Annotated in this window: 42 protein-coding genes and 2 pseudogenes (1 of these 44 running past the window's edge); 19 read left to right on the forward strand and 25 right to left on the reverse strand. The window is 72.7% G+C overall.

The features are described 5' to 3' along the window. Nucleotides 1-341 carry the beginning of an ATP-grasp domain-containing protein gene (locus ACGF3I_RS21605; RefSeq protein WP_393134373.1) on the reverse strand. Its footprint begins 949 nt before the window's first position, so only the first 341 of its 1290 coding nucleotides appear in the window; it begins with the start codon at nt 339-341; its stop codon lies off the left edge, out of view. Nucleotides 342-489: 148 nt separating this feature from the next. Between ACGF3I_RS21605 and ACGF3I_RS21610 the strand changes: the two genes are divergently transcribed. From ACGF3I_RS21610 to ACGF3I_RS21630, 5 genes are all read left to right on the forward strand, one after another. Continuing rightward, nucleotides 490-1734 carry an MFS transporter gene (locus ACGF3I_RS21610; protein ID WP_393134375.1) on the forward strand — a complete coding sequence of 415 codons (1245 nt, stop codon included), beginning with the start codon at nt 490-492 and terminating at the stop codon, nt 1732-1734. Between the two features lie 5 nt (nt 1735-1739). Beyond that, nucleotides 1740-2735, forward strand: coding sequence for a thiamine pyrophosphate-dependent dehydrogenase E1 component subunit alpha (locus ACGF3I_RS21615; protein ID WP_393134377.1), 996 nt, complete (start codon nt 1740-1742; stop codon nt 2733-2735). Beyond that, nucleotides 2732-3781, forward strand: a complete 1050-nt coding sequence (locus ACGF3I_RS21620) for an alpha-ketoacid dehydrogenase subunit beta (protein WP_393134379.1) — start codon at nt 2732-2734, stop codon at nt 3779-3781. The genes ACGF3I_RS21615 and ACGF3I_RS21620 overlap by 4 nt, the downstream gene beginning before the upstream one ends. Before the next feature lie 2 nt (nt 3782-3783). After that, the gene (locus ACGF3I_RS21625) at nt 3784-4551 is read left to right on the forward strand and encodes an SDR family NAD(P)-dependent oxidoreductase (RefSeq protein WP_393134380.1); all 768 of its coding nucleotides are present in this window, start codon (nt 3784-3786) and stop codon (nt 4549-4551) included. Nucleotides 4552-5158: 607 nt separating this feature from the next. Continuing rightward, entirely contained in the window at nt 5159-6190 is a 1032-nt protein-coding gene (locus ACGF3I_RS21630; RefSeq protein WP_393134382.1) for a LacI family DNA-binding transcriptional regulator, read from the forward strand. 101 nt (nt 6191-6291) lie between these two features. On the opposite strand, the gene ACGF3I_RS21635 is transcribed toward ACGF3I_RS21630, so the two are convergent. Next, nucleotides 6292-6810, reverse strand: a complete 519-nt coding sequence (locus ACGF3I_RS21635) for an NUDIX hydrolase (RefSeq protein ID WP_393134384.1) — start codon at nt 6808-6810, stop codon at nt 6292-6294. A gap of 287 nt (nt 6811-7097) precedes the next feature. Between ACGF3I_RS21635 and ACGF3I_RS21640 the strand changes: the two genes are divergently transcribed. Next, nucleotides 7098-7496, forward strand: coding sequence for a hypothetical protein (locus ACGF3I_RS21640; RefSeq protein ID WP_393134386.1), 399 nt, complete (start codon nt 7098-7100; stop codon nt 7494-7496). Between the two features lie 428 nt (nt 7497-7924). After that, on the forward strand, nt 7925-8530 hold the full coding sequence (locus ACGF3I_RS21645; RefSeq protein WP_393134388.1) for a hypothetical protein: 606 nt from the start codon (nt 7925-7927) through the stop codon (nt 8528-8530). On the opposite strand, the gene ACGF3I_RS21650 is transcribed toward ACGF3I_RS21645, so the two are convergent. After that, nucleotides 8520-9686: an MFS transporter gene (locus ACGF3I_RS21650; protein WP_393134390.1), complete on the reverse strand. Its 1167-nt coding sequence runs from the start codon at nt 9684-9686 to the stop codon at nt 8520-8522. The genes ACGF3I_RS21645 and ACGF3I_RS21650 overlap by 11 nt on opposite strands. 61 nt (nt 9687-9747) lie before the next feature. Between ACGF3I_RS21650 and ACGF3I_RS21655 the strand changes: the two genes are divergently transcribed. Beyond that, nucleotides 9748-10761, forward strand: coding sequence for an ArsR/SmtB family transcription factor (locus ACGF3I_RS21655; RefSeq protein ID WP_393134392.1), 1014 nt, complete (start codon nt 9748-9750; stop codon nt 10759-10761). Between the two features lie 61 nt (nt 10762-10822). Here the strand turns inward: ACGF3I_RS21655 and ACGF3I_RS21660 are convergent, their stop codons facing one another. Then, nucleotides 10823-11926 (reverse strand): FAD-dependent oxidoreductase, encoded by a 1104-nt coding sequence (locus tag ACGF3I_RS21660; protein ID WP_393134465.1) that lies wholly within the window; start codon nt 11924-11926, stop codon nt 10823-10825. 131 nt (nt 11927-12057) lie between these two features. Here ACGF3I_RS21660 and ACGF3I_RS21665 point away from each other — a divergent pair, with 131 nt between their 5' ends. After that, nucleotides 12058-12738, forward strand: a complete 681-nt coding sequence (locus ACGF3I_RS21665) for a TetR/AcrR family transcriptional regulator (protein WP_393134394.1) — start codon at nt 12058-12060, stop codon at nt 12736-12738. Nucleotides 12739-12898: 160 nt separating this feature from the next. On the opposite strand, the gene ACGF3I_RS21670 is transcribed toward ACGF3I_RS21665, so the two are convergent. Further along, entirely contained in the window at nt 12899-13171 is a 273-nt protein-coding gene (locus ACGF3I_RS21670) for an agmatine deiminase family protein (protein ID WP_393134396.1), read from the reverse strand. Beyond that, on the reverse strand, nt 13168-13836 hold the full coding sequence (locus ACGF3I_RS21675) for a VC0807 family protein (protein ID WP_393134398.1): 669 nt from the start codon (nt 13834-13836) through the stop codon (nt 13168-13170). The genes ACGF3I_RS21670 and ACGF3I_RS21675 overlap by 4 nt, the downstream gene beginning before the upstream one ends. A 126-nt stretch (nt 13837-13962) precedes the next feature. Here ACGF3I_RS21675 and ACGF3I_RS21680 point away from each other — a divergent pair, with 126 nt between their 5' ends. After that, entirely contained in the window at nt 13963-14619 is a 657-nt protein-coding gene (locus tag ACGF3I_RS21680) for a TetR/AcrR family transcriptional regulator (RefSeq protein ID WP_393134400.1), read from the forward strand. A 54-nt stretch (nt 14620-14673) separates the two neighbouring features. On the opposite strand, the gene ACGF3I_RS21685 is transcribed toward ACGF3I_RS21680, so the two are convergent. The 10 genes from ACGF3I_RS21685 to ACGF3I_RS21730 all read right to left on the reverse strand — a co-directional run bounded on the left by ACGF3I_RS21685 (nt 14674) and on the right by ACGF3I_RS21730 (nt 29148). Next, entirely contained in the window at nt 14674-15342 is a 669-nt protein-coding gene (locus ACGF3I_RS21685; RefSeq protein WP_393134402.1) for a DUF4097 family beta strand repeat-containing protein, read from the reverse strand. A 312-nt stretch (nt 15343-15654) separates the two neighbouring features. Further along, entirely contained in the window at nt 15655-16092 is a 438-nt protein-coding gene (locus tag ACGF3I_RS21690) for an ATP-binding protein (RefSeq protein WP_393134404.1), read from the reverse strand. A 93-nt stretch (nt 16093-16185) separates the two neighbouring features. Further along, nucleotides 16186-18375 (reverse strand): TOMM precursor leader peptide-binding protein, encoded by a 2190-nt coding sequence (locus ACGF3I_RS21695; RefSeq protein ID WP_393134406.1) that lies wholly within the window; start codon nt 18373-18375, stop codon nt 16186-16188. Then, complete coding sequence (locus ACGF3I_RS21700) at nt 18365-19951, reverse strand: hypothetical protein (RefSeq protein WP_393134408.1); 1587 nt, start codon at nt 19949-19951, stop codon at nt 18365-18367. The genes ACGF3I_RS21695 and ACGF3I_RS21700 overlap by 11 nt, the downstream gene beginning before the upstream one ends. Before the next feature lie 160 nt (nt 19952-20111). Beyond that, nucleotides 20112-21539: a hypothetical protein gene (locus tag ACGF3I_RS21705; protein WP_393134410.1), complete on the reverse strand. Its 1428-nt coding sequence runs from the start codon at nt 21537-21539 to the stop codon at nt 20112-20114. Continuing rightward, nucleotides 21539-22816 (reverse strand): thiopeptide maturation pyridine synthase, encoded by a 1278-nt coding sequence (locus ACGF3I_RS21710; protein ID WP_393134412.1) that lies wholly within the window; start codon nt 22814-22816, stop codon nt 21539-21541. Before ACGF3I_RS21710 ends, ACGF3I_RS21705 begins: the two co-directional genes overlap by 1 nt. Then, nucleotides 22813-23769: a lantibiotic dehydratase C-terminal domain-containing protein gene (locus ACGF3I_RS21715; protein ID WP_393134414.1), complete on the reverse strand. Its 957-nt coding sequence runs from the start codon at nt 23767-23769 to the stop codon at nt 22813-22815. The genes ACGF3I_RS21710 and ACGF3I_RS21715 overlap by 4 nt, the downstream gene beginning before the upstream one ends. Beyond that, nucleotides 23763-26651 carry a lantibiotic dehydratase gene (locus ACGF3I_RS21720; protein ID WP_393134416.1) on the reverse strand — a complete coding sequence of 963 codons (2889 nt, stop codon included), beginning with the start codon at nt 26649-26651 and terminating at the stop codon, nt 23763-23765. The genes ACGF3I_RS21715 and ACGF3I_RS21720 overlap by 7 nt, the downstream gene beginning before the upstream one ends. 65 nt (nt 26652-26716) lie before the next feature. Further along, entirely contained in the window at nt 26717-28132 is a 1416-nt protein-coding gene (locus ACGF3I_RS21725; protein ID WP_393134418.1) for a hypothetical protein, read from the reverse strand. Beyond that, nucleotides 28129-29148, reverse strand: a complete 1020-nt coding sequence (locus ACGF3I_RS21730; protein WP_393134420.1) for a hypothetical protein — start codon at nt 29146-29148, stop codon at nt 28129-28131. The genes ACGF3I_RS21725 and ACGF3I_RS21730 overlap by 4 nt, the downstream gene beginning before the upstream one ends. A 213-nt stretch (nt 29149-29361) precedes the next feature. Here ACGF3I_RS21730 and ACGF3I_RS21735 point away from each other — a divergent pair, with 213 nt between their 5' ends. Then, nucleotides 29362-29553, forward strand: coding sequence for a thiomuracin/GE37468 family thiazolyl RiPP peptide (locus ACGF3I_RS21735; protein ID WP_393134422.1), 192 nt, complete (start codon nt 29362-29364; stop codon nt 29551-29553). 105 nt (nt 29554-29658) lie between these two features. Here ACGF3I_RS21735 and ACGF3I_RS21740 read toward each other — a convergent pair whose 3' ends face one another. Further along, nucleotides 29659-31275, reverse strand: coding sequence for a M48 family metalloprotease (locus ACGF3I_RS21740; protein ID WP_393134424.1), 1617 nt, complete (start codon nt 31273-31275; stop codon nt 29659-29661). A gap of 377 nt (nt 31276-31652) precedes the next feature. On the opposite strand from ACGF3I_RS21740, the gene ACGF3I_RS21745 reads away from it, so the two are divergent. The 4 genes from ACGF3I_RS21745 to ACGF3I_RS21760 all read left to right on the forward strand — a co-directional run bounded on the left by ACGF3I_RS21745 (nt 31653) and on the right by ACGF3I_RS21760 (nt 36114). Next, entirely contained in the window at nt 31653-32318 is a 666-nt protein-coding gene (locus tag ACGF3I_RS21745; RefSeq protein WP_393134426.1) for a hypothetical protein, read from the forward strand. A gap of 391 nt (nt 32319-32709) precedes the next feature. Continuing rightward, on the forward strand, nt 32710-33807 hold the full coding sequence (locus ACGF3I_RS21750) for an NlpC/P60 family protein (protein WP_393134428.1): 1098 nt from the start codon (nt 32710-32712) through the stop codon (nt 33805-33807). A 5-nt stretch (nt 33808-33812) separates the two neighbouring features. After that, on the forward strand, nt 33813-34733 hold the full coding sequence (locus tag ACGF3I_RS21755) for a hypothetical protein (RefSeq protein ID WP_393134430.1): 921 nt from the start codon (nt 33813-33815) through the stop codon (nt 34731-34733). Between the two features lie 139 nt (nt 34734-34872). Next, the gene (locus ACGF3I_RS21760) at nt 34873-36114 is read left to right on the forward strand and encodes a glycosyltransferase (protein WP_393134467.1); all 1242 of its coding nucleotides are present in this window, start codon (nt 34873-34875) and stop codon (nt 36112-36114) included. On the opposite strand, the pseudogene ACGF3I_RS21765 reads toward ACGF3I_RS21760, so the two are convergent. The 3 genes and pseudogenes from ACGF3I_RS21765 to ACGF3I_RS21775 form a co-directional block, all read right to left on the reverse strand. After that, nucleotides 36111-36242 (reverse strand): annotated as a pseudogene (locus ACGF3I_RS21765) (transcriptional regulator); the annotation flags it as partial. The gene ACGF3I_RS21760 and the pseudogene ACGF3I_RS21765 overlap by 4 nt on opposite strands. A gap of 77 nt (nt 36243-36319) precedes the next feature. Further along, a complete protein-coding gene (locus ACGF3I_RS21770; RefSeq protein WP_393134432.1) occupies nt 36320-38791 on the reverse strand; it encodes an MFS transporter in 2472 nt (823 codons plus the stop codon). 10 nt (nt 38792-38801) lie between these two features. Then, on the reverse strand, nt 38802-38969 hold the full coding sequence (locus ACGF3I_RS21775) for a hypothetical protein (protein WP_393134434.1): 168 nt from the start codon (nt 38967-38969) through the stop codon (nt 38802-38804). A 234-nt stretch (nt 38970-39203) separates the two neighbouring features. On the opposite strand from ACGF3I_RS21775, the gene ACGF3I_RS21780 reads away from it, so the two are divergent. Then, nucleotides 39204-39917, forward strand: a complete 714-nt coding sequence (locus ACGF3I_RS21780; RefSeq protein WP_393134436.1) for a family 16 glycosylhydrolase — start codon at nt 39204-39206, stop codon at nt 39915-39917. Here the strand turns inward: ACGF3I_RS21780 and ACGF3I_RS21785 are convergent. Then, on the reverse strand, nt 39908-40180 hold the full coding sequence (locus ACGF3I_RS21785) for a hypothetical protein (protein WP_393134438.1): 273 nt from the start codon (nt 40178-40180) through the stop codon (nt 39908-39910). The genes ACGF3I_RS21780 and ACGF3I_RS21785 overlap by 10 nt on opposite strands. A gap of 189 nt (nt 40181-40369) precedes the next feature. On the opposite strand from ACGF3I_RS21785, the gene ACGF3I_RS21790 reads away from it, so the two are divergent. Then, complete coding sequence (locus ACGF3I_RS21790) at nt 40370-41260, forward strand: SDR family oxidoreductase (RefSeq protein ID WP_393134440.1); 891 nt, start codon at nt 40370-40372, stop codon at nt 41258-41260. 92 nt (nt 41261-41352) lie between these two features. Here ACGF3I_RS21790 and ACGF3I_RS21795 read toward each other — a convergent pair whose 3' ends face one another. Continuing rightward, on the reverse strand, nt 41353-43404 hold the full coding sequence (locus tag ACGF3I_RS21795; protein ID WP_393134442.1) for a hypothetical protein: 2052 nt from the start codon (nt 43402-43404) through the stop codon (nt 41353-41355). Nucleotides 43405-43450: 46 nt separating this feature from the next. Next, on the reverse strand, nt 43451-44134 hold the full coding sequence (locus ACGF3I_RS21800) for a DUF6629 family protein (RefSeq protein WP_393134444.1): 684 nt from the start codon (nt 44132-44134) through the stop codon (nt 43451-43453). 263 nt (nt 44135-44397) lie between these two features. On the opposite strand from ACGF3I_RS21800, the gene ACGF3I_RS21805 reads away from it, so the two are divergent. Beyond that, complete coding sequence (locus tag ACGF3I_RS21805) at nt 44398-44922, forward strand: hypothetical protein (RefSeq protein ID WP_393134446.1); 525 nt, start codon at nt 44398-44400, stop codon at nt 44920-44922. Between the two features lie 224 nt (nt 44923-45146). After that, nucleotides 45147-46385, forward strand: a complete 1239-nt coding sequence (locus ACGF3I_RS21810; RefSeq protein ID WP_393134448.1) for an aromatic acid exporter family protein — start codon at nt 45147-45149, stop codon at nt 46383-46385. Nucleotides 46386-46450: 65 nt separating this feature from the next. Here ACGF3I_RS21810 and ACGF3I_RS21815 read toward each other — a convergent pair whose 3' ends face one another. Together ACGF3I_RS21815 and ACGF3I_RS21820 are read right to left on the reverse strand one after the other, a co-directional pair. Beyond that, nucleotides 46451-47290 carry an NAD(P)H-binding protein gene (locus ACGF3I_RS21815; protein WP_393134450.1) on the reverse strand — a complete coding sequence of 280 codons (840 nt, stop codon included), beginning with the start codon at nt 47288-47290 and terminating at the stop codon, nt 46451-46453. A 9-nt stretch (nt 47291-47299) separates the two neighbouring features. Beyond that, nucleotides 47300-47416: pseudogene (locus tag ACGF3I_RS21820) on the reverse strand (transposase); the annotation flags it as partial.

Consider the following 47416-nt stretch of genomic DNA (forward strand, 5'->3'; position numbering starts at 1 on the left):
CGCCGTGCCGGGCTCAGGGCCGTTCCGTTGCTGGGAATCGCGAGATCGCGCGCGAGTTCCTCGCTGAGCGCATCGGCCAGTTCCACTCCCAGCTCTCCCCCGGCGATGACGGCGACCGGGTCGAACTCCCGCACCTGCCGCGCCGTGGCGGTGACATCGCCGTGGTGCACGAAATCGGCGGCATAAGGGTGCGGATCCGGCTTGCCCGCGTAGAGCGCGGGAATGTCGGGCGTGCTCTGCACCCTGATCGGTATGCATCCGGCGGCGGCGAATCCAGCGGCGAGTCTCTGCGAAAGGGAATAGGTGTCGACCAGGACGACATGGCGATCTGTCACGTTCATCGGAGCCCTTCGAGACGGAAAAACAGGCGCTTTCGACAGAACACGTCCTGTCGCGCGCCCTCATTCCAATCGATACGCCTTCGACTGTCAACCAGCCTTCCGAGCAAGGGGATTGACATCACGTCAGGTTTAACACCGAGGATTACCGATGCCTAGTACTCGCCTGAGCCGTGTGTTTACCGCGGGCCGGATCAGTGGATTACCCAGAAGTTTCTGGGTCGTTTTCGCGGGACAGCTCATCAATCGTGTCGGCAGTATGGCCGTGCCGTTTCTGGTGCTCTTCCTGCGCGACCAGGGAATGACCGCGCAGCAGTCGGGCGCGGTGCTCGGCGCCGTCGGCGTGGGCGGCCTCGTCTCTCAGCCGCTGGGCGGTCTGCTCACCGACCGCTGGGGTCCGCGCCGCGCGCTGGTGACCGGGCTGTGCTCGGGGTCCGTGATGATCGCCCTGCTCGGCCTCGTCCGCGGGCTCCCGCTGATCCTGTGCGCCGCGTGCCTGCTCGGCGTCGTGGCCGACGTGTACCGGCCGGCGGCGGCAGCGGTGGTCTCCGCCGTCGTACCGGCCAAGGACCGTCCGCGTGCCTTCAGCCTCGTCTACTGGGCGGTCAACCTCGGTGTGGCGCTGGGCGGTCTGGTGTCCGGGATCCTCGCCGGGCACGGCTACTGGACCCTGTTCATCGCGCAGGCCGTCACCATGGCCGCGTTCGCCGCGGTGGCCGCCTCCCTGCTCCCGCGGGACCGGCCCCCGGCCGGTGCGGTCCGCCCCGGGGCACCGCGCGGCAGCAGCGGCGTCCTGCGGGACCGGCTGCTGCTCGCGCTGACCGGGCTCAACCTCCTCAACGGGCTGGTGTCGGCCCAGATCACCGTCGGCCTTCCCCTCGCCATCAGCGACGACGGCCTCGGCACGTCGCTGTACGGCGCGGTGTTCCTGGCCAGCGGCGTCCTCATCGGCCTGACCCAGCCGCCGCTCTCCGCACGCCTGGAGCGCTATGACCGCGTCCTGGTCCTGAGCGTCTCCTGGCTCGTGTTCGCCCTGGGGATCGCCGCGACCGGGCTGGCCGACACCGCGCCGGTCTACCTCGCCACCGTGTGCGTGTGGACCGCGGGCGAGATCGGCGCGGCGAGCTTCGTCGGCTCCCTCGTCGCCGACCTCGCCCCGCCCCATGCCCAGGGCCGCTACCAGGCCACCTTCGGCTGGTCCTACGGCGCGGCGCAGTTCGTCGGCCCGCCCCTCGGTGCCTGGCTGTACGCCACGGCCGGGCCGAACGCGCTGTGGGTGTCGTGCGCCGCCCTCGGGGTGGCCGGCCTGGCCGGCGGGCTCGCTCTGATCCGTCCCGTACGTCACCGGCTCACCCCGCTTCCCTCCTCCCCCGTCGTCCTGCAGAAGGCTCTGTGAACCTGATGAACACGATGACCGCGACCCCCCGGCCCACCGCGACGGTCGGACTCCTCGAACTGTTCCGCCGCATGAAGCTCGCCCGGCGCCTGGACGAGAGGCTGCCCGAGCTGGTGGACGAAGGCCTCATCAAGGGCCCCATGCACCTCGGCATCGGCCAGGAGGCCACCGGGATCGGCGCCACCGCCGCGCTCGGGCCCGGCGATCTGGTGACGGCCACCCACCGTCCGCACTCCCTGTACGTGGGACGCGGGCTGCCGCTCGGGCCCACGCTCGCCGAGATGATGGGCCGGGCCACCGGACAGTGCGGTGGCCGCGGCGGCCACATGCTGGTGGCCGACCGCGAGCACGGCATGCTCGGCCCGTCCGGCATCGTGGGACACTCCCTGCTGCTCGCGGTGGGCCACGGCATCGCCCAACAGCACGCCGGGGAGCGCCGGGTGACCCTGTGCGTCACCGGCGACGGCTCGGTCAACTCGGGTGCCTTCAACGAGGCCATGAACATGATCGCCCTGTGGCAGCTGCCCGTGGTCGTCCTCGTCGAGAACAACGGCTACGGCCTGAGCGTCCGGCTCGACCGCCATGTCCGCGAGACCGAGCTGTACCGCCGCGGCGCCGCGTACGGGGTTCCCGCGAGCCGGGTGGACGGCGGGGACTGCGAGGCGGTGCGCGACCGCGTCGCCGAGGCGATCGCCCGGGCGCGGGACGGCGGGGGGCCGACGCTGGTCGAGGCGGTGACGTTCAGGGACTGCGCCTTCTCCGGCTCCGATCGCGGCGGCTACCGGTCCGCCGCGGAATGGGAGGGGCAGGTGGATCCGCTGGACCGCGCGGCCGAAAGCCTGCTCGGGGACGGAACGCCGCGGGAGGTGCTCTCCGACATCGCCGAGTCGGTCGAAACGGAACTCGCCGAAGCCATCGCGTTCGCCGCGGCCAGCCCCTGGCCCGAGACCTCGGGGCTGTTCGCGTTCGCCGCCAAGTGGGACGGCCGGGAGGCGTCATGAGCTACGTGAACGCCACGAACGACACGGACCCCATCGCGACGAGGAACGACCCGGCCCGCACGAACCACATGACCCACATGACCTACAGCGAGGCCCTCAACTCCGCTTTGCGCGCGGAAATGCGCCGCGACGAGCGCATCGTGCTGCTCGGCGAGGACATAGGGGTCTACGGCGGTGTCTTCTCCGTCACGCGCGGACTGCTGGAGGAATTCGGGCCCCACCGGGTGCGGGACACCCCCATCTCCGAGAACGGGATCGTCGGCGCCGCCGTCGGCATGGCCATGAGCGGGCTGCGCCCGGTCGTCGAGATCATGTACACGGACTTCATGACCCTGGCCCTCGACAGCATCGCCAATGGAGCGGCGGCCTTCCCCTTCGCGTACGGGGACCAGGTACGGATGCCCGTCCTCATCCGGACCCAGGGCGGCGCCGGCATCAGCGCCGGACCGCAGCACTCCAAGTCCCTGGAGGCCTGGACCGCGCATCTGCCCGGTATCCACACCGTGCTCCCGAGCAACGCGGCGGATGCCAAAGGGCTGTTGACCGCCGCGGTGCGCGCGGACGACCCCGTCGTGATGGTCGAGCACAAGCTCCTCTACTCGACCGGCTGCGCGGTCCCCGCGGGCGAGCACGTCGTGCCGCTCGGCACGGCCGCAGTGGTGCGCCCCGGCAGGGACGTCACGGTCCTGGCGCTGTCGCGGATGGTCGGGGAGGCGCTGAGCGCCGCCGACCAGCTGGCGGAGCAGGGCATCGACGTGGAGGTCGTCGACATCAGGTCGCTGCGCCCGCTCGACGTCGCCACCCTGACCCGGTCCGCGCGCAAGACCGGCCGCGTGGTGGTGGCCACCGACTCCTGGGTCCGCTACGGCCCGTCCGCGGAAGTCGCCGCCGCGGTGACCGAGGCCGCGTTCGCCGAGCTGCGTGCCCCGGTGGTGCGCCTGGGTTCCCTCGGCGTGCCCTACCCGAGCAGCCCCCGCCTGGAGTCCGCGGTGCTGCTCGATTCCGCCGCCGTCGTGCGGTCCGTCGAAACCCTCGTCAAGGAGTAGCCGTGTCACAACTGTCGTTCGAGGACCGGGTCGTACTGATCACCGGTGGCGGCACCGGCATCGGCCGCGAGGTCGCCCTCGCCTTCGCCCGGCGCGGGGCGCGGGTGGTCGTGAGCGGGCGCCGGGACGCGGAGCTCAAGGAGACGGTCGGCCTCATCGCGCAGGAGGGCGGTCTCGCGGACGCCTGCGTCTGCGACGTGACCGACGAGGAGCAGGTGGCGGCCCTGCTCGACACGGTGGTGAGCCGGTACGGCCGGCTGGACGCCGCGTGCAACAACGCGGGGGTGCCCGGATCCGGGCGCAAGCTCCATGAGTTCACCGTGGAGGACTGGCGCCGCATCGTGGACACGAATCTGCAGGGCGTGTGGTTGTCGATGCGCCACGAGATCCCGGCCATGATCGAGCGTGGCGGCGGCGCCGTCGTCAACGTCTCCTCCATCGCCGGCCTGGTGGGCTACCTGGACGCGGCTCCCTACACCGCCGCCAAGCACGGCGTCGTGGGGCTGACCAAGAATGCCGCGATCGACTACGGGCATGCGGGCGTGCGGGTCAACGCGGTGTGCCCCGGCCCGGTCCTGACACCGATGCTGGAGCAGGCGCGGGCGGACCGGGGCCCTTCGGCCGACGCGTTCTACCTGCGCAACATCCCCCTCGGCCGGCTCTGCCGCCCCGAGGAGGTCGCCGCGGCGGTGCTGTGGCTGGCCTCGGACGACGCCTCGTACATCACGGGTCAGGCGCTGGCCGTGGACGGAGGCTGGACCGCCCAGTAGCCGCCGGAGTCCTCCGCTCACCCACCGATCCCCTCGCGCCGGCCGATGCCTCCGGCCGAGGGGATACGTCCCTCAACGCCCTTACGCAGGGCGGCAGTTGCTCCATACGCCACCAAACCCTGACACGGCCGGACACACCTGCCGGACTCCCGTCGCCCTCCGCCCGGCCCCGCCCGTGCCGCGGGGAGCCCGCCGGCCGGCCCCGACCCACCGGACGCGAAGCACCCCCTCCCCCGCACCTCCCTGGGCCCACCGCTCGGACGCCGCCCGGGCCGCGGAGAATTCCGGCGAAGCTCCCTCGCACGCAACGCCGGAAATTATCCGGAGTACCTCCTTCACCGTGGCGTACACCAATCCGATCGGCAAAGAATTGGTCAACCAATTCCATTGACCGGCACACACCTGCGAAAGATGCAGATGATCTTGTAGGCAGCAATGGCGCGGGGCGCCGCAGCCCTCAAGCGGCTCTCGCCCAACGGGAATCCCGGATATCATTACCCCCACAATCAGGTGTACAGAGATCCGCCAAAACGCCCAAAAGGTGCAAATGGCTTCCAGAATCTTTCCCTCCGTTAATTTCACATAGTGACGTCATGGATGTACGCGAATGAGAGAACGAGAAGTTCCTCGCCCCATCACCGCCGCCGATGTGGCACGAGTGGCGCAGGTTTCGCAGTCGACGGTTTCGCTCGTCCTGAACGGCAAATGGCGAGGCCGGATCCGCGAGGCCACCGCGCGGCGCGTGATGGCCGCATCGAGCAATCTCGGCTATCAGATCAACCAGGCCGCCCGCAGCCTTCGCCTGGGAGGCAGCGGAACCGTATTGCTGGTCGTGCCGACCCTGGAGAACGCCGTCTTCTCGACGGTCCACGCCGGCGCCGCGCGGGCCGGCGCCCTGCACGGCCTCGGCGTGGTGGTCTTCCCCCTCGGCGCTGAGGACGGCTGCGGCCCGTTCCCCGTACCCAAGCAGTCCATTGACGGGGTCATCGCCTGCTCGATGCCGGCGGAAGCGGTGGCGGACCTGTCGACGGGCCTTCCGCTGGTCGTCCTGGACGACAATCCGTACGCGGGCGCACCGACCGTCAGCATGGACATCGGCGACGGCATGGCGAACGTCCTGGCCCACCTGACCTCCCTGGGCCACCGGCACATCGCGCACGTCCGCGCGGACCGCCCCACCTGGACCTTCACCCACCGCGCCGAGGTCCTGAACAGGTGTCTCCTCAGCCACCCCGGGGTGACCAAGGACGACGTCCCCTGCTCCCTCAACGCACGGCACGTCAGGGACCGGGCCATCCACGCCCTTTCCGGCCCCTCCCGGCCCACCGCCGTGATCTGCGACGACGACAACCTCGCGACCGGCGTGTACTACGCGGCCCATGAACTCGGCCTCACCGTGGGCGAGGACCTCTCCGTGGTCGGCTTCAACGACCTTCCCATCTCCACCCTCCTGAGCCCCACCCTGACCACGGTGCGGCTGCCACTGACCGAGATGGGCTTCCAGGGCATACAGCTGTTCATGGAGGTGTGCGCCGGCAGGACCGTCAAGCCCCTGGTGCTGCCCACGGAACTCGCCGTCCGCGAGTCGACCGCTCCCCCGCCGTCCGCGGAGCGCCGACCGCCTGACGCGGCCCGCTAGGCGACGGAAGCGGCCGGCTCATCACGGCGTCCCGCGTCGGGGATCGCGCGGCGGGCACGGCCGGCCCCGTGGGGACGAGTCCTCCACGTGGTATGTCGCTCTCACCGGCCGTGCAGTGCCTGCGCGATCAGGTCGTGAACCAGCTGTTCGCCGGGCGCCCGGTTCTCCTTGAGACGCGGCAGGTCGTGCGCGCCGAACCAGTCGTACGCGGTGTGCTTGGACCACTCCAGGGCGGGGTGGCTCAAGTCGCCCTCGACCTCGACGAGGTAGTCGGCCTCGTGCCGGGTGCCGCCGCCGTCGTCTCCGTCCCAGGCGGTGACCCCGAGGAGGCGCCGGACGTGGCGCAGGCGCCAGCCGGTCTCCTCCTCGACCTCGCGCGCGAGCGCCTCAAGGAGTGACTCACCGGGCTCGACGTGACCGCCCACGATGTCCCAGCAGTCGGGGAACAGCCTCCGCCGCGGCCCGCGTCGTTGGGCGAAGACCCGGCCGGCCTCGTTGAGGACGACCGCCCCGACCACCCAGACCTCGCCGTCGGCGGGGACGGGCAGGTCGACGCCGTCGGCCACGGTCACGTCCACGGGCGTGTGGTGGGCGCGGGGGCGAAGACGGGGGTCTGGCATACGTTCACTGTAGGCCAAGGTCCGGACGCGACCCGAGCTGTCGGCCCGGCACGCGGCCTACGGACCGGAGGCCACGGGGCGTACTGGCCGGGAGCAGGGCAGCCAACGCTCCTTCCGACACTGCCCGTTGAGACTGTCGGCGCACAGCGGCGCCCGTACCTTCCCGGCGTCGCAGCACCCCGCTCCCGTTGCCCCTGGACGCTGATCCCGGGCTTCGATATGTTCGGGCGATGTTGCTTCCCGGGGGGCGTTCGACCATGTGTGACGTGCGGAAACCACGTGTTCCGATGGCAGGACGCATCGCCTGGCGGATCGGCGCCGTCCTCCTCGTGGGCGCCCTGGCCGCCGGCTGTGGGGGCGGCAGCGGAGCCACCGTGGCGGACAGCGACGCCTCGTGCACCCTGTCCGCCGTGCCGACGGTCACCGGCCGCACCACCGCCTACGAGGTGGCGCTGAGTGCCGCGACCAACGAAAAGGGCTACTTCGCCTCCAAGGCCTCGGTCACGGTCAGCGGCGGCCTCGGTGAACCGACCACGACGGACGAGGCGTTGGAGACCCCGATCCAGGTGCCCCCGTCCCCGGGCATCTACGTGGTGCAGGCGACGATCCCCCTGAAGCCGGACGCGCCGAGCAACTACCGCGGTGTGAGCTGCCAGTTGACGCTCACGGTGAACAGCGGAGGCTGATCGGGCGCGGCGCGTTCACGGCCTCCCCCGCACGGTGCGTACGGCTTCCCTCGCGCGCACCCGTACACACACCCGTACACACACCCGCACCCGCACGCTCACCTCATGCCGGCGGTGCGGCACTTCCTTCCCGATGGCCGCCCCGGGCGAACGCGAGGCCATTGGTGTGCTCGCGGAAGACCCGGGGGCCGACCTGGCCCCGGGCCCCCATGGCGTGGTGCAGGGTGCTTGCATGCAGGAGCGGGCGGCGCCGAGCGGCGGATGGCGACGGGGAAGAGCGGGCAGGCGCCCTACGTGCCGTCAACGTACCGTCGGTGCGCTCGCCGAACCCCGCCCCGGCCCTCACTCCCGCACGCTCGACCGCCGCGCCACTGGGCCGGTCGCTCTGATCGACGTCGTCGGAACCGGAACAGGAACAGGAGCACTCCATGCGTCTCTACGCCCAGACCCCAGCGCGCCGGAGCCGTCAATACGTCGCGGATCTGATCGCGCTGCTCCTGATCGCGATCACGGTGAAGTTCGCCCTGCTCGTGCGCGAGGCGATCCTGACGCTGGCCGAGCCCGGGCGGAAGGCCCAGAGCGCGGGTGACAGCCTCGCATCGGGACTCAACGACGCGGGCGACGCGGCGTCGAAAGTCCCCTTCGTGGGCGGCACGTTGAAGAAGCCGCTCCAGTCCGCCGCCGACGCGGGCACCGGTCTCTCCGATGCGGGGCGGTCGCTGCAGGACACGGTGGGCCAGGTCGCCACGCTGACCACGATCGCCCTGATCGCCCTGCCGACGGCCCTCATCCTGCTGGTGTGGCTCGTGCCGCGGATGCGATGGATCCGCCGTACCGCGACCACCCGCCGCCTGCTCGACGCCCCCGGCGGCGCCGACCTCCTCGCCCTGCGCGCCCTCACCGGCCCGCAGCGCCCGCTGGCCGCGCTCCCGACGCCCCCGGGCGGCCTGGCCGAGGCGTGGCGCCGCGGCGACCCGGACGTCATCGCCGACCTGTCAGCACTGAGCCTGCGCCGCGCGGGCCTCAGGCCCTGAGACCCGCGGCGAGGCCGGGCCTCAGCACCAGGGTCACGGCGACCGAAGCCATCGCCGCCAGCACCATCCCCGCACCCGGCGACGTCAGCTCGGCCAGCGCCCCGGCCACGGCCGCGCCCACTCCCTGCATAGCAAGCATCCCCGAACTGTGGAGACCGAGGGCCTGGCCGCTCAAGGCGTCCGGCGTCAGCGCCATCAACCGTTCCTGGAGGAGCAGCCCCGCCGCGTACCCGAAGGTGGCGACGGCGACCAGGGCCATGGCCACCGGCAGAGCCGGGCGCAGCGAGAAGAACAGGAAGGGGATCGCGAGCAGAAGACACAACGGGACAGCCATACGTTCCCGCCATCGCGGCGGCAGCAGGCGGCCCGCGACGATGTCCCCGGCCAGCATCCCCACGGCCCCGCAGGCGAAGAGGAGACCCGCGTCGCCGGGCGCGTACGGCACGTAGAGCGACTCCACTCCGACGATCAGCCCGTTGGGGATCCACAGAGCGAGGTAGACGTTCCGCCGGGGCGCGCCGGACCAGAGGTGTGCGTTGGTGCGCCACGTTGCGGCGATGGACAACGGCCCGGCACCCCGGGGCGGCCGACTGCCGAGCCCGCAGCCCGCAGCCACGGCGGCCAGCGCGTGCAGGGCGGCGGACAGGAGCAGCACACCGGGCGCCGACACGCTCGTCACGAGGACGCCGCCCAGCGCGAATCCGCAGATCTGAGTCACCCCGGCCGCCGCGTTGAGCGCGGACCGGCCCACCACATACGCGTCCCGGGCGAGGATTTCACCGAGCAGCCCGTAGCGCACCCCGCCGCCGACCGATCCGATGACACCGAGCCCGAGCAGCACCACGAACAGGGCCCACACCGGCAGTCCGGGCAGGGCCTGGACGGCCGTCCCCGCCGCGAACAGCACACCGACGCCCGCCATGGCGGCGCGCGGCGGCAGCCGGTCCGCGCCGGACAGCACGCTGAGCGCCCCGACGACCTGTGCGAACGCGGTCCCGAACATGGCCAGGGACGACAGCAGCGCCGAGCCCGTCCGCCCGTACACCAGGGTGGCGAGGGCCAATCCGCCCACTGTCTGGGCCGTGCTCTGTCCGGCCGAGGCCAGGAAGAGGGGGGTGAAGTCAGGGGTGCTGAAGAGTTCCCGGTACGAAGGCATGGCGCAGAGCCTCTCCGCCGCCCGCTGCCGGGCGTTACCTTTTCGCGGGGAGGCGAAACCGATGAGTTGGTGGCGGGTCGATGCGGACATGTGGGCCGGGAGCCGCTTCGTGATCTCTCCGCTGGCCGAGACCCTCGCCGCCCTCAAGACCCTGCAGCTCGGCCGCGCCGCACACATGGGCGAAGCCGAGTGGCTGGCGGCCTGCCGCCCCGGCTACCTGACCCTTCTCGCGGGCGACCCGGTCACGGCCGCCCTGGTGAGGGCAGCGCTGCGACCTCGCTGGAATGCCACCTTCCTGACCCCCACTCCGCTCGGTGACGCCGAGCACGGGTTCACCGACGAGCTGGCGCGGATCCGCCGTACCCCGTCCACGGCGGCCCGCGCCGATCTGGAGGAGTCGCTGAACGGTCCGCTGCCGGTGTCGCTGCGCCGCGACGACCTGCCCAGGCGGGCGGCGGATTTGCTGGAGTGGGTGTGGACCACGGCCGTCGAGCCCTCCTGGCCGCAGCGCCTTCGCATCATGGAGGCCGACATCCTGGCGCGGGCCGCCCGGCTCGGGCAGCACGGGTGGGCCGCCGTCCTCGAAGAGATGCGCCCCGCGATGCGGTGGCTCGGCGAGGATCGGCTGCGTACCACGGCCGGTGACGGTCCGCCGCTGGAGACGTCCGGAGGGCAGTTGATGTTCGTCCCGGTCACGCCGAGCCAGAGCTGGCTCTGCTGGGACGTCCCTCTCGCCGGGACGCCCCGCCCACCAGCTTCCCCTCGGTGTGCCGTCATCTACCCGTGCTCGGGGGTCTTGGTCGACCGCGGCCTGCGTGCGGCGCCCGACGCCTTGGCCGCCCTGCTCGGCCCCGCCCGCGCCCACCTTTTGATGCTGCTCGCGACTCCGAAGTCGACCACCCAGCTGGTGTCCCTCGCGGGTCTGCCCCTGGGCTCAGTGGGCCGGCACCTGCGCATCCTGCGTGAGTCCCGTCTCGCGCAGCGCCGCCGGGCCGGCCGTTCCGTCCTCTATGTCCGCACGGCGACCGGGAATGCTCTCGTCGAGGCACAGGGCGCCGAGGCTCCCGCTTTCTGACCCCCGCCGTTCGAACCACCGCCTGTGGCTTGCCAGTTGGATCCTTCGGGTCCCCGCCCCGTCACCCCGGTTGGAAGAACTTCAGCATGCGCTGCGCCGCGTCCGGTGACATCAGCAGGTTCTGCATGTCCGCGGACATGCGGGCGGCAGCCGCGGTGCGCTCGAACATCTCGCGTTCGTACGCCGCGACGGCGGCGCCGCGATCGTCCGGGTGGGCGGCCAGCGCCAGGGCGAGCAGCGCTCCGTCGAGCAGGGCCATGTTGGCCCCCTGGCCCACCGGCGGCATCAGATGGGCCGCGTCGCCGATGAGGGTGACGTGCGGGGTCGAGGGCCAGGTCAGGCCGACCGGGAGCGAGGTGATCGCACGGGGCACCACCTGGTCGTCGCAGGCGGCGATCAGCGCGGTGAACCGCGCATCCCAGCCCGCCAGTTCCTCGATGAGGCGCGCCCGCGCCGCGGCCGGGTCGTCGAACCGGATGCCCCGCTCGGCGAACCAGTTCTCGCCGGTGTTGTAGAAGCTGAGCCCGACGCGTACCCGGCCGTCACCGTTGCGCTGCGCCGCCAAGGACTTTCCGTCGCCGAGCACCCAGTAGTTGCCGCGCCCCACCATGGCCGCGAGGTCGGGATGGGTGCGGTCGATGTCGGGGATGCCGAGTTCCACGACGTTCTGGCCGAGGTGTTCCGGGCGGGCGTCGGTCAGCAGCGTACGGACCCGGGACTGCGCCCCGTCGGCGCCGACGAGCAGGTCGTAGGGCGCGCTGCCACCGTCGGCGAAGCGCAGGACGCCCCGGTCGGCGGATTCGTAGGCGCGGCCCCAGCGCACCGTGTGGGGCGGCAGGGAGTCGAGGAGCAGGTCGCGCAGATCCTTGCGGTCCACCTCGGGGCGGTCGAGGGGCGCGTCCTCGGGCGTGTCCTCCTGGAGCAGCAGCGTGCCGTCCGGTTCCAGCAGCCGCATGTCCTGGCCTTCGGCGCGCGCGATGGCGGTGAATCCGTCCATCAGTCCGGCCTCGCGCAGCGCCCGCTGCCCGGAGTGGATGTCCAGCATGCCCCCTTGCCCACGCGCGTCCCGCGACGACTCCCGCTCGTACACGACGGCTTCGATGCCGTTCACGTGCAGCACCCGGGCCAGGGCCAGCCCACCCAGACCGGCTCCGACGACGGCGATCCGGCCGCCAGGGCCGGCGCCAGTGCCCCTGCGCTTACCCGTGCCCTGCTTCGTGGTGACCACAGCTCCCCCTCCGATACACCGTACAGACCGATACAGCGTATCGAACGCGGCGCTGTATGGTCAGGGCCATGTTGGTGTGGGAGCGGCCCGAGCCGCAGGATCGACCGGCGCCGGCCCCGCTCAGCCGGGAGCGCATCGTCACGGCGGCGATCCAGTTGGCCGACGCGGACGGTCTCGACGCGGTGTCGCTGCGCAAGGTCGCCGGGGCGTTGAGCGTCGGACCGATGCGGTTGTACGGCTACATCGCCACCAAGGAGGAGCTGCTCGACCTCATGGTCGACGCGGTCCACGCCGAGATCCGGCCCACCGGCAACGGCTGGCGCGAGGTGCTGAGTTCACTCGCCGACGCCATCCGCCGGGCCGTGCACCGGCACGAGTGGCTCGCCGATCTGATCGGGGGCCGCCCCCAACTCGGGCCGAACACCCTGGCCTCCGGGGAGGCCGTCGCGTCCGGGATGGGTGACGTCGGCCTGGAGGTCGTCGTGCCCGCGATCTCGGCGGTCAACGCGTATGTGATCGGCGCCGTGCGCCGCGAGATCACCGAGCGCCGGGCCGAGCGCGACTCGGGGCTCGACAAGAGGCAGTGGCAGGTCACCTACGGGCCGTACCTGCGAAGGACGTTCGCCACCGGCCAGTTCCCCGCACTCTCCGCCTTCGTCCACGACGGCCCCCACCTCGACCCCGACGAGACCTTCCGGGCCGGCCTGGACTTCCTTCTCGACGGGATCGAAGCCCGCATCGCGCGCTGAGGCGCTGCTGCCCCGCACGGCCGATCCGCATCGGCCGACACCCGCGCCCACCTTCCGCACAGCGCATTGCGGGAGGGGGTCTCTCGGGTCAACTCCCTTGCTGTGCAGCGGTGTTGACGTCTTCGTGGGCAGCCGGGCAACCACAGCACCGCAACCTGATTCACCCGCGCACCGCCGGTATCTGCTGTGTCGCGCAGTGGATGTTGCCGCCGCCCAGGAGGAGTTCGCGGGTGGGGAGCCCGATCACGGTGCGGTCGGGGAAGATCCGGGCCAGCGTCGCGAGGGCCTCGTCGTCGTGGCGCTGGGCGGGGCGGGCGCCCTCACGCCACGCGTAGCCGTTCTGCGGCCACACCATCCAGCAGCCCTCGTGCGCCTCCCACTCGGCGGGCATGCGGAACCCGTCGGCGACCGGCGTCGTCTCCAGCGTCCTCATCGGGAACCTCCCGCCCGCTGCGGAACCGGCCACTCGCGTCGGCCCGGCGCCGGACCAGCGGCAGCGGGCGCCGCGGCCCTGCGGCGGTGCCACACCATCCACGCGACGAGCGGGACGAGCACCACGAACTCGAGCGGCGGGGTGAGCGCCGCCGCCCGCGGGACGGGCAGCACGGCCACGAGCGCGAGGCGCGCGGCGGCCTCCGCGACGAGGCCGGCACCAAGGATCAGGGTCTCGGTGCCGTGAGCGCGGCGGAGGCGGTCGTCGAGCGCGGGGCGGCCGTGGAGCCTGCGGGCCAGGTAGGCGGTGGCCGGGGTGCCGCGCAGCCCGCTGCCGAGGAAGACGAGTCCGGCAAGGCCACTGACCAGAGGGTCGCGCAGCAGCAGCGCACGGGGCTCGGCGGTCGCGGCGGCGAACGCCGCGGAGAGCCCGTACATGAGCAGCATGCCGACGGCGAGGGCGTCGGCACGGCGGTCGTACGCGCACGTGGCGATCAGCCAGGCCGCCGCGACGCCGCTCGCGGCGAGCAGCGCCGTGAGCGGTGCGAGGCCGGCCAGCACACCGCCGTAGTAGGCCGACGACGCGATGCCTAGGTCGAGGGCGAGGCGTACGAGACGGACGGAGCGGTGGGGGCGGGCGGAGCGGTGGGGGCGGGACGGTTTCACGGGTTCTCCTGACCCGGCCGACGCGCGAGGTGCGGGACGGACGGCGGTTGCCACGGGATTCTTTTTGGCTTGCTCGTGCCAAATAAACCGTAGCACCACGTAGCAGCAGCGTGCTATAAAAAGCGCATGCCGAAGATCGTGGATCCCGTCGAACGCCGCCGCGAGGTCATGGAGGCCGTCTTCCGGGTCGTGGCGAACGGCGGCCTCCAGCAGGCCACGCTGCAGAACGTGGCCGCCGAAGCCGGGCTCGCCGTCGGCTCGGTGCGCCACTACTTCGCGAGCCACCGGGACCTGCTCCTGGCCGCGGCCCGCGAAATGGCCGACCGGGTGGAGGCCAGGGTGCTGGCCCAGCGCGAGGCACTGCGCCCCGACGACGATCCGTACGCCGTGGCCGAGCAGGTGGCCGGGCAGTTCCTGCCACTCGATCCGGCTCGGCGGGACGAGACCGCGGTCTGGGTCGAGTTCACCCTGGCCGCGCGCACCGATCCCGCGCTGCGGGCGGTCGCCGCCGAACTTCACGAGGGCCTGCGCACCGTCGCCGGGCATCTCCTGCGCCGTATCGGCGTCGAGGACCCCGTCGCGGCCGAGCAGTTCGCCGCGCTCCTGGACGGCCTCGCCCTGAACGCCACCCTGCATCCCGACCGGCTGCCTCCGCGCCGGATCACGGCGGTGCTGCGCCGCCAGCTGGACCAGCTGGCGGCCCTGCCGGGCGCGGCCGAACGCGGCCCGAAACGAGGCAAGAAGGGGCGCCCCTCCCCCAACCCCCTTGCCCCGCCTGCCTGATCGGCTTCCGGGGCCGGCGTACGGATCGGCCGGCGGTGACGGCGCCGGTGGGACTCACAGGCTGCGGGCGGTAATGTCGCCGTAGGCCGTGGTGGCGTGGATCCGCAGATCCGCGGCGGCGCCCGCGGCGTTCGTGAGGGCGTTGTGCACGCGGCCGGACGAGGTGCCCGCGTCCAGGGTCGCCGAGCTTCCCTCCGCGGCGCCGACCGAGATCGTGCCGGACTCGGTGCGCAGGATGAGCGTTCCCCGCACGGCTTCGGCGACGCGGATGTCGCCCGACGCCACGGTGATCTCACTGTCCCCGCTCAGCCGGCCGACCGAGACGTCCGCCGCGTGGGCGACCAGCCGCAGTCCGTCCACGTGGTCGAGCTGGGCGGTGCCGTGGGCGCCCTCGATGGAGACGGCCCCGAGGCGCCCGTCAGTACGGAACTCGGCGGCGCCGGTCGTGGCCTCGACGCGGGAGTCCGCCGGAACGTGCAGGGTGACGTCCACGGATCCCGACGGCCCGAAGTACTGGTGATCGGACGGGGTTTCGACGCGCAGGACACCGTCCGCGTAGACCACAGTGGTCCGCTCGGCGGCTTTGACGTCCCGTCCCTTGGCGGCGTCGACCGGCTCGACCTCGACGGTGGCGTGGTCCTGCTCGGCGGCAATGACCCGCACCCGACCGGCCGGGACGGCCAGGACGGCGGTGAGCGGGGCGGTGGTGGCGAACTTCGGCATGGCTGGCTCCAGCGAGTCGTTGTCCTCCGCGGCTCGGTGCGCCGCGTGGTGAGCAAGACTCTGCGCGGCAGCGGTTTCAGCCTGGCTGCACCACGGTTTCAGCGAGCTTCAGCCCACCCCCCGAGCCGAACCCGCGCACGGTTCCTGGCGCCCCCGAGCCTCTCCGACCGAGGGCGGGCCGAGCTCGCGGTGCGGCAGAACTGTCCACGCGGGACACGCCAGCACCGCCAGGGGTGCAGGGAACCGCGCGACCAGCCACCCACGGGCCGCATCCGGCAGCGAACCCGGAGCCCCGCCGGGACCACGCCCCGCTCAGGCCCCGGCAGGCTCCGGCTCCAGGGCCGGGGCGGGCGGCTGGAAGCAGGCGGTGACGTTCTTGCCCCGGGGACAGGGGCGGACGTGCCATTCGTCGGCGAGCGCGTCGATCAGAAGCAGGCCGCGCCCACCCAGCGCACCGTCGTCCGGCTCGCGCGGCTCGGGCATGGCGAAGGAGGAGTCGTGCACGGTCACGTGCAGGCACTCCTCGTCCCAGGTCAGGATCAGCTGGGCCGAACTACGGGCGTGCACATGGGCGTTGGTGACGAGCTCGGACACCGTCAGCAGCACGGCGTCCATCACGTCCGGCGCCCGCTGTGCCCAGGTCAGCGTCTCCACGTGCTCCCGTGTCCAGTCCCTGGCGTCCTTGACGGTGCTGTTCAGCGGCAGTGAGCGTGCCCAGCCCACGGCCCTCAGCGTCGAATCCTTCGTCACGGTCCCTCCTCGTATCGCGGCGGCCTCCCCCACCGGGTGCCCCGAACCCGGCCTCCCCATCAGGGGCACCGGGAAGTCGCGACACTTCGGCGGTCAGGGGAAGGGGTGCGGATAGGGATTGACCTCGTCGGGGCGGAGCCGGCGCGGGGCCCGGTCGCCCGGCCGTGCGGCGGTGAGCACCCGGTCGAGTCCGGTGATCCGGCGCAGCTGGTGGCCGAACGTCATCGGCAGCAGACCGGGGACGACGGCCTTGACGCAGGCCAGGTCGGACGCGGCGTGGACCGGGGTCGTCTGGTCGACCACGATCGCTTCCAGGCCGGTCGCGGCGAAGCGGCGCACGAGCTCGTCCAGGTCGGCCCGCAGGTCGGTGTGGCGCGGCCAGGCATGGCGGTCGGCGAGTTCCCGCAGACTGCGGCGCTCGCCCGGCGGACGCCCCCCGGGGCCGAGCAGGAAGTCCAGACGGCGGGCTGCGACCGGGTCGCAGTACAGCAGGGCGTGGTCGTCCATCAGCCGGACCAGCTCGGAGTCCTTGCGCATGCGCGCCGCGTCCTTCTCGCGCTGCGGATAGATCAGCCCGTACGCCTCGATCGCGGTGACCAGTTCGTGCAGCGCGCCGAAGACGCCCCGCTCGGGATCGAGCCCCGAGCCGCCCGCGCAGAGCACGCTGGGGCGGGGCCGCGCACGTCCGGTGCCGGGCGGCGCGGCGGGCGGGCGGACGTCCACTGCGGCGGCCCAGAAACAGGGGACGCCTTCGGCTCCGGTCACATCGAAGACCTCGACCCGGTACCCGGTACGCTCCTCGACCCGGTCGGCGAGCAGGCCGATCCGGCGGTCGCGCGCGGAGTGGAGGTCGAGCGCGGGTGCCGGGAGGCGGGCGTACCAGGTGAGCAGGAACGCGTCACGCTCGGCGAGTTCGAGCAGGCCGTACAGGGCCGCCTCCTCCCAACAGCCGCCCAGGGCACAGCCGTTGGAGATCTCGGAGACGAACGGGCGGTCGGCGTGCGGGCGGTGGCGGCCGAGGCGGTAGTACGCCAGGCTCTCCGGGACCAGGACCGGGCGCTCCCGCGTCAGCGAGTAGCCCCAGACCCACGGCAGGGCGAGGTCCGGGTGGTACGGCTGGAAGGGGAACCCGGGCTGCTGGTAGCGGTGGGGGTCGTGGCTGCCGGTGGTGGCCGGGTCGAGGACGCCGCCGGGATGCCGCGCGGCGAGTTCACGGTAGGAGCCGTGGACCACGGTGCGCCGTCGACCCGGGCGGCCCCCGCCGAGCCGCTCCAGCGCTTCGGCGAGGGCGGTGACCCGGGCGGTGCGGAAGTCCAGCGCCCGGCCGTATCCGCCGTCGACCGACTCGGGCGGGCCGACCTTCGCCTCGGCGAACGGCAGCGTGTGCAGGCCGCGCGCCCGCAGGTCCTTGAGCACGCCGGTCTCGTCGTCCGCGTAACGGGCCTCCAGCGCTTCCCGCTCCGCGCGCAGGTCCCGTACCCGCAGGACCGCCGGGTCCGGCTTGGGCCGTGGCACACGCGGAACCGTCGCTCCGGCCGCGGAGTCGTCGGGCAGGCTGCCGCAGTCGGGGCAGTGGGGGTCGGGCAGGAAGCAGTGCCGGGTGATCGCGAGATCGGTGAGGCGGAGCATCGTGACGACGCCCGTGCCGGCGTCGGTGACGTCGGTGACGGTGACGTCGGCGGATCCGGATGACTCGGCCGACGGCAGGGGTCGGGTGGCGGGCGGTGATTCGGCGGGCCCGGACGCCTCGACCGGTGGCGGCGATGCGGCGAACCCGGCGCCCCCGGTGGCGCTGGCGTCGGTGAGCAGGGTCAGGGCGAGGCTCGCCGCGAGGTCAGCGGCCAGGGGCGTGAGCAGGGGCGAGACGGCGCCGGTGAGACGGCTGCCGTAGGTGGCGCGCAGGGCTGCCGTCTCGGCCGCGTCGGCGCGCGCGCCGGACCGGCGCGCGGCGAGGCAGCTGTGGCAGCCGGGCTCGCCGGGGCGCACCAGCGGCCCGATGACCACGCGGTCGAGCTCGCCCACGACGGGCAGGAAGGCGTGCCCCTGTTCCGCCGTGTCCAGCAAGGTTTTTGACGTAGCGTCAGCACTGTCGCCCGCGACGAGGTGCGGTACGGCGACGGCGTCCGGCGCGCCCACCGGGGTCGGCCGCACCCCAGCAGCGCCGGCCACGCCGCGCCTGGTTCCGGGCCACGACATCGAGGCCGCACGGCGGACGAGGGCCTGGCCCAGGAGGCCGCCGTCATGGTGCACCGGGACGGACGCGGTCAGAGGGTCATCGGGCATCGCGGTGCACCGCTCTCAGCAGGTGGGGCAGTATCTCGGTGGCAGCGGGGTCGTGGTCGAGCGGCACGATCAACGGATCGGGCGCCGGGCCACGCAGGTCGCGCCGGCCACGAGTGGGGTTGCGTACGTCGCGGAGTGCCGCCGCCACCGCCTCGTCGAAGGTGGCGCCGCAGCCGAGGCCCCGTGCAGCGCCCCGGCCCTGGGCCGCGACGACGACGGCCGGCACCAAGTGCGCGGTCCCCCGCTCGGGGGACCATGCCCAGAGCGAGGGTCCACCGGCTGCCGGGACGAACCGACGCGGGTCGAGCGCGAGCAGCGCGTAGAGGGTGAGCGCGCGCTGGGCCGTACGCAGCCTGGCCGTCGCGAAGTCCCTGCCAGTCGCGTGGACTTGACGGTCGGCGAAGGCTGCGTACGGGTCGCGGACCAGGGCCCGCGATGCGTGCCGGGGGAACTGCGGCAGGTCCTGCTCGTCCAACTCGGCGAGCAGTCCGGTGCGTTGGTCGATGGCCCCGGCGGCCCGCCGGGAGAACTCCTCGGCACTGACGGGCGGTCTCGCACGCAGCGCATCGACCTTGGCGAGAAAGGCCGCCTCCGACTCCGGCACCGCGGGACGCGCTGCCGGGTGGGGCAGGTAGAGGTGACGGGTGGTGGTCAGGGCCCCACTGTCGAGGCGGGTCAGCGACTCCGGGGTAACGGGCGACGTGGCGGGCAGGCCGGAGGGCAAGGAGGCGGGTGGGCCGGCGGCCGGGTTCGGGGGCGGGCTGAGGTAGGCCTGCTGGAAGCGGTGCGCCAGCAGCACGGCTGCCAACTCGCCTGCCGCTGGGGCGCTTTGACGCGTCGCCTTCACCCCTCCTCCCGCGCCGTGCACGCGGAGCCACGCGCCGAGCCAGCCCCCGGTCGCGCGCTCCCGGCCCGGCGGGAGTTCCGGGCCGAGCCACCAGGAGTCGGCGTCCCGGACGGCGGCGGCGAACCACAGGCCGTGGGTGCGACAGGCCTCGTCGAGTTGGGCGACGGCACGCTGATCGTCGCCGTCGGCGAGAAGGAGCAGTGCGTCATGGTCTCCCGAGGCCACGGCAGCACGGGCGGCCCCGGGGTCGGCGACGTCGGTGAGGGCCGACAGGCCGGTGAGGCGAAGCGCGTCGGCGAGCGGGGCCGTACTGTGCGGCAGGCCGAGGACGAGCACCCGCAGCCGGGCGTACGCGGCGGCTCGCCGCTCCGGCCCCGGGTCCGCACGATCACTCAACAGCCCGTGCTGGTCGATCAGTTGAAGGATGCGCAGCACCATGACGCGGCGCTCGCCGTCGAGGCCCTCCACCAGCTGCTCCACGGTACGGGTGCCGTCCAGGAACGGGGTGAGCCGGTCGAGCCAGCCCGCGACACCCGGCGCGGCGATCAGGTCGGTGCCCCGGCTGGAGCGCACATGGACGGTGCCGCTGCCGCTGGGGGTGAGGAAGACGTCGGGGCGCAGGAGGGGTGCGGAGTCGGGCGTGATCAAGGTGTCCTCGGCCGGGGTGTGTGCGGCTTGGGCGGGGGCGTACTCGGGCGGGGCCTGCTTGGCGTGGGGCGGGGCGTACATGGGCGGGGTCCGCTTGGCGTCGGGCGGGGCCTGCTTGCATCGGGCGGGGCGTACTCGGGCGGGCCCGCTTCGCATCGGACGGGGCCTGCTTGCGTGGGGCGGGGCCTGCTTGCGTCGGGCGGGGCAGGCGGGCGAGGTCTGCAGGGGCCGGATCTGCCGGTCAGAGCGGAACCCCCTCCCCCACCGGCCCGAACACCGGGCAGAACGGCGTGCCGCTGCCGCGTTCCTGGCCGAGCAGGACGGCGAGCAGCGTGGTGCGGTCGGGATGCGCCCGCAGAGCGGCATCGGCGGCGTCGGTGTCGACGTCGCAGCGGAGCCCGGCGCCGAGCCCCGCGCGGGCGGCGGCCAACCCGATGCGCTGGCCGATGATGCCGGCCCGCAGGTTGAGCCGCTGGTACCAGCGGTCGCCGTGGCCGGGATAGCCCGCCTCGTAGTCGCCCGTCACCAGCACGGCGCAGGCGGCCTCGAACCCGGCGAGTTCACCGGGGCCGCCGGGTGGGAACAGGTGCCGGGGCGTGACACCCTCCGCGACCGGTACGAGCAGACCGGAGTGCGGGTCGCGCCGATGGCATCCCGCGTCCAGGCCGGTGACGCGGTGCGCGACCACGTACAACGCGCAGTCGGTGGGGGCGTCGTGGTCCAGGGCGACCGGGCGTGCGGCCTCCGCCAGGACCGCGTGCAGCGCGGCCAGGGAGACGGGACCGGTCTCGAACCCGTTGCGCGCCGAGCGCCGACGCAGCAAGGGGCCGACGGGGGTGACCGCAGCGCCCGTGGCAGGGGAAGCGGTGAGCACCGAATGCACCTGCTCCGTCGCCGAGTTGAGGCCGAGTACGCGACCCAGTTCTGCCTCTGCGAAGCACGCGTGGGCCGTCGGCACGGCCCCCGTCGACTCCAGCAGGCTGAGTGCCTGACCGGTCAGCACGCCCGTGTCGAGTGCTTGCAGCCGGTGGCCGAACGGGCCGTACCGGGCGAGGTTCGCGTCGATCCGCGTGGTGATCACCACGACCGCGTCCGGCAGTTGGGCGGGTGACCGCTCCAGCGCCCGGGTGAGCCGGCCACGCACATCGGCCCGGGAAAGCAGTTCGAGGGCGTCGGCAACGGGGAGGTGGTGGCCGAGGCCCGAGGCGGTGGCGACGTACACCTCGCCCGGGTAGGCGCCTCCACCGGACGGCACCGGCCGTCCCGCCCGGACGCCGTCGCCGGTCCAGTCGATCCGTGTGACGCCGTTGAGCAGGTGCAGGAAAGGGCCCAGTTGCTCCAGGGAAGCGTCCGCCGGGGCGTGGTCGTCGTCCGAGGGCGTCGGCGGACCCGGCGTGGAGGACAGGGCGAGGACGGGGGCGCCGGGGTGGCGCTTGGGCGCCGCGCTGCCCGCGGCCGGGTCGATGGCGGGAAGCGTCCGTCCGTACCGCGCGTGGAAGCGGCGCGCGGCGACTCCGCCTGTTTCGGCGGGCGGAGGGAAGGTGTCGGCTGCGTCGGGGGGCGGTGCGGGGCTCGCGGGGGCGGTGGCGCTGATCGAGCAGGCTGCCGCCGTCGCCGAGGCGTCCGCGCTCATCGCCGCGTCCTCCGTCGCCGAAGCATCCGCGCTCATCACTGGCTCCCGGCGGGAGCCACTCCGCCATGCCCCGGCATACCGGGGTCGTCGGCGGCGGGCTCATCCTGGGGCCTTTTGGCGCCGCCCGTGTCGGTGGCGGTGGCCAGGACCAGTTCTAGGGCGCTCACTCCGTACACCTCCTCCACCGCGTTCGCCGCGAGGTGGCAGAGCAGGTAGCGGGTCAGGCCGGGCAGTCCGAGGCGGGAGAGGTGGAGGTAGGTGTAGTTGAGCATCAGGCGGTAGCGCAGGAAGCGTGGATCGCGGTACATCATGCGCTTGTAGGTGGCGCTGCCGCTGATGGCGCGGTGCAGGGGACTGGTCGCGACCAGATCGCCGATGCCGTTGTCGTCGTCGGTCGGAATCTCCGCCTCGGGAATCTCGCCCGCCTCGTACAGGGCCGCCCAGCGTGCCCCCAGTGGGTCGATCGCGGCCACCCAGCGGTGCAACGCGCCGGCCCCGTGCGACCCGCCTCCCGGAGAGTCGTCCACCTCGCTTCCCGCGGGGCCGGGCGCGTCGAAGGCGTCGACCACGGCGCGGACCTGTGCGGTGAGGACCGCGCGGTTGGCGGCGTAGCGCTGCTCGAAGGCGTCCCGCACCTGGGGACCGACCGTGCTCAAGTAGCCGTCGGCGTGCGAGCGGAAGGAGACGAAGCCCCGGCGGATCGAGGGGTCCTGCGGGTGCCGGCACAGGGTGTGCGCGGTGGCCAGCATCAGACGCAGGGCCAGCGTTTCGCGCGGGAGCCCGGCGGCGACGGCCTCCAGATGCTCGTACAGCGCGTCGTTGGTCCGCTGGTAGAAGAGCGCCAGCTCGTCGGCGCCGACCGGGCAGCCGAGTACCTCGACTCGACGGTCGTGCTCCTCCCAGGTGATCGAATGGTCGCGGTAGAAGGGCGTCAGGGGTCCTGTTTCGCGTTCGGCTGCCGCCAGGCGGCGGTGCAGCGGAAGCAGGACGGCCTCGTCGGGAGGGGCCGCGGTGGAGGGCCGCGCCGTGAGGTGACCGCCGATGAGTTCGGTGACGGCGGGCTCCACCAGTTCGGCGAAGACGGTCGGCGTGGCGTGCACGACCAGGCGCAGGTGTGGGCCGCGACGCCAGTGCCGCAGCACATAGGCCGTTTCGACATGACCGGTGATGCGCTCGATCACGGGGCGTACGGCGTGGCGGATCAGCTGGTCGGTGCCGTCAGCGCGGTTGCCCTCGGCGCGGTCGCCGTCGCCGAAGTACGCGATGTGGGCCGCGCGCCACTCTGGTTCCTCCGCCTGCGGATTGGCTGTCACAGGACTCCTCCTTGGCGGTCATGCGCGGGGTGGGCTGCTCGGTGCGGGCGACCGTCGACCGGCGATGCGCTCGCGGCGCCGTCCGTCAACTCCCTTACGGCCAGCACCGCCAGGGCGCGCAGGGATGCTTCCTGACCGAGCCGCACGCCGAGGCGGTTGCACGCCAGATGGGTCAGATGACCCGCCAGCCATGCGGGGTCGGGCGCCAGCCGCTGGGCGTCCCGCAGGGCCGCGAGCCATCGGCTCACCGGGTCGGCGCCCGAAACATCGGGCACGCGGGACGCGCGGGCGACGGCCAGCAGGGCGCTGCGGTTCTTGCGGTACTCGGCCGGGATCTCCGGCGCCGGAGGGACTGCCGCCATCCGCGGCGGTGCGGCAGGGCCCGTGTCCATACTGCCGGTGATCAGGGCGAAACAGTGGGCCGTGCGCCGGGCGGGAGCCCAGCCGGCCAGAACGCCGGAGAGCGCCAGCTCGCTGCACGTGGCGAACGCGGCCTCGACCGCCCGCAGCGCCACGCCGTGGCCGTACTTGTCGTGCTCGGGTCGGTAGGCGTGGAAGGCGAGCGTGTCGTTGGGCGCCAGGGTTCCGGGCGGGCTCTCCGGCTCGTACAGGGCCAACTTCCGTGCCAGGGCGTCGTATTCGTGCCTGCTCATGGCCGAGGACGGGGGCCGCCGGCGGAACAGTGCCGTGGCGTGCGCGTTCAGCACCGCACGGACCGTGGGCTCGGCCGCCGGGTCGGGGAGGCGTACCCGCAGCCGCAGGTGCGGGCCGCCCTGCCAGTGCCGGAGGAAGAACAGGCGGTCGGCGAGACCGCGCCGCCGCAGTTCCTCGGCGGCCGGGGGGATCAGCTCGCTGACGATCAGGTCGAGCGGATGCCCGGTGAAGACGTGCGCGCTGACCCAGCGGTCCCCGGGGGCCGGTCCGGGTCCGTGCCCGGGCGGGCGGTTCAGCATGGCATCGCATCCCTGTCGGACGGTGCGAACGGAACGGAAGGGGTGGGCAGTTCGACCAGGAACTCGGTGGTGCGGCGGTGGCCGTCCTGGTGTGCCGGCGCGTCCTGGAGGTCGGGCAGCGCCTCGGTGAGCAGGAGGGGGCGTCCTGTGGCAGCGGCACGGGCGAAGACGCGCAGGAGGTGGGGGTGTGCGAAGTCGACGAACACCGGCTTGCGGTCCTTGTCCCGCAGGGCGGGCCCCTCGAAGCCCCCGGCCGGGCGCGGGGTCAGGACGCGCAGGAAGCAGCGCGTCGGCAGCCCGAGCGCCGCGCGCCAGCCGTGTACGCGGACCATGTGCGCGGCCTCCGCCTCTCCCGCGCCCCGTACGGGCGCGCCGCCCGCGTCGATGAACCAGGACGCACGGCGCAGCACCACGGCCCCGAGGGCCAGACGCGGCAGCTTGGTCCAGGTGGCACCGGCCGGCCCGCCCACCGCGCGACCCGAGTGGCCGGCGCCGGGCCCGGAGGGTATCTCGGTCCGTTCGGACGGGAGCATCCGCCACAGCTGTGGCCAGTCCGACCAGAAGGCGTACGAGGTCTGGCCGAAGGCCTCCACCAGCAGCCGCGCGGGCAGCGGGAGCAGCGGCGTAGCCAGCAGGCCGAGGTGCAGGGGCCGTACGACACGGCCGGTCGGGCGGTGGACCAGCCGCAGGCGCCGGTTGCCCGGATCGTGTACGACATCGAGGTCGGCCGGGCGCAGCAGCTGCTCCGGGGGCCGGTGCGAGGCGGCACCGCCCAGGTCGATGGCGTAACGGGTGGCGGGCACACGCTGGTTGAGGGCGCTGCCGTACGCGGCGTCGAACTCGGCGTGGATGACGTCATGTTCGGAGCCACTGCCGCGCACCTCAGCCTCCAACAAGCGACTTTCGGGAACGCCGGCGAGCACCTCACTCCGGCAGGGGGCCGTGCCGGCCGCTGCGTCGAGGAGGCGGGCGATCCGGGTGCGGCCGGTGCCGTGGCCACAGGTGGCCGTGTTCAGCACCAGACCGGTGCGGCCGATGGCCGTCGGGTCGGGCCATGTCTGCACGTAGCAGGCGTGACGGTCGCCGGAGGTGTCCGGGTCAGGCCAGGTGGCGCAGAGTTCGCGTACGGCCCGAGGGGCCAGCCGGACGGTGCCGTCCGATGCGGGTGGAGTGGTGGCGATCAAGTGGTGCAGCGCATCCTGCCGTCGCGCGTCGCGCTCGGTACGGGTGTGCGGGCCGCCGGTGGCCCACCAGCCGCCGAAGTCCCGGAGGAACTGGGTGAATGGCCGCCCGAACCCTTCGCCGTAGGCCGTCACGGCATGCCGCCGCAGGGCTTCGCGCGGCGGCGTGAGGGTGTCGAACGGGGCGAGCAGCGCGGGCACCAGCGCGAGGTCGGCGAGTGCGGGACGCCAGGCATCGGCATCGAGGGTGGCGGCGGTGCCGCGGGCGAGGGTGTGGTGGAAGTAGACGGGGCCTTGCCCCAACACGCCATTCGGAACGGCTAGTTGAAGTCTTTGTGCGGCGGCCGCGGTGTGGTGGTGCAGGGCGGCGGTGATGGCACGATGCTCCCCGGGCTTGGCGGTGCGGGCCGCTTCCACCTGGTCACGGATGGCGCGGAGGTCACCGAGGAGACGGGTGAGACGGTCTTCGCGGGAGGGCGCGGGACGGCTTGCCCGCACGCCCCCTGCCGTATGCGAGGACTTCGCGCACGCGTCAGGCTCCTCACGGCCGCCCCCGAGAACCTCGGCTCCCTGCGGCTTGGCACCCCCGGGCTCCGGGCGGCCCCCTGCAACCGCGTGCGCCGCACCCGACTCACCACCCGCCACAACCGACACACGCCGGTCCAGCCACTCATGGAGCGCGGCGGCGTCGAGGTGCTGGTCCGGCACGTCCAGGTCCACCTCCAGCAGGCCGAGCCGGATCAGTCGGGTCACCACGGCGTCGGCCGCGCTTCCCCGCTCCGCCCCACCCAGCCGTGCGCGCAGTCGCCGGGGGCTGGGGGCGTCCTCGACTGCGGCGAGCAGCGCGGACAGCGCCGGGGTGGCGGGCAGGGACCGTACCTCGCCCGACGGGCCCGGCACGGTGAACAGCCACCGCTCCCCCTCCGGCAATGGCACCGGCACGGCCGACGGGTTCACCCGCAGGCGGGCCGACCCGTCCAGTTCGGGCACATGGGCGAGCGCGGCGGCGATGTGGGAGAGGGCCGCCAACCCGGCTTCGGCCGTCTCGGCCGTGGCGGGACTCTCCAGCCGCACACTGGCGCCGACACCCGTCGCCCAGTGGCCGAGACCGCTGGAGGCGAAGGTCGTCAGCGGGCTGGGCTTGGCCACCGCGCGACTCGCGTACTTGGCCAGGCGTACGGCCGCCTTGTCCTGCGGCCGGCGCACGGGTCCGTCGCGCTCCACCCAACGCAGTACGTCCTCGTACAGGTCCGGGCTCGCGTAGTCGAGGCCGCGGGCGAACGCCGGATCACGGACGAGTTCGCCGAGCGCGGCTGCCGCCGCCCGGGTCTCGTCCGGCAGGACGCGTTCCAGCTCGGCGAACGCCTCGGCCCGCGTACGCCGGAGGGCGACGTGCCCGCGCAGTCGTGCGACGAGCGCAGCGCCGAGCGTGTCCTCGGGCGGCGCCGCGTCCAGCAGGGCGGCGAGCGGTCCGTCGATCCTGGCACCCCGGTGAACGGCCCGGCGCAGACCGACGAGCACGGCCTTGTACGGGCGCGCTGACGCGGTGCCGATCACGGCGTGCAGGGCCTCGCCGAGATGAGCGGCCTCCGCGGACAGCCGCCCGTCCAACTCCACGACATGGGCTGCCAGTTCGGTACTGAGCGGGATACGGGAAGGGTCGAGCGCCAGGGTGTGCAGGCCGGCGGTGCGTACCCCCACGCAGGGAGAGACCGAAGCGGGCTCGGGGGTGGCGGCCTCCCGCGTCGGGGGCGTGGTCCGGCTCATCAGAACAGCACCGGGAGGCGGAAGGCGGCTGTGGGACGGGCCGCTCCGATGGCCACTTGGAACAGGACGGTCTCCTCGTCGGCGGCCGGTCCGAGGAGGCGCTCGGCGCTGGTGGCGTCATAGCCGTTGTGGACCCGGGCGGACAGCCCGTGGCGCGCCGCGACCACGCACAGCAGGTGGGCCACCGCCCCCGCGACCAGATGCAGTCTGCGGAAGGCGTCCGCGCCGTGGGCCGCGACGGCGGCACCCCGCCGTACGGCGATGTAGGCGGTACATGCCGTCGAGCGGAAGTTCACCGACACCCGGCCCTCGGTCTGCCCGATGCTTTCGAGGAGCGGGAGGGGATCGCCGGTGCTCGTCCGCCGTAGCCGGATCCCGTCGTGCAGGTAGTGGCCCGGGGCGGAGCCGATCACGCGCTGGACCGCCAGATGACAGGTGAAGTCACTGAACGGCGCGTCGGCGAGGGCGACATCGAGATCGGCGAGCAGTGCTCTTGGGGCCGGCGCCGGTACGGGGTCGAACAGCGCGGCGCCGGAGTGGCGGGCGCGCAGCACCGAGGCCAGGTCGGGCGGGGGCCAGGACCGCGCGGCCGGGCGCTCGACGGAGGGCAGGATCTCCAGGTACCCCATGGCGTGTTCACCCTCAGCCGTTGGCGGACGGGCGGCGCAGAGGTCGAGCAGGGTCTCCCGGTCCTGCCCGGCCCGGGTACGCAGGCCGAGGGCGGCGGCGACCAGGTGCACCGCGCCCAGCAGCATTCCGGCCTCCTGGGCGCAGAGTCGGGGGGCGTAGTCACCGTAGAGCTGGGCCGTCGGGGCGAAGTTGGTGGTGATCACGACGAAGCGGGAGTCACCGGGGTTGAGCTGCTGATGGTCCGTCATTGGCGGTGTCAGGAGCGCCAATTGATGATGCATGGGGTCGTAGCGGAAGGCGGCGGTGGGGGTCACCAGGGTGAGTTCGCCGGGGTAGCGGCAGCGCGCGGAGGCCACCGCTCGGTGGTGCGGCCAGCCGCCGGGGGTCAGGTCGTGCTGGAGCAGCCCGTAGGAGTAGTGCAGCAGCGCGGCGAGCACCTCCGGGTCGGCGAGGCTCGCGGGTGTACGCCGGAGCGGCTCCAGGTGGAGCGGTGGCGCCGCCAGGAGATGTCGCGGGCCGGGGGCGCGTGGCGCAGGGTCGACGTCGGGGCGACCCGGCACCGGGGCCCCCGTCGCCAGTCCGGCCGGGATGGCTCTGCGCGAGTACACCGCCTCCGCCCACAGCGACAACGGAAACGGGACCTCGTCCGCCGGGCCCGTCGGCTCCCCGCTGATGGCCCCGGCCCGCGTCTCACCGGGCACACTGACCCGCGCTGGCCCGTCGCCCCGCTCCCCGCTGCCGCCCCTGGTCAGGGTCTCACCGGGCACCCCGGCCCGGGCCGTCACTTCGCCTCCGCGCCGAGGAAGGCGCCGGTGACGAGATCGAGCACCGCGTCCGGGGGCGTCACGGTTGCTTCGGTCCCCTGCTGGTCGGGATGGTCCAGCCCCGCCACCTGCCGCAAGAGGTGCAGACACAACTGGTTGGCGGCCAGGGCGGCGGTCGGACCGCCGAGGTAGGGGCTCGGCGCTGCCGTGGGGGTCGGCTCTGGTGTGCCTGCGACCGTAGGGGACGGGACGGCCAGGGCCGTGCGGCGCTCTCGGTCCGGGAGTGCGGCTGACACACCTTCAGGAACCCGCACCGCGCTGATCGCGACGCGCTCCCCCCGGGCAGTCACCTGCCCGAACCACACCCCCGCCCGCATCGCCAGCGAGCGGGCGCGGTCCGCCGCCTCCGGGTCGTCCACATCAGAGGCGAAGAGCAACACACCCACGCCCGGGACGAGTTGAAGCACATCTTCTTCCAGTTCCTCGAAGCAGAACAACCCTCCTTCGTCCCGGAGCAGCTGCACGCAAGCACGCAACCGAGCCACGTCCGTCGCGGCGCCTGAGGCCATGGACATGTCGTCAAGTCGAAGGCGCACATGGGCCACACCTGAGGCGAGCAGCGCGAGGACCAACGCGCTCGCCAGCCGTCCGGAGCCGGTCACCAGCGGAGCGCACTCGCGGTACCGCTCGAAGCGGTGCTCGGGCGAGTCGGCGCGGCTCGCTATGAAGTCGATCAGCGAGGCGTGCTGGGCGCGGATCCGCGAGCTCAGTCCGTGCGGGAGATCGGTTGCGGCATCCCGTACGAAACCCTCCCTGACCAGCAGTTCCACCAGGGTTCTTACGTGGTGTGCGGCCTGCGGAGGGAGTTCCGCGGTGAGTTGGTCGAGGGTGCTCTGGCCGTCGAGGAACGGGCGGATCCGTTCCAGCCAGGGATAGATTCCGGGCGCCGGCAGGGCCGCTGTGCGACGGGGTCCACTGATGACGACACCCCGCTCGGAGGGCAGGAGATGTGTGTCGGGCAGCAGCCTCGGCCTCATGCCACCTCCGTCGGATACGCCTCGGGGACATCGCTTTCGCAGACGTGAAAGCGCCGGTTGGGGCGGTGTTCACGACCCCTCGGGCGGCCGACACTAACCGAGGAGAATGGTCTAGTCCACCCCCTTCCCACGGTCACACCCGTCACGCTACTGTCCCAACTGGACGTCCGAATAAGCCTGTTGATGCTCCATTGGGATCGAAAGGAGGCTTTGATGAACGAGAACAGCAACAGCTCGCCCTCGCTCGCTGCCGCGGTCGCCGACCTCGCGCTCGACCTCGACCTCGACACGCTGGCCGGGGACGAGCACAGCCGGTCGCTCACCGCAGGTCACGGCATGACGGAGGTGAGCGCTTCCTTCTGCTGCGCTCCGCCGCCGAACTGCTGCAACTGCAGCTGTTCCTAAGGTAGTTGCGCGTGCCGGGCGGGTTGTCGGCCCGGCACGCGCGTCAGCCATACGTACAGCCGGGGAACACACCCACCCGACGGTGCACCGCGCGCGAGCGAACTATCAGTCCCGCTCGGGGACAGCGCCGGCGGCGGGCGCTTCGGCCGGCTCGGTGGCAGGTGCTGTGGCACGGGTGACGGAGGCCGGTGGCTCGGCCGCGAGCAGCTCCCTCAGCGGCGCCGTATCGGGCAGGTCAGCGACGGCCGCGTCGAGCGCGGGCCCCATCGCCCCGGCGGTCTCCGCCGTCAGGGCCTGACGCGGCAGGTCCGACCAGGACAGCTCCCACCGACCCCGCCCCGCGTCCGCGAGTTCGACGCGCACCAGCGCGGCCAGGCCTTCGCGTACCGCGGAGCGAACGGACTCGCGCGCCGCACGGTCACCGTCCTTCGCGGCCTCGGCGTTCCGGGGAAGGCGGTCGGTCAGCGAGGTCCACAGGCGTCCCGCGTCGATCGCGTCGAGGATCCCGGTGAGACCGGGAGCCGCTCCATCGGCGGACGCCGCGCGCCGCAGCGGCTCGGCCGCCTCGCCATGGGCCGCGCGCCCGGCGCTGTGTACGAGGTCTTCCCAGCCCAGCCGCCGCATCGAGGAGGACCCGCCCACCAGCGTGGCGGGTTCGAGCGCGGCGAGCACCGCGACCGGGTCGCGCAGCAGGGTCAGGGCGCCTTCCGCCTTCGGATCGTCGGGGACACCATCGGCGGGCAGCGCTTCGATCCGCCGGACCCGCTCGGCGATCGGCGGGTGGGAGTCGTAGAGCGAGTGCTCCTCTTCGGGCAACTCGGCCCGCAGCACGGCGAGTTCGTCCGCGCGTCCGGGATCGGCCAGGATGTGCCGAAAGCCTCCGTAGAACTCTCCGACGGGCGGCAGCAGCGCCGCGTCCCACCCCACACAGGCGTAGCGCTCGACGTAGAACCCGAAGGCAGCGTGCAGAACCGGCACCTCGCGCAGCGCCGCGGCGGTGGTATCGCGGCCCACGGCACGCGCGGCGGCCAGGTCGGCGGCGATTTCCTGACGTCGTGCCACGGACTGCGACACCCGCATGTAGAACTTGCCGTACGCGAGATACACCTTGGCCATGAACGCCTGGGAGGCGCTGCCCTCCTCCGCTCCCTTGCTCAGGGCGGCAATAGTGCGGAGAACCGCATCGCGGCCTCGCATGGTCAGCCCGGCGAGCCGGGTGTCACGGTTGCTGTAGTGGCCCAGTTCGTGGGCGAGCACGGCGCGCAGCCTCGGCCGGGTCAGACCGACGAGCAGGGGCATGCCGATGTACATGCGCCGGCGTCCGGGGACGAGTCCGAGCAGCCAGGTGCGCTCGGCGACCGCCGCGTTCACCTCGCCGGTGAGGACGACCCGGTGCGGGGGCCGGGTGCCGGTGAGCCGCGCCACGTCATGAATGTCGTCCCAGAGTGCGGGCTGCTCCTCCTCTGTGACGACCAGCCCGGCCTCGCCCTTGCCGCGCCTCTCCCCCGCGCGCAGCGCGAACATGCCCCGGACGATGGGGATGGTCAGCACCAGCGAGAACCCCAGCAGCTTCACCAGGAACCAGGCCGCATGGCCTCCTTCGAAGACCTGGACCGCGACGAAGACGTCGATGCCGATGAGCACGGCGAGTATGGCGCCGCTGATCAGAAAGAACCCGGCGAGCAGCGCCAGGGCGCGCAGAGCACGCAACGACCAGGCCATGAAGAAGGTCCCCCCACAGGACGTGACGAAAGAGGCAGCCCCGGGGTGACCCGCCGGAACGCGGCGGCCACGGTGCCCCCGCCCGGCCGCGAAAGGATCGTAAGCCACGGGCGCGAGCCGTGACCAACGCGTTCTCCGCCCCCCCGGCGCCCCCCGCCACCCTCGTACACGTCGGCCGTCCCGGCGCTCGTTTCGCACGAGGGGTCCCCGGGTGTCCCACGGGTGGCCCACGGGGTGTCGACAGCACCACCTCGGCCCGGTGTTCAGGCCCAGCCGCGCTCCGGTGTTCAGGCCCAGCGACGGGAAGTGCCGCCGACAGCAGAATTCACGTCATCGAGCAGCACCGAAACCCATCACGGGGACTCTGGGGGACAGTCATGAACGAATCCGGCTTCCGGCGCCTGACAGGCTTCGCGGGGATCGCCACCGCGGCGGCCTTCATCATCGAAGTGCCCTTGTACTTCATCTACTCCGGCCCGCCGCCGGCCGCGAACGTGCTGGCCAGGCTACTGATCGGGATCGTGGCGCTGGCCTGCCTGGTCGTCTTCGTGACGGCGTTCCGCGAGCTGATCAAGGCGGCCCGTCCCGGCTACGAGTGGGTCGGCACGCTCGCCTTCGCCACCGGGCTCGTCTACGCGTCGGTCACACTGGTCTCCAGCGGGCTGGAGGCCGGCGCCGTCATCGCCGCCGACCGTCCGATCGACCCCACCATCACGGTGACCGGGACGTACATCCTCTACGGGTCGATCGGCCGTCTCATGCTGGCGCTGTTCCTCACGGCCGTCGGGTACGGGATCTCCCGTACGCGGCTGCTGCCCCGCTGGACCGGCCGCTCCGCCTATGCCCTGGCTGGGATCAACCTGGCGTTCGTGCCGTCCTTGTTCTTCGGCAACACCCCCGCGCACTTCTACGCGGCGAACGGCTGGGGCACCACCGCTCTGATGGGCGCGATCTTCAGCTACTGGCTGCTGGCGCTGGGAATCTCCACCTACCGCAGCGCCACGCGGCGCGTCCGCGTCGCCGAGCCCGCTCTCCAGCGCTGAGCCTCCGCGTCAGTCCACGTGGTGGGCGCGCCGAACCGGCCCGTCCACGTTGTCGGCGGGATCACACCCTCGTATCCGGCCAACCTCTCCGCTCCCCCGGCGCGTTCCATGACGGATGCCGCGACCGCGCCCAGCAGGCGGGTAAGTGGACTCCGTCCCCGCCGTGTTGGTGCGGCCCGGCCGAGTGCGGGACACGAAGCGGCGGGAACCGGCCACCAGGAAGCGGCGAGTTACGGACGTGGGCTGTGACACATGCGACGCTGTCCCGATCGGCCCCGTGTGTGCGGGTAGTGTGTTGAAAGGTCGAACGGATCTCCGTATGACCCGTGTTGGCGCCCTCGCGAGCGGGCGCCGTCCGAGTTCTCGTACGCGACCTCCGAAAGTGGCGCTGATGAATGTGTCGACCGGCGGCAGACAGCTGCGAGGCCGGGCTTCCGCGACAGCCCTGGCCTGCGCGATCGCCCTGATACCCGGGCTGAGTTACGCGGCCCCGCACGCCCCCGGGCCCGACCCGGGCCCCGGCGGTACGCGGTCCATCGAGCAGGTCGGCGCCGAGCTCGACGGCCTCTACCGTCAGGCGGAGGTGGCCACCGAGGCGTACAACACCGCCAACGAGAAGGCGACCGACCAGACCAAGCGCCTGGCCTCGCTGCGTGCCGACCTCACCCGCATCGAGGGCCGCGTCGGCGATCTGCACGCCCTCGCGGGCGCCGCGGCCCGGACGCAGTACCGCGGTGGCTATCTCAACTCCACCGGCGTCCAGTTGCTGCTCGGCGAGCACCCCGATCACGCGCTGGACGATGCCGCCCAGGCCCAGCAGGCCATGCAGAACATCATCAACGTCTCCGAGGCCCAGAAGGCCGCCCGGGCGGAACTCGAAGGCAAGACGGACGCCGCGGCCAAGGACCTCAAAGAGCTGAACCGCACCCTCGCCGACAAGGCGGGGGCGAAGGAGCAGATCGAGAAGAAGATCGCCGACGCCGAGCGCATCGAGGCGGGTCTGCGCAAGGAAGAGACCGACAAGCTGGCCCAGTTGGAGCGGCAGCGCACCGACGAGGCCAAGTCCAAGTGGCCGGTCAGCGGCCCGGGCGGCGGGACGTCGGACAAGGGCGGCGGGGGCACCACGACCTCGGTGAGCGGCGCGGCCGGCAAGGCCCTCGCCTTCGCCATGGACCAGATAGGCAAGCCCTACGTGTGGGGCGCGGTGGGCCCCTCGTCGTTCGACTGCTCCGGGCTCACCTCCACGGCCTGGGCGGCGGCCGGGCATCCCATCCCCCGCACCTCGCAGGCGCAGTGGCACGGGCTGACCCGCGTCAGCCTGTCGTCGGCACAACCGGGCGACCTGATCATCTACTTCAAGGACGCCACGCACGTGGGCATGTACATAGGGGGCGGGCAGATCGTCCACGCTCCCCGGCCGGGACGTACCATCACCACCGCGCCCGCCGCCTCCATGCCCATACTCGGCGTGGTCCGACCAGGAGTCTGAGCCAGATGTCCCACTTGCCGACCCCCCGCGACGGGGCGAACCTGCCCGCGCTCAACGCACCGCCGCTGGTCCGTCTCGACGCCTACGTGGCCGAGGACGGGTCGACCGTCGTCAACGGCCACCTCCTCCAGATGGGAGGTACCCGGCCGCCGAACGAGGCGATCCTCGACGCCGTCGCCATGTTCGCCCGCACCCTGGGAGCGCCGGTCGCGGCGACGGTCATCGACCGCACCGTGCAGCAGGTCGCGCGGCTGCGGGTCTACCCCGACGGTTCCAGCCGGACGATCGGCGAGGAGGACGACCTGCCGCCCGGCCGCGAGCGCATCGCCGCCGAGGAGGAGGCGTTCCCTCCGCTGGCCCGCGTCGAGCGGATCATCCAGCACGCACAGCGGGAGGAGCTGCACGCCGCGTACGTCCTGGCCAGTGCGTTGCGCGAACATCTGACGCTGCGCCGGGGCGTGGAGGACGACCTCTCGCTCGAAGCGCGGGCGATCGAGGCGTACATGGCGTACCTGCGCGAGGACTACACGGTCTCGACCGTGCTCGCGCTGACCGTCGCCCGGGTGCGCTGCCGGACCGATCTGCAACGGGCCGCGCCGGAGGTGGCCCGGGCCACCGCGGCATGGCAGCGGCTGTGGGACGAGGGCCAGGTGGTGACCCGCGGACAGGAGCTCCTGAACATGTGGGAGCGCCTGCTCTCCGAGGGCCTCGTCCAGCACTCCTCCCACCAGGCCATGGCACACGCCGTACGGACCCGTCTCGAACGGGGCAGCCAGTACCTCGCCTCGCCCTCCTCCCCTCCGGCGGCCGCCCTGACCGCGGCGCCCGCACCGGCCGCTCCGGCCGCACCGGAGGACAAGCCGCTCAAACCCACGCGCAGAGGGCTGCAGCGCTTCACCAGGCGGGCCCGCCGCACCACCGATTGAGCCCTCGACGGCGGGACGCCGCTGGAGTTGACGTTCCGTCAGATGGCATGCACGAGCGGTCTGTTGCCCCGTCAACGGGTGTGGCTCCGGGTGGTCCGTCGGGCCGGACGGCATACTGGTGGCCGTGCGAGTAGCGATCATGACGGTCGGTTCACGAGGCGATGTGGCGCCCTACGCCGGACTTGCGGACGGGCTGGTGCGGGGCGGGCACGACGTCACCGTGGTGACCCATGCCCGGTTCGAGCCCCTGGTGGCGAAGTCGTCGATCCGGTTCCATCCGCTTCCCATCGACCCGCACGCCGAACTGCACGGCGCGCGCGGGCAGGCACTGCACCGCAGCAGGACGGGGCCGGGCAAGCTCGCCCGGGTGCTGGCGATGGCCAGGACGCTCGCCGGGGAGATGGCCGACGACCTGCTCCAGGCGGCGCGGGCCGCCGACATGCTGCTGCTCGCCGGCTCGGTGGCACCGCTCGGCTGTGTCATCGCCGAGGGACTGCGGCTGCCCAGCATCGGGCTCCATCTCCAACCCCTGCACCCGACCGCCGAGTTCGTGCCGCCCATGGTCGGCGTCGGCAGCTGGGGCGGGCCGGTCAACCGGGCGGCCGGAAACGGCGTGCACCTGGCCCTGGCGCATGTCTACGGTCCGGCGGCCCAGGAGGTGCAGCGGCGTCTGGGCGTCCCCCTGCGCGGGCTGCGGACGCAGCACCGTGAACGCGAGCGTGGCCGCTGGCCCGTTCTGCACGGCTACAGCCCGCTCGTCGTGCCCCGCCCACGCGACTGGCGTCCGGGGCTGGACGCGACGGGCTACTGGTGGCCCCGCGTGCCCGATCCCCAACTCCCGCACCGGCTGAGCGACTTCCTCGCCGCGGGCCCGCCTCCGGTGTTCGTCGGACTCGGCAGCGCCACGGTGCCGGACCCGGTCGCGGTCTCGGGCGAGATCGTGCGCGCCCTGCGTGCGGCGGGACTGCGCGGTGTCCTTCAGGAGGGCTGGGCCGGGCTGCACGCGGACGACGACGACATCATCACCATCGGAGACGTCCCGCACAGCGAGCTGTTCCCGCATCTGGCGGCGGTCGTGCACCACGCCGGGGCCGGGACCACCGGGGCCGGGCTGCGGGCCGGGGTTCCCGTGGTACCGGTACCGGTGCAGTTCGACGCCACGTTCTGGGCGGACCGTCTGGTACGGCTCGGTGTCGCGCCCCGCGCCCTGCCGCTGCGACAGCTCACCGCCGCCAGGCTGGCCGAGTCCCTCGGAGAAGCCACGGGCAACCCGGCCTACCGTCTGCGCGCCCGGCGGCTGGCGGAGCGCATGGCGGCGGAGGACGGCGTGGCACCGGTGCTGGACGCGGTCAACAGGGCTGCCCGGCACGGAAGTTGTTAGCGCTCCGCGGTGGGCCTCGGGTGCCGGGTGACGTGCAGGCTGCCCAGCAGGGAGAGCGCTTCGGCGCTCGGGCTGCCGGGTGCGGCCTGGTAGACCACGAGCTGCTGGCCCGGTGCCCCGCGCACGTCGTGACACCCAGGCACACTCCGGCCCTTTCGGGCCCGCTGTCCGGAGACGCTTCTTGGCCCCGGAGTCCGCACGATTCCTAGCCCGGCAGGGTGGAGGAGGCGGCCGGGGCGGCGAGGCTTCGCCGCTTCTCGGTCGTCAAGCCCCCGGCCAGCGCCGCGAGCACCAGGGCCGTGATCGACATGTACAGGGTGACGGGATCGCCACCCCTGGATTCCGACCCCGTCCTCGTGCTGAGCAGAGCCACGGTGGCCGTAACGCCCAACTGCTGGACCACGAGGGCGAGCGCGGCGCGGCCGCCGCAGTCGCGCGGGGTGATGCCTTCGATGACGGCCGAGTACAGCACGCTGCCGGCCGTGCCCAGTCCGATGCCGAGACAGATCATGCCGGGCAGGGACGCGCCCAGGGAGCCCGCGCCCAGGTGCAGCAGCAGGACGCCGACCGCCGCGAGCAGCGGCCCCGCCACCCCTACGGGACCGCCGGCGAGGCGCGGCACCAGACGGTGGGCGAGGAGCCGGGAGCCGATGAGGAACGAACCGGTCAGGACCACGAACATGACCATGGTGCCCGCGTCGTACCCGGACCACAGGAAGCCGTCGAGCTGCGGCAGCGCGAGTTTCAGGCCGAGCCCGGTGAAGAACAGGGCGAGCAGTGCGCCGCCGCGCCCGCGGCCCCCGGTGTCGTACACCGGCAGGATCGCAGCGCGCGCGGTGTTCGCCTGGCGCCAGAAGAAGCCCGCGAGCAGAAGGACACCGGCGACGAGACACAGCGCTATTGGCGGGCTTTCCCAGCCGGCCAGCGGTGACCTGTCGACGGCGAACACGACGGCCCCGACCCCGAGGGTGCCCAGGAGCGTGCCCAGGGCGTCGAACCCGCTCGACGCACGGTCCGGCAGGTCGCGGACCAGGGCGGCCGTGCCGATGAGCGCGATGACGGCCACCAGGGCGACGGCCAGGAGGTACACCCGCCACGACAGGTACTGGGCGAGCGGCACCGCGAGGAACAGGCCGATGGCCGGACCGCCCAGTGCGGCCACCGAGTAGACCCCGAGGGCCCTGAGGCGCGCCCTGGGCTCGGTGAAGTGGACGGCTACGAGACCGAACGAGGCCGGCGTGCTCAGCGCGGCAAAGGCACCCTGGACGATATAGGCCCAGAGCATCATGTCCGGGCCGGGGGCCAGAGCCTGGACCGCGGTCGCGAGGGCGAAGCCCGTCAGGCCGATGAGCAGCGTGGTCCGGCGGCCCACGAGGTCGGCGAGGTGACCGCCGACGAACAGCAGCGCGCCGAAGGCCACGAAGTGACCGGTCACCATCCATTCTCTGGACGACGCGTCCGTACCCAGGTCGCGCAGGGCGTTGTACAGCAGCACGGTGGTGGTCAACGAGGCCATGGTCACGGCCAGTTGAGCGAGTGAGGCCATCGCGAGCGCCCAGCCGCGCCGAAGGCGCGGGCCACCGCCGTCCCCCGCCGGGGTCCCGGTCAGGGCACCGGGCGCCACCGACGGACCGTGACCGGGCGCGGGACCGAAGCCTCCCGGGGCGGTGGGTGCGTAGGCGGGCGGTGCGTGGGGAGGCGGCGTCAGGGGGTACGAGGTGGCCTGAGCGCCCGCGGGGGCGGCCGGGCTGCGCGGGTCGGGCCGCGGGCCGCGGTGCTCGGGGGTGAAGTCCAGGAGCTCCGCGGCCTTCCGCCCCAGCTGGGCGAGGACCGGGCCCGGCAGCCATTCCTCGGCCCGGTCCGTCTGCGTGCGCGCGACCACATCAGCGGGCGTCGGCCGGGCCGCCGGGTCCTTGGCCAGACACTCGCGCACGAGGTCGACGAGCGAGTCCGGTACGCCGGTGAGGTCCGCCTCCTCCTCGGCGATCCTGAAGAGGTGGGCGTTGAGTCCGGTGTCGGTGGCGCCGAAGAGGAGACGGCCGGTGGCCGCGTAAACGAGGACCGCGCCGAGGCAGAACACGTCGCTGGCGGCGGTGAGTTCATGACCTCGCACCTGTTCGGGGGACATGAACCCGGGCGAGCCGATCAGCATGCCGGTGCGGGTGAGCAGGCTGTCCCCGCCGATGCTCGTCAGCGCGCGGGCGATGCCGAAGTCGATGACACGGGGTCCGTCCACGGTGACGAGGACGTTGGACGGCTTGAGGTCGCGGTGGATCAGCCAGGCGCCGTGCACGGCCTGCAGCGCGAGGGCCAGGCGGTTGGCGAGGGTGTGGACCGAGTGCTCGGGCAGCGGCCCGAAGTGCTTGCCGACCACGGTGGCCAGATCCGGTCCCGGGATGTACTGGGTGGCGACCCAGGGCACGGCCGCCTCGGTGTCGGCGTCCAGGACGGCGGCCGTCCAGTCTCCGCCCACCCGTCGCGCGGCGGCGACCTCACGCGTGAACCGCCGGCGGAATTCGGGGTGATGGGCGTGTTCGGCCTGCACGGTCTTCACCGCGACCGTACGGCCGAGGTCGGATCGGCCCAGATAGACGAGGCCCATTCCGCCTTCGCCGAGACGGGCGATCAGACGGTAGGGGCCGATGTGAGTGGGGTCGTGCCCCGTCAGCTGTTCCACGGCGGCGGGATCAGCCCTTCACGCCGTGGGGCACGAACGCCCCGGTGGTGAAGCCGAGTTGGATGATCGGCGACCACGTGGTCGAACCCCTCGCGTCCAAGAAGCCGCGCCGGGCGGCGGGTGGGGCGGCCGTGGTCGGTCGATCGGTGCGAGTGGGCTCGATCTCGTCCTTGCTCATAACGATGGTCCCCCGAAGTGACGATGCGCGGCGATCCGAAGATCCGGCAATTATCCAAGCACGCGCGGCGATGTGGGGTGACCGATTCCAGCCGGGCCGCAGCGAGCGGTGTGCCATGCGCACTCTTGTCAGCCGCTCGACACACCACCTACCGTCGTGGCACGCCCGGCCGTGGGACCGCTCCCACGGCCTCAGGTCTTCCGAGCCGAGGGAGCCACGATGTTCTCCGCACGTGTGAGATCCCCCCGATGGATCGGCACGGCGCTCGCCGCCCTGTCGATGCTCCTGCTGGCACAACCACCCGCGCACGCCTCGTCCTGGGGTTCGCCCCAGACGGTCAACTCGTGGAACGTCATCAACGGACGCTGGACGGCCAACCACGAGTTGGAGACCTACACCCCCGACTGCGTCTGGTACGAGGGCAGCACGCTGATCATCAAGACCTACAACGCCGGTGGCGGACAGTACCGTTCGGGCCGCGTCGAGTCCAAGGCCCTTTACGGGTACGGCACTTACAGCTTCACCGCGAGCATACCGAACGGGCGCGGGCTGCTCCCCGCGGTGTGGGGCGCCTACCTCAACCCCTGGCTTCCCGAGATGGACGCCGCCGAGATCGTGGGGCAGAACCCGACCGCCGTCTACCAGACGTTCCACGACACGAACAACGCCCAGACCCAGTGGGTGCGCAACAACGCCTCGGCCTGGACGAACAGCTTCCACACCTACGCGTACTCCTGGTGGCCCGACCACATCGACTTCTGGGTGGACGGCGCCTTCACCGGCACCAAGTGGTACACCACACCACCCGGCACCGGCATGCACTTCATCGTCAACACCGCGGTGGGCGGCGACTGGCCGGGCAACCCCGACGCCTCCACCTGGGCCACCGCCGACGGCGCCCGCTACCTCAAGGTCTCCGCGATCACCTACACGCCCTACTACCCCTGAGCGCCCCCGGCCGCTTCGCGCACCCGTGCCTCCACGTCCTGCCGGGACTCGCCCTGCCGCTCGGCGTACGCGGCGACCGCGGCCTGAACGTCGCGGGCCAGATCGCGCCAGGCCCGCCAAGCGGTCTCGTACGTCTGGGACTGCCGCGCGGACCAGGGCCGCGGCCCGGGCGGACCGTACTGCTCCCTCAGCTGCTCCGCCTGGGCGTGCGCCGTGTCGGCCGTACGCTGCATCTCGACCAGTTCTTCGAAAGTGTGGGCCACGGCCGCCGATCATAGGACGGCCGCGGACGATCCCGGACGCGACCCGCAGGGCGGCCCGATTCTTCCCCCGACACCCGGGACCGAACGTGTCGTCCGGGCCTGACCAGCGCGTTTGCCGCGCACCAGGCTGACGGGCGCGGGGCGGACTATGGTCGGTGGGAAGAGGTCGCCCAGTGTGGAGGGACCGCCATGGGCCGGGTACGAGGGCTGGACGGCCGTACGGCCGTCGTCACCGGGGCGGCCCGGGGCATAGGCGCGGCGCTGGCGCGTGAGCTGGCCGGGCGTGGGATGCGGGTGGCCCTGCTGGACCTTGAGGGCGAGAGTCTGCGGGACGTCGCGCGCGAGCTGGCGGTGCCGACCTGCTGCGTCGAGGTGGACGTCACGGACGAGGCGGCGATGGAGCGCGCGGCCGTCACGGTGGAGGAGACGCTGGGGGCCCCGTCGGTCGTGGTGGCCAACGCGGGCGTCGCCGAGGGCGGCCCGTTCGCGACGTGCGACCCGGCGACCTGGCGGCGCGTCATCGACGTCAACCTGTCCGGCAGCGCCACCACGGCCCGGGTGTTCCTGCCGGCCCTGCTGCGCAACCGGGGCTACTACCTGCAGATCGCCTCCACCGCCGCGTTCGGCTCGGTGCCCCTGATGAGCGCGTACTGCGCATCGAAGGCCGGCGTCGAGGCGTTCGCCCAGTCCCTGCGCGCCGAGCTGGAGCCGCAGGGGACCGCGGTGGGCATCGCGTACCTGCACTGGACGGACACCGAGATGATCCGCGACGCCGACCGGCACACGGCCCTGCGCGAGCTGCGCGCCCACATGCCGCCCGGCGCCCGGCGGACCTACCCGGCGACCAGCGTCGCCGCCTGGATCGCCCGGGGTGTGGACCGTCGCCGCGCCACCGTCTACGCGCCGCCGTGGCTGCGCTGCGCCCAGCCCCTGCGGCCGCTGTTCCCGCCGGCCGTCACCGCCGTCTCCCGCTGGGCCCTGCCGCGCCTGGCCGAGCGCGGCCCGGTGCCGCCGACCGGGCTGCTCGGGCCCGGGGGTGAGGCCGCCGGGCCCGCTGGGCGCCCACCTGCGCAGGGCTGATCCCGTTCCCGCCGCCGCGACGAGCGGCGCGTACACGTTCAGCAACACCCCGCGTCACCGGACTCGGGGGCGCCGCGGGCGGGCCGGGGGCATCAGCGGCCCCGGAGCGCCTCGGTGCCGAGCGCGTCGCGCAGGTCCTGGAGGGCGGTGACGAGGGTCTGGCCCGCCTGGTTGACGGGGGTCAGCCGGTCCACGACGGCGCGGCTGCGGACGGTGTCCTCCGCGTTGATGCGCTCCATGATCTGGCCCAGGGTCGCCTGGAGCCGCGTCTGGTGCTGGAGATGGTGGTGGTCCACCGTGTCGATCAGGAGCCGGCCCTGCGCCTGGGTGACGTCCTCGAAGGCTCCGCGCACCTGTTTCACCTGCTCGTCAATCATGTCCTTGCGCTCCTGGCGCGCCTTCTGGACCTTGGACTCGCGGTCCTTGAGGAGGTCCGTGACCTTGGCGATGGCGATGGCCGCGAGGACGGCGGCGCCGGCCGGTACCGCGATGGTGGCGAGGCTGAGGGTGGTGGTCAGCCAGACGGCGCCGGCGGCGATGGGGCTGGCGACCCCGAGCGTGCTCGCCGCGGCCTGCACCATGCCGTAGGCGGTCAGGGGCTGGCGGTCGTCCGTCCGCAGCGGGAAGTAACTGGTGTCCAGCGGCTCGGGCGTGACCAGCTGGGAACCGGTGTCCACGCCGAGGTCCGCGCGCAGCAGTTGTCTGGCGCTCGCGTCGAGCGCGGTCAACTCGCGCTGCCACAGGGTCGCGGGGCCCGTGGGAGACGTCATCCACTGGCTGAACAGCTCGACTTGGCGCACATCGACCTCGTTGGCGTGTTCGGCGCTCAGGTTGCCGCCGTCGATCAACGCGTCGAGGTGCTCGTGCAGTTCGTCGGCCAGGGCACCGAACGGGCCGCGTGCGGTACGGATGCGGCGCTGGAGCTCGCGGCCGAGTTCGCTGCGGATGCGGTCGAGGGAGCGTTCCGCGCCCGTGATGCGTTCCCGCAGGCGGGCCTGCTGGATCTCCAGGTCCTCCACCGCGAGCTGGTGGGTGTCGAGCATGTCGGAGAGCCGGCGCTGGCGCCTGCGCATCAACCACCGTGCTTCGTCGGCCACTTGACGCAGATGGACGTGGCCCGCGCCGGATTCCATCAGACCGCGCAGGTGCTCGCGCAGGAACTCCATGCCGCTGAGCCGGGCCAGCGTGCCGCCGTCCTCGCCCCGGCCGGCCTTGAAGTCCGCCTCGGCCTCCCAGGCGGCCGACACCGGCAGGAAGCCCTCTCCGATGAACTGCCCGCCGCGCGTGCCGAAGTGTGTTCGCAGGTAGTCGTTGTTGGTGGACAGGACGCTCTTCCAGGCGGCCATGCCCTGCTCGCGCTGGGTGGCCAGGTCGATCCCCGTGAGGACCCACAGCACCCGCTTGTTGCCGCTGCTCTGCATGTGGTGGGCGTAGAGGTCACGGATGAGCTGGAGTTCGTTGGCGGTCAGTGCAGAGGTGGCCTGGCTCACGTAGACGAAGCAGTCGGCCTTGGCCCACGCCTCGCGCATGATGACCTCGTGCTCCGCGATCGGCGACTCGGAGCCGGGCAGGTCGAACAGCTTCACCGGCAGCCGGGCGTCCCTGATGACGACCTCGATCGATTCGACGCGCCGGTTGATGTGCTCGCGGCGGCGGTTGGTGACGACGCCGTCCACCGCTCCGTAGGCCGCGACCACCGCGGGCAGCAGGTCCGACCCGACTTCCTCCGTGGCGCCACCCGCGAACGTGGCGCGCAGCAGCGCCCGGCCCTGGCCCTCCGCCACCTCGTCCCCCGCCGGAATGACGGTGCACGGACAGGCCGTGGTGGGGCTGGCGGAGGACGGGAGGATGCCGACGTACTCGGCCGAGGCCATGCCGTCCTCGTCGGTGATGGGCACGTATTCGAGGCCGCCCTGCAACCCGCTGATCAGGAAGCTCTTGCCCGACGACTGACGTCCGAGCAGCGCCACGTTGAGCATGGACGACAGGGCCCGGGTGCGCAGCGCCTCGATGCGGACGACGTCGTCGGCCAGACCTTCGGCCTCCGGAAGGAACGCCCGCGCCCCGTCCTCGTCCGCCAGCCAGCGCTCGCAGCGGGTCAGCAGGTGCTTGAGTTCGTCCCTGGCTTCCTCGACGGGCATCATGCCGTACTTCTACCGCAGGACGCGGCCGGGCACCCCCCTCTTCACATCAACTCCTCTTGATGTGACCAGAGTTGCTGCCCGGTACGCGCTCGGTGCCGACAGGCCCGCCGCGGTCGGCGTCCTGCCGGACCGCCCGCACCAGCAACACCACCGAACAGACGGCGGCCCATGCACACCACGTCGAGACGTACTCCTGCCGCCACAGGGCGAAGGACACCACGGCCCCGACGCCGACCAGCACCCCGAGGAGGACCAGGCCGCGGTCGCCGGACAGGAGCAGGGAGCCGATGGTGGCGAGGAGGTAGCCGGCGATGACGAGCCCGGCGTGCGGCAGCCCCACCGAGTACCCGACGGTGTGTCCGCGGATCTCGGCCGTCACGGTCCGGGTGGCCAGCGCGTACCCGAGCACCGCCGCGGTCGCGGCGCCGGCCGCCAGCGGGAGGAGCAGCCGGCGGCGGGCGTCGGTGGGCGCGGCGCACAGCACGGCCGCGGGCACCCAGAGCGCCAGGAGCGGGAGCGCGACGACGGCCCAGGCGAGGGTGGCGGCTCCGGCGCCGCCGCCCTGATGCCAGACCGCCGCCTCGATGATCTGGTGGGCGCCCAGCACCACGGGCAGCGCCGCGATCGGCACCTCACGGGGGCGGCGGCGGACCGCCGCCGTGACCGCGGCGGCTCCCACCGCGGTGATGGCGGTACCCGCGATGAGGTCGGCCGTCGCACTCCAGCACATGGCGCTCACGCTAAGGCCGCCCGGCGTACCGAGCGCGCCGGACGCTCCGCCGCCCCCCTGATCGGGGCGGCCAGGGGGGCGCGGATGCCGGCCCGACCCAGTGGCGGCGAGCCCGGCCGGAAAGGTGCTCGCCCAGCCGGCCTTCTCGTGGCAGCGTGTCCGCCTGAACGGTCCTCGCGCACCAAGTCCGCCGCCCCGCAGGGGAGATGAGGACACGCCGCACCCCCTTCCCTGCGCCCCGGCCGGTAGTGGATGATCCGCGCATGACACAGCAGAGACCCGAAGCAGTGCCTCCGGCCGACGTCGCCATCGCCTATGTGAGGGCGCTTGGCGATCGGATGGTGGCCGACGGCTGCCGGGCGACCACGGCCACCTGGCACAACCACCCGGTGCTGCTCGGCAGCCGGTCGGACCGCAAGGCGCGGTGGTTCGGCACCAAGAGCGAGCTGTTCGTCCTGGCCGCCGCCGTCCCCGCCGTCGACGAGGCCGCGCTGGTCGACTTCACCAAATGGGCGATGGCCTACGCGTCGAGCCTGCGCAGCGGAATCGGCGGTGCCCGCAATGCCGCGATGGTGCTGCCGGCCCTGGTCAGCACCCAGGTGGCGGCTTCCGCGCGGGAGTGGGCGACGAAGGACGCCCGCGTGCTCGGCACTTCCGTGATCGGCCGCCCCATCACGGTGGAGGCGGGCTCCGGGGTCACCCGGGTCACGATGTACCGGGGCGGGTCGGTGTACGGCGGGATGTTCACCCGCCATGTGCTGGAGAAGGCGGCGCTCTACTTCTCGTGAAGGAGCCCGCCGGACGCTCTGCACCCGGACCTTCCAGGGCGTCCGCCTGCCGGCCGCCCTGACCGTCCGGCCGACACCGTGGTCCGTCGTCTGTTGGGTCGACGCTCCTGACCGTCCGCCGGCCCTTGTCCCTACGCCTTTGTCCGTACACCCCTGACACCCCCGTCCGTACACCCCCGCGTGTACACCCCTGCGTGTGAATCGCGCTGAGAGGGAAGGGGTGCATGGTGCGGGAGTTCACTCATCCTCTGTTCGACCTTGCGCGCCGCCGTCGTGAGCCGGCGGTGGTGCAGACCCTGCGTTCCACCGCGGCGGCCGTCATCTCCTATGTGGTCGCCCTCCAACTGAGCAGCGAACCGGCGCCGCTGACCGCGCCCCTGACGGCCCTGCTCGTCGTGCAGGTCACCCTCTACACCACGCTGGTCACGGCCGTACGCAGGGTGAACTCCGTCGTCGTGGGCGTACTGCTCGCCGTCGGGTTCAGTTCCCTCGTGGGCCTGACGTGGTGGAGTCTCGGGCTGATCATCCTGGCCGCGCTGGTGGTCGGGCGGTTCGTCAAGGTTGGTGAGTTCGTCCCCGAGGTGGCGATCAGCGCGATGCTGGTCCTGGGGGTGACCCGTGTCTCGGCGACCGCGTGGGACCGGGTGCTCGAGACGCTCATCGGTGCCGGCGTCGGAATGCTGTTCAACATGCTGCTGGCCCCGCCCGTGTGGGTGGACTCCGCGGGCGGGGCCATCGAGGAGCTGGCCGCGCGGATGCGCCGCCTGCTGACGGATCTGGGCGACGAGGTGGGTGGCCACACTCCGGTGGCCCGCGCTGCCGCCCGGCTCCACGAGGCGCGGCGGCTGGACCACGACATCACCCAGGTGGACGTGTCCCTGCGGCAGGCCGAGGACAGTCTGCGACTCAACCCGCGCGTCAAGGAGGGGCTGCTGTCGCGGGTGGTACTGCGCACAGGACTGGACACCCTGGAGATCTCGGCGGTCGTGCTGCGCGTCGTGTGCCGCTCGCTCACCGACCTCGCGAAGGAGCGCACGGACGAGCACCTCTTCGAGCCGGACGTGGGACGGGCGCTGCGGGACGTCTTCGAGCACTTGGCGCGGGCCGTCGAGAGCTTCGCCGTGCTGATCACCACGCAGGTCAGCACCAATGCCGAGGAGGCCGAGGAGCGTCTCACGGCCGAGCTGACGGCGGGCCGGGCCAGCCGCGACCGGGTCGCCGACCTGCTGCTCGCGCAGGTGCAGCGACACCCCCGGCAGTGGCAGCTGCACGGGGCGCTGCTCGCCGAGGTCGACCGGATCCTCGACGAACTCGATGTGGAGAAGCGCTCACAGCGCCTGGTCGAGGAGCTGGACCGGCAGTCCCGCGAGCAGGGCCGGCGCTTTCGCCATGTGCACCGCCTGCGCGACCGCGTCCGTCACATCATGCGGCTGCCCGAGCCGGAGGAGCGGCGCGGCCGGTAGGCGCGGGGGCTCCCGGCCCGTACGGCCGCGCCCGCGCTACGCGGCAGGTCGTCGCGCCCTCTTGGTCAGCGGAAGGCCTCCACGTTCCGCGTGACCCATGCGCCGAACGGGCGCGGGGCGCGGCCAAGGACTCGTTCCACGTCCGGGCTGATGCGCAGTTCGGCCGGGTTGGGGGCGGAGATGATGTCCAGGGTGTCGTCGGCGAGTTCCGCCGGTACGAAGCGCGTCATGCCGAACTTGGCCTCCTCGCGCGTGAGTTCCTCGAACCGCACCGGCGAGCCGATCGCTTCGGCGATCGCCTCCGCCTGCTCGCGCGGCGTGATGACCGCCGGCCCGGTCAGCTCGTACACCCCGCCGTTGTGCCGCTCGTCCAGAAGGCAGGCCGCCGCCACCTCGGCGATGTCGGCGGGGTCCACCACCGGCACCCCCACGTCGCCGAAGGGCGCGGCGACGGTGCGCCGGGTACGGACGGACTCCGCCCAGGCCAGCGCGTTCGAGGCGAAGCCGCCCGGGCGCACCACGGCCCACTCGAGACCCGATGTGCGCAACGCGTCCTCCAGCGCGCGCATCGCGATCCGCGTGGCGCCCCGCGGTCTGGTCGACACACCCTGCGAGGACAACAGGACGACCCTGCGCACCCCTTGGGCCGCGGCCCGCTCGATGATGTCGGCCGGCCTGGCCCCGGGGGCGTGCAGGTCGCCCGAGAGCAGGAGGAACAGCGCCTTCGCTCCCTCCAACGCCGGTGTCAGGCCGACGGGTTGGGCCAGGTCGGCCACTACGTGGCGCGCCCCCTCCGGCACCGCCGCCGCGTTCCGCGACACGGCCGTCACCTGCTCGCCCGCCTCGACGAGGGCCCGCGTCAGGGGTCGTCCCACATTGCCGGTCGCTCCGGTCACCACGATCATGTTCAGCTCCTACTGATCTTTTCGTAAGTTTGGTGGGTGTGGTGGATGGATGGTGAGTCCTGTGTGGGTGAGGAATGACCAGGGGAGTTGTGGGTTGGTGTTGATGCGGTGGATGCCTTGTTCGGT

Origin of the sequence: Streptomyces sp. NPDC048111 (assembly GCF_043202815.1) — a bacterium.
In the GTDB taxonomy this organism is placed as follows: Bacteria; Actinomycetota; Actinomycetes; order Streptomycetales; family Streptomycetaceae; genus Streptomyces.

Bases quoted from the DNA above. Each gene is read 5' to 3' on its own strand.
- ACGF3I_RS21610 (WP_393134375.1), top strand. From the start codon at position 490: ATGCCTAGTACTCGCCTGAGCCGTGTGTTTACCGCGGGCCGGATCAGT.
- ACGF3I_RS21615 (WP_393134377.1), top strand. From the start codon at position 1,740: ATGAACACGATGACCGCGACCCCCCGGCCCACCGCGACGGTCGGACTC.
- ACGF3I_RS21620 (WP_393134379.1), top strand. From the start codon at position 2,732: ATGAGCTACGTGAACGCCACGAACGACACGGACCCCATCGCGACGAGG.
- ACGF3I_RS21630 (WP_393134382.1), top strand. From the start codon at position 5,159: ATGAGAGAACGAGAAGTTCCTCGCCCCATCACCGCCGCCGATGTGGCA.
- ACGF3I_RS21635 (WP_393134384.1), bottom strand. From the start codon at position 6,810: ATGCCAGACCCCCGTCTTCGCCCCCGCGCCCACCACACGCCCGTGGAC.
- ACGF3I_RS21640 (WP_393134386.1), top strand. From the start codon at position 7,098: ATGGCAGGACGCATCGCCTGGCGGATCGGCGCCGTCCTCCTCGTGGGC.
- ACGF3I_RS21645 (WP_393134388.1), top strand. From the start codon at position 7,925: ATGCGTCTCTACGCCCAGACCCCAGCGCGCCGGAGCCGTCAATACGTC.
- ACGF3I_RS21650 (WP_393134390.1), bottom strand. From the start codon at position 9,686: ATGCCTTCGTACCGGGAACTCTTCAGCACCCCTGACTTCACCCCCCTC.
- ACGF3I_RS21655 (WP_393134392.1), top strand. From the start codon at position 9,748: ATGAGTTGGTGGCGGGTCGATGCGGACATGTGGGCCGGGAGCCGCTTC.
- ACGF3I_RS21665 (WP_393134394.1), top strand. From the start codon at position 12,058: ATGTTGGTGTGGGAGCGGCCCGAGCCGCAGGATCGACCGGCGCCGGCC.
- ACGF3I_RS21670 (WP_393134396.1), bottom strand. From the start codon at position 13,171: ATGAGGACGCTGGAGACGACGCCGGTCGCCGACGGGTTCCGCATGCCC.
- ACGF3I_RS21680 (WP_393134400.1), top strand. From the start codon at position 13,963: ATGCCGAAGATCGTGGATCCCGTCGAACGCCGCCGCGAGGTCATGGAG.
- ACGF3I_RS21685 (WP_393134402.1), bottom strand. From the start codon at position 15,342: ATGCCGAAGTTCGCCACCACCGCCCCGCTCACCGCCGTCCTGGCCGTC.
- ACGF3I_RS21695 (WP_393134406.1), bottom strand. From the start codon at position 18,375: ATGCCCGATGACCCTCTGACCGCGTCCGTCCCGGTGCACCATGACGGC.
- ACGF3I_RS21700 (WP_393134408.1), bottom strand. From the start codon at position 19,951: ATGTACGCCCCGCCCCACGCCAAGCAGGCCCCGCCCGAGTACGCCCCC.
- ACGF3I_RS21705 (WP_393134410.1), bottom strand. From the start codon at position 21,539: ATGAGCGCGGATGCTTCGGCGACGGAGGACGCGGCGATGAGCGCGGAC.
- ACGF3I_RS21715 (WP_393134414.1), bottom strand. From the start codon at position 23,769: ATGCTGAACCGCCCGCCCGGGCACGGACCCGGACCGGCCCCCGGGGAC.
- ACGF3I_RS21730 (WP_393134420.1), bottom strand. From the start codon at position 29,148: ATGAGGCCGAGGCTGCTGCCCGACACACATCTCCTGCCCTCCGAGCGG.
- ACGF3I_RS21735 (WP_393134422.1), top strand. From the start codon at position 29,362: ATGAACGAGAACAGCAACAGCTCGCCCTCGCTCGCTGCCGCGGTCGCC.
- ACGF3I_RS21740 (WP_393134424.1), bottom strand. From the start codon at position 31,275: ATGGCCTGGTCGTTGCGTGCTCTGCGCGCCCTGGCGCTGCTCGCCGGG.
- ACGF3I_RS21745 (WP_393134426.1), top strand. From the start codon at position 31,653: ATGAACGAATCCGGCTTCCGGCGCCTGACAGGCTTCGCGGGGATCGCC.
- ACGF3I_RS21750 (WP_393134428.1), top strand. From the start codon at position 32,710: ATGAATGTGTCGACCGGCGGCAGACAGCTGCGAGGCCGGGCTTCCGCG.
- ACGF3I_RS21755 (WP_393134430.1), top strand. From the start codon at position 33,813: ATGTCCCACTTGCCGACCCCCCGCGACGGGGCGAACCTGCCCGCGCTC.
- ACGF3I_RS21760 (WP_393134467.1), top strand. From the start codon at position 34,873: ATGACGGTCGGTTCACGAGGCGATGTGGCGCCCTACGCCGGACTTGCG.
- ACGF3I_RS21775 (WP_393134434.1), bottom strand. From the start codon at position 38,969: ATGAGCAAGGACGAGATCGAGCCCACTCGCACCGATCGACCGACCACG.
- ACGF3I_RS21790 (WP_393134440.1), top strand. From the start codon at position 40,370: ATGGGCCGGGTACGAGGGCTGGACGGCCGTACGGCCGTCGTCACCGGG.
- ACGF3I_RS21795 (WP_393134442.1), bottom strand. From the start codon at position 43,404: ATGATGCCCGTCGAGGAAGCCAGGGACGAACTCAAGCACCTGCTGACC.
- ACGF3I_RS21800 (WP_393134444.1), bottom strand. From the start codon at position 44,134: ATGTGCTGGAGTGCGACGGCCGACCTCATCGCGGGTACCGCCATCACC.
- ACGF3I_RS21805 (WP_393134446.1), top strand. From the start codon at position 44,398: ATGACACAGCAGAGACCCGAAGCAGTGCCTCCGGCCGACGTCGCCATC.
- ACGF3I_RS21810 (WP_393134448.1), top strand. From the start codon at position 45,147: ATGGTGCGGGAGTTCACTCATCCTCTGTTCGACCTTGCGCGCCGCCGT.
- ACGF3I_RS21815 (WP_393134450.1), bottom strand. From the start codon at position 47,290: ATGATCGTGGTGACCGGAGCGACCGGCAATGTGGGACGACCCCTGACG.